General features: G+C 50.6%; 42 protein-coding genes, 1 tRNA gene and 1 pseudogene (1 of these 44 running past the window's edge). 28 read left to right on the forward strand and 16 right to left on the reverse strand.

Features of this window, described 5'->3' with window-relative positions; translation table 11 throughout:
- On the forward strand, positions 1-446 hold a 446-nt coding region (locus tag AACZ40_RS00290), incomplete at its 5' end, for a DUF1501 domain-containing protein (protein ID WP_339672646.1).
- A 13-nt stretch (positions 447-459) separates the two neighbouring features.
- Here AACZ40_RS00290 and AACZ40_RS00295 read toward each other — a convergent pair.
- The 4 genes from AACZ40_RS00295 to map form a co-directional block, all read right to left on the reverse strand.
- Entirely contained in the window at positions 460-2073 is a 1614-nt protein-coding gene (locus tag AACZ40_RS00295; RefSeq protein WP_291171906.1) for a N,N-dimethylformamidase beta subunit family domain-containing protein, read from the reverse strand.
- Positions 2074-2146: 73 nt separating this feature from the next.
- Positions 2147-3037: an acetamidase/formamidase family protein gene (locus AACZ40_RS00300; RefSeq protein ID WP_291171909.1), complete on the reverse strand. Its 891-nt coding sequence runs from the start codon at positions 3035-3037 to the stop codon at positions 2147-2149.
- A gap of 50 nt (positions 3038-3087) precedes the next feature.
- On the reverse strand, positions 3088-5265 hold the full coding sequence (locus tag AACZ40_RS00305) for a GDSL-type esterase/lipase family protein (protein WP_291171912.1): 2178 nt from the start codon (positions 5263-5265) through the stop codon (positions 3088-3090).
- A 214-nt stretch (positions 5266-5479) separates the two neighbouring features.
- Positions 5480-6271, reverse strand: coding sequence for a type I methionyl aminopeptidase (map, locus tag AACZ40_RS00310; protein ID WP_291171915.1), 792 nt, complete (start codon positions 6269-6271; stop codon positions 5480-5482).
- 210 nt (positions 6272-6481) lie between these two features.
- Between map and rlmB the strand changes: the two genes are divergently transcribed.
- A complete protein-coding gene (gene rlmB, locus AACZ40_RS00315) occupies positions 6482-7267 on the forward strand; it encodes a 23S rRNA (guanosine(2251)-2'-O)-methyltransferase RlmB (RefSeq protein ID WP_339672653.1) in 786 nt (261 codons plus the stop codon).
- Between the two features lie 15 nt (positions 7268-7282).
- Here rlmB and AACZ40_RS00320 read toward each other — a convergent pair whose 3' ends face one another.
- Both AACZ40_RS00320 and AACZ40_RS00325 read right to left on the reverse strand, forming a co-directional pair.
- A complete protein-coding gene (locus AACZ40_RS00320; protein ID WP_291171920.1) occupies positions 7283-10438 on the reverse strand; it encodes a multidrug efflux RND transporter permease subunit in 3156 nt (1051 codons plus the stop codon).
- Positions 10439-10513: 75 nt separating this feature from the next.
- Positions 10514-11824: an efflux RND transporter periplasmic adaptor subunit gene (locus AACZ40_RS00325; protein ID WP_291171926.1), complete on the reverse strand. Its 1311-nt coding sequence runs from the start codon at positions 11822-11824 to the stop codon at positions 10514-10516.
- Between the two features lie 168 nt (positions 11825-11992).
- Between AACZ40_RS00325 and AACZ40_RS00330 the strand changes: the two genes are divergently transcribed.
- Positions 11993-12730: a CorA family divalent cation transporter gene (locus tag AACZ40_RS00330; RefSeq protein WP_291171929.1), complete on the forward strand. Its 738-nt coding sequence runs from the start codon at positions 11993-11995 to the stop codon at positions 12728-12730.
- A gap of 19 nt (positions 12731-12749) precedes the next feature.
- Here the strand turns inward: AACZ40_RS00330 and AACZ40_RS00335 are convergent, their stop codons facing one another.
- Entirely contained in the window at positions 12750-13967 is a 1218-nt protein-coding gene (locus tag AACZ40_RS00335; protein ID WP_291171934.1) for an NAD(P)/FAD-dependent oxidoreductase, read from the reverse strand.
- A gap of 144 nt (positions 13968-14111) precedes the next feature.
- Here AACZ40_RS00335 and AACZ40_RS00340 point away from each other — a divergent pair.
- Both AACZ40_RS00340 and AACZ40_RS00345 read left to right on the forward strand, forming a co-directional pair.
- Positions 14112-14884: pseudogene (locus tag AACZ40_RS00340) on the forward strand (M81 family metallopeptidase); the annotation flags it as partial.
- 147 nt (positions 14885-15031) lie between these two features.
- The gene (locus tag AACZ40_RS00345; protein ID WP_339672706.1) at positions 15032-15565 is read left to right on the forward strand and encodes an MlrC C-terminal domain-containing protein; all 534 of its coding nucleotides are present in this window, start codon (positions 15032-15034) and stop codon (positions 15563-15565) included.
- A 45-nt stretch (positions 15566-15610) separates the two neighbouring features.
- On the opposite strand, the gene AACZ40_RS00350 is transcribed toward AACZ40_RS00345, so the two are convergent.
- From AACZ40_RS00350 to AACZ40_RS00360, 3 genes are all read right to left on the reverse strand, one after another.
- Entirely contained in the window at positions 15611-15952 is a 342-nt protein-coding gene (locus AACZ40_RS00350) for a translation initiation factor (protein WP_291171940.1), read from the reverse strand.
- Positions 15953-15977: 25 nt separating this feature from the next.
- Positions 15978-17768: an ATP-binding cassette domain-containing protein gene (locus tag AACZ40_RS00355; RefSeq protein ID WP_291171943.1), complete on the reverse strand. Its 1791-nt coding sequence runs from the start codon at positions 17766-17768 to the stop codon at positions 15978-15980.
- A 147-nt stretch (positions 17769-17915) separates the two neighbouring features.
- Complete coding sequence (locus AACZ40_RS00360; RefSeq protein WP_291171946.1) at positions 17916-18194, reverse strand: hypothetical protein; 279 nt, start codon at positions 18192-18194, stop codon at positions 17916-17918.
- A 286-nt stretch (positions 18195-18480) separates the two neighbouring features.
- On the opposite strand from AACZ40_RS00360, the gene AACZ40_RS00365 reads away from it, so the two are divergent.
- The 3 genes from AACZ40_RS00365 to AACZ40_RS00375 are packed head-to-tail and all read left to right on the forward strand — an operon-like array spanning position 18481 to position 23218.
- Positions 18481-19668: a sialidase family protein gene (locus AACZ40_RS00365; RefSeq protein ID WP_291171949.1), complete on the forward strand. Its 1188-nt coding sequence runs from the start codon at positions 18481-18483 to the stop codon at positions 19666-19668.
- Positions 19669-19709: 41 nt separating this feature from the next.
- On the forward strand, positions 19710-21719 hold the full coding sequence (locus AACZ40_RS00370) for a sulfatase-like hydrolase/transferase (RefSeq protein ID WP_291171952.1): 2010 nt from the start codon (positions 19710-19712) through the stop codon (positions 21717-21719).
- Between the two features lie 20 nt (positions 21720-21739).
- Positions 21740-23218, forward strand: coding sequence for a Gfo/Idh/MocA family oxidoreductase (locus AACZ40_RS00375; RefSeq protein WP_291171955.1), 1479 nt, complete (start codon positions 21740-21742; stop codon positions 23216-23218).
- A gap of 12 nt (positions 23219-23230) precedes the next feature.
- Here the strand turns inward: AACZ40_RS00375 and AACZ40_RS00380 are convergent, their stop codons facing one another.
- Entirely contained in the window at positions 23231-25009 is a 1779-nt protein-coding gene (locus AACZ40_RS00380; RefSeq protein ID WP_291171956.1) for an ABC-F family ATP-binding cassette domain-containing protein, read from the reverse strand.
- Positions 25010-25343: 334 nt separating this feature from the next.
- On the opposite strand from AACZ40_RS00380, the gene AACZ40_RS00385 reads away from it, so the two are divergent.
- The 14 genes from AACZ40_RS00385 to AACZ40_RS00450 all read left to right on the forward strand — a co-directional run bounded on the left by AACZ40_RS00385 (position 25344) and on the right by AACZ40_RS00450 (position 41529).
- Positions 25344-26822 carry an O-antigen ligase family protein gene (locus tag AACZ40_RS00385; protein WP_291171958.1) on the forward strand — a complete coding sequence of 493 codons (1479 nt, stop codon included), beginning with the start codon at positions 25344-25346 and terminating at the stop codon, positions 26820-26822.
- A gap of 36 nt (positions 26823-26858) precedes the next feature.
- A complete protein-coding gene (locus AACZ40_RS00390) occupies positions 26859-28367 on the forward strand; it encodes an oligosaccharide flippase family protein (protein ID WP_291171960.1) in 1509 nt (502 codons plus the stop codon).
- A 99-nt stretch (positions 28368-28466) separates the two neighbouring features.
- Positions 28467-29573 (forward strand): GNAT family N-acetyltransferase, encoded by a 1107-nt coding sequence (locus AACZ40_RS00395; protein WP_339672661.1) that lies wholly within the window; start codon positions 28467-28469, stop codon positions 29571-29573.
- 23 nt (positions 29574-29596) lie between these two features.
- Entirely contained in the window at positions 29597-30745 is a 1149-nt protein-coding gene (locus AACZ40_RS00400) for a glycosyltransferase (RefSeq protein ID WP_291171966.1), read from the forward strand.
- Positions 30746-30750: 5 nt separating this feature from the next.
- Entirely contained in the window at positions 30751-32010 is a 1260-nt protein-coding gene (locus tag AACZ40_RS00405; protein ID WP_291171968.1) for a GNAT family N-acetyltransferase, read from the forward strand.
- Between the two features lie 43 nt (positions 32011-32053).
- Positions 32054-33304 (forward strand): glycosyltransferase, encoded by a 1251-nt coding sequence (locus tag AACZ40_RS00410; protein ID WP_291171970.1) that lies wholly within the window; start codon positions 32054-32056, stop codon positions 33302-33304.
- 11 nt (positions 33305-33315) lie between these two features.
- Positions 33316-34053 carry a polysaccharide deacetylase family protein gene (locus tag AACZ40_RS00415; protein ID WP_291171972.1) on the forward strand — a complete coding sequence of 246 codons (738 nt, stop codon included), beginning with the start codon at positions 33316-33318 and terminating at the stop codon, positions 34051-34053.
- Positions 34054-34081: 28 nt separating this feature from the next.
- Positions 34082-35488, forward strand: coding sequence for a hypothetical protein (locus AACZ40_RS00420; protein ID WP_291171975.1), 1407 nt, complete (start codon positions 34082-34084; stop codon positions 35486-35488).
- A gap of 49 nt (positions 35489-35537) precedes the next feature.
- Positions 35538-36122 carry a serine acetyltransferase gene (locus tag AACZ40_RS00425; protein ID WP_291171978.1) on the forward strand — a complete coding sequence of 195 codons (585 nt, stop codon included), beginning with the start codon at positions 35538-35540 and terminating at the stop codon, positions 36120-36122.
- On the forward strand, positions 36119-37393 hold the full coding sequence (locus tag AACZ40_RS00430) for a glycosyltransferase family 2 protein (RefSeq protein ID WP_291171981.1): 1275 nt from the start codon (positions 36119-36121) through the stop codon (positions 37391-37393). The genes AACZ40_RS00425 and AACZ40_RS00430 overlap by 4 nt, the downstream gene beginning before the upstream one ends.
- A gap of 6 nt (positions 37394-37399) precedes the next feature.
- Positions 37400-38626, forward strand: a complete 1227-nt coding sequence (locus AACZ40_RS00435; protein ID WP_291171983.1) for a hypothetical protein — start codon at positions 37400-37402, stop codon at positions 38624-38626.
- A gap of 235 nt (positions 38627-38861) precedes the next feature.
- Entirely contained in the window at positions 38862-39866 is a 1005-nt protein-coding gene (locus AACZ40_RS00440) for a glycosyltransferase (RefSeq protein WP_291171985.1), read from the forward strand.
- A 673-nt stretch (positions 39867-40539) separates the two neighbouring features.
- Positions 40540-41325, forward strand: coding sequence for an ATP-binding protein (locus AACZ40_RS00445; protein ID WP_291171986.1), 786 nt, complete (start codon positions 40540-40542; stop codon positions 41323-41325).
- A gap of 119 nt (positions 41326-41444) precedes the next feature.
- Positions 41445-41529 (forward strand) — tRNA-Leu (locus AACZ40_RS00450).
- A gap of 104 nt (positions 41530-41633) precedes the next feature.
- On the opposite strand, the gene AACZ40_RS00455 is transcribed toward AACZ40_RS00450, so the two are convergent.
- Complete coding sequence (locus AACZ40_RS00455; RefSeq protein ID WP_291171989.1) at positions 41634-42905, reverse strand: lactonase family protein; 1272 nt, start codon at positions 42903-42905, stop codon at positions 41634-41636.
- Positions 42906-43230: 325 nt separating this feature from the next.
- Between AACZ40_RS00455 and AACZ40_RS00460 the strand changes: the two genes are divergently transcribed.
- The 3 genes from AACZ40_RS00460 (at position 43231) to AACZ40_RS00470 (ending at position 47320) form a co-directional block, all read left to right on the forward strand.
- The gene (locus AACZ40_RS00460; RefSeq protein WP_291171991.1) at positions 43231-44700 is read left to right on the forward strand and encodes a DUF1559 domain-containing protein; all 1470 of its coding nucleotides are present in this window, start codon (positions 43231-43233) and stop codon (positions 44698-44700) included.
- A gap of 65 nt (positions 44701-44765) precedes the next feature.
- The gene (locus AACZ40_RS00465; protein ID WP_291171994.1) at positions 44766-45785 is read left to right on the forward strand and encodes a DUF1559 domain-containing protein; all 1020 of its coding nucleotides are present in this window, start codon (positions 44766-44768) and stop codon (positions 45783-45785) included.
- Positions 45786-46057: 272 nt separating this feature from the next.
- Positions 46058-47320, forward strand: coding sequence for a Calx-beta domain-containing protein (locus tag AACZ40_RS00470; RefSeq protein WP_291171996.1), 1263 nt, complete (start codon positions 46058-46060; stop codon positions 47318-47320).
- 36 nt (positions 47321-47356) lie between these two features.
- Here AACZ40_RS00470 and AACZ40_RS00475 read toward each other — a convergent pair whose 3' ends face one another.
- The 3 genes from AACZ40_RS00475 to AACZ40_RS00485 all read right to left on the reverse strand — a co-directional run bounded on the left by AACZ40_RS00475 (position 47357) and on the right by AACZ40_RS00485 (position 53060).
- On the reverse strand, positions 47357-47773 hold the full coding sequence (locus tag AACZ40_RS00475; protein ID WP_291171998.1) for a hypothetical protein: 417 nt from the start codon (positions 47771-47773) through the stop codon (positions 47357-47359).
- 98 nt (positions 47774-47871) lie between these two features.
- The gene (locus tag AACZ40_RS00480) at positions 47872-52299 is read right to left on the reverse strand and encodes a serine/threonine-protein kinase (RefSeq protein WP_291172001.1); all 4428 of its coding nucleotides are present in this window, start codon (positions 52297-52299) and stop codon (positions 47872-47874) included.
- A gap of 188 nt (positions 52300-52487) precedes the next feature.
- A complete protein-coding gene (locus AACZ40_RS00485) occupies positions 52488-53060 on the reverse strand; it encodes a sigma-70 family RNA polymerase sigma factor (protein ID WP_291172004.1) in 573 nt (190 codons plus the stop codon).
- Between the two features lie 203 nt (positions 53061-53263).
- Between AACZ40_RS00485 and AACZ40_RS00490 the strand changes: the two genes are divergently transcribed.
- Together AACZ40_RS00490 and AACZ40_RS00495 are read left to right on the forward strand one after the other, a co-directional pair.
- Positions 53264-54010, forward strand: a complete 747-nt coding sequence (locus tag AACZ40_RS00490; protein WP_291172007.1) for a hypothetical protein — start codon at positions 53264-53266, stop codon at positions 54008-54010.
- A gap of 74 nt (positions 54011-54084) precedes the next feature.
- Positions 54085-54876 carry a polysaccharide deacetylase family protein gene (locus AACZ40_RS00495; protein ID WP_291172010.1) on the forward strand — a complete coding sequence of 264 codons (792 nt, stop codon included), beginning with the start codon at positions 54085-54087 and terminating at the stop codon, positions 54874-54876.
- Positions 54877-54881: 5 nt separating this feature from the next.
- Here the strand turns inward: AACZ40_RS00495 and AACZ40_RS00500 are convergent, their stop codons facing one another.
- Entirely contained in the window at positions 54882-56477 is a 1596-nt protein-coding gene (locus AACZ40_RS00500) for an arylsulfatase (protein WP_291172014.1), read from the reverse strand.
- A gap of 239 nt (positions 56478-56716) precedes the next feature.
- Here AACZ40_RS00500 and AACZ40_RS00505 point away from each other — a divergent pair, with 239 nt between their 5' ends.
- Positions 56717-57671: the 5' portion of a twin-arginine translocation signal domain-containing protein gene (locus AACZ40_RS00505; RefSeq protein ID WP_291172016.1), read on the forward strand. 149 nt of this gene lie beyond the right edge of the window; 955 of the gene's 1104 nt are visible here — the first part of the coding sequence; it begins with the start codon at positions 56717-56719; its stop codon lies off the right edge, out of view.

Below are 57671 nucleotides of genomic sequence, written 5' to 3' on the forward strand. Positions count from 1 at the left end.
TAAGCGGATACGGCGAATGGGATTCGCATCAGAACCTCAAGGAAAACCACACGCGTTCCTGTAAACGTGTAGACAAACCGATCGCCGGACTCTTGAAAGATCTCAAACGTCGAGGCATGTGGGAAGACACCGTGGTCGTTTTCTGCACCGAATTCGGACGCACACCGGCTGTCGAATCACGGGGTAATACCAAAATGCCCAGTGGTCGCGACCATCATCCGCATGGCTTTACGGTCTGGTTCGCCGGGGCCGGCATCAAACAGGGTTACGTGCATGGTGCCACTGACGAACTCGGCTTTCACGCTGTGGAGTCCCCGCACTATGTCACCGACATTCATGCGACGTTGTATCATCTGCTCGGGCTCGATCCGCATCGGCTGGATATCCCTGGTCGCAAGCGACTGGAAATCGATCACGGCCATCCGATCCTGGATATTATCACCTGAGCTGAACGACCACTCAGCCGGTAAATCGTTCAATCACGTTGCGGGTGATTTTGGAAACATTCTCATCCACCAGCATGGAAGTGATCCAGCAGATCGAGCCAACTGAAAAGACCTCTCCCCCGGAAGAGGTTTTATAATGTACCATGTCAGCGCCTCCCTGATCAGGATTTGTGCCTTGCGCCAGCAACTGCACATTCGCCGGAGAACTGGGCGAAAGCTTGTCGGTTTCATGCCCTGAAGCCCCGCCGGGAATCCGCATGTGCTGGCTCTCCGTCCCGAACAGATCATCATTTTTTAAATTGGTTCCCTCAAAACACCAGTGCTGCGCATCAATCACGCGATAAGGTGCCCCCGTCATGATACCGGCGAAGGAAAACACGACGCCCAGCAGATTCGCTTCGGACTCCTGCCGTGCATGATAGCGACTTTCATACTTTGAATCTTTTTCCGGAATCGGTGGATCCATGGCGACACCACACCAGCTTGTGCAGTCGGTATTGTGATAGACAATGCGTTCGTCATCCAAAAACTCCACTTCACAGTTCAACCCGTTCCCTCCCAGATAAATCAATCGTCCGCCCGATTCAAATACCCAGGTTTTTAATCGCTCGTACATCTGCTTTGACCAGTATTCCGGGTGTGAGCTGAGGATCAAAACCTGGTATTCATTCAAGGGAAGCCGATCAGCGTGAAACTGGGTCTCGCTGTAATAGTCGTATTCCAGCCCCTGCTCTTCCATCCACCCCAGCAGCCGCCATTCGGAATGCAGCATGCCACACCCCATCCGACTGTAAATGGGATCGCGGAGCTGTTCTTCCAGATCAATGTGTAGATAGGGCTGAGGCCGTTCCAGCGATAACGGCGGATATTCCTCAACATAATAAGCGCCGAATGAAGGTTTCAGATATCTTCGTAATTCCTGTCGACTGTTCACAACGGGCGTGGGAGGGAGCCCTTCCGGATTCAGATAGTTACTGCGTCCGCCAAAATTATTATAAGCGTTCCAGGTCAAATCGCTGGCAAGGATTGCGATTTTTGATCGGGGCGTCTGGGGAGATACGACCCAGGGAAACGTAAACTGCTGACCGGATTGATTGCTGAGGTGAAACATATACAACCCGGATCGATCTGGCGCAGTAACGGCCTGCCTCTGTGTGACGGTGCGATAACCAACATGATTCCAGTCCACGCCATTCTGAGTGTAATCGCCATCGGGTGTGATCTGTAAATTCGCCAGGGGTGCGTGATCATCAAAGGTGCCGATCCGCCGGATGTACTCTTTCTCCTTGCCATACCGCCAGAGTTCCAGCTGATACTCTGAAGTAGAATGCACCCGGAATTCAGAGGCATTGCCACTCTGAACGCATCGAGGCCAGGCAAATCCGAGCAGTTTGGTGGAGAGCAATCGAAAGTGATGGATCTGCCCCTCTTCTACTTTGAGCTGTACGCGTTTAGCGCAATATTCCCGGTGCTGCAGAATGACTTCGTAATCTCCTGGAGCCAGGTCCGCGATGACAGCGCCCGAGGCAGTCGAGCGGGTAGTCATGAATTGACCTTCCGACTGAAATTCCACAGCCACATCATATAACGCGCGATAATCTTCGTCGCTGACATATCCAATTAACATCAGGTCATCCTGTGATGGTTGAAATTGTATTGCAGGAGTGTCTTACTTCTAAAAGTCTGATTCTGAGGCGATCTCAGGAAGGATGTGCCACGTATTCTCTGGCAACTTTGACTGCTAACCCGCCCCCTTCATAATAACCCATTGAAATCTCCGCGACATGCGTCAACAGGTCATAAGCCCGCCAGCGGTTCCAGCCATAGTCCGCTTCCATCCACAGAATCAATTGGGCAAATGCTTCTGCCGTCGCCCGTTCCATTGGCGTTCCACTGGAGACGGTAATGAGTTCCTGTGGTGATTCAATCCGGGGGCCGGCAATGGTTTTCTGCTTGATCAATTCAATGGTCAGCGTGGTTTGCGCTGCCATCTCCAGTCCGGTGGCGGAGAGTTCTCCCTGCCCCATTGCGGCATGCGCATCGCCCAGATACAACAGAGCACCGGGAACAAACACAGGTAGATACAGCGTGTTGCCGGCTGTCACTTCCCTGATATCCATATTGCCGCCATGCGGTCCCGCAGGCATGGTACTGGGCATGCCATAAGCGGGAGTCGTACCGATGCAGCCCAGCATCGGCTGATAAGGAATTTTGATCTCATCACTCCAGTAGACGAATCCTTCTCGAATCGGACAGACATGGGCACCATCCGGAACATCGGTTCCCAGCCACTGGCAGAGCTGTTTCGGGTTACCGGTATAAGTTGCACACTGGTCATCCCGGGACTCAATTGCTTCGATTTTGATCGCCAGGGTATCCCCCGGTTCTGCCTGATTGATGAAGATCGGCCCTGTCAGTGGATTACTCAAAGGAACCCGAGATTTATCACGACGATCGCCTGCTTTACGAATCTGCCCGGAGAGGGCATCCTCTGATTCCACCCGGATGGTTTCGCCGGATGAGATTACAATCCGAGGCTCCTGCCTGCGATCGAATTCATAGTTCAAAGGACCCAGGGAGATTTGCTGCATGTCAGATTTCCAGTATCGGATTATTTAAAACTGTGCGACTCTGCGGCAATTCAATCGAGCTGCGACTTTAACCATTCTGTTACGATCGCTTCCGGAGAGGCGGTCTGCCCGTCTGTTCTTTCAACGAGAGTCAGATCCTGCCCGCGCACGAGTTTCCTTGTCATCCGATCCGTTTCCGAATCGGAATGCCGGGCCTCGAAAACATCAGGATGAAACACCACGCAATCCCAGCCGCCCACTCCAAAGTTCAAGGAATAATTCATGGTCCACATCAGGCTGTGAATCAACTCTTCCTGGTTTTCCGCTTTTGCATTTGGCGGAATGGCCAGCAGTACCAGGTCCGGTTTACTCGGACGCACCAGTGCTTTGGCATCGGTTTCAATCTCGCGACGTGATTTTCCTGCCGTCTGCCAGTTGGTTATTTCCAGCTTCACTTCCGGTGCAACTTTTTGAAAGGCAGTTTGAATCAGTTGATCCAGCGGTGGCATGGCGATCACTTTAACTGTTTTTTTTGCTTCGACGAGTGATTTCAAGTGGGGCAAAACCTGCGCAGGCGGATCGACATCGCTCAGTGAAACCGTCTTTCCGGTAATGGCCTCTGCCATCAGTTCCGCTATTTTTTTGTGGCCCGCCATATTCGGATGAATTTCATCGCTCATCATCAATCGCCAGCTTAATGCATCCTCGTCTCGCACCGCATTCAGGAGTTGATATTGATCACACAAGGGGACCTGCATTTCCTTACAAACTTCGCGCACGACATCGCAGTATTGCTCCAGTTTTTCAACCGGTCGCCCCGAAGTGGAGATGACAGAGTTAGGCGTACACAATAACACTTCCGCTCCGGCATCCCGGCATTGTTTCACGATCGACTTGAGATTCTCCCGGTATTGTTCCAGGGGAACGCGTGTCATGTCATTCAACCCAAACATGACAGTGACCAGGTCTGGCTGATGTTTTAACACATCCTGTTCAATCCGCGCTAACGCATTGACGGTCGTGTGACCACTGATTCCTGCATTAATCATTTCCAGCTTCGCATCTGGGTAAGTTTTTTCTAAAGCGATCCCCAGCATGTCGGTATAAGCGCGTCGGCTGCCTGTGTGGTAATACACACCGGTGACACTGTCTCCAAAACAGACGATTTTCGCAGGCTCTGCCGCTTTGAGTTTTTTAACTGTTTGGGGAAAAGCAGAGTTCTGAGAAACTGCCTGGTTTGATTTGTCGAACCAGCCGGGAGGCACATCAAGCGTCCAGACTTCACTGTTGAGTGGCTGTGCATGGCCTCCCGCCAGCCAGATTTTGTCCTGAAACACAAACGCCGAATGTTCGTGGCGTGCTTTCCAGACATGATCCGATTTTAACTGCTTCCAATGTTTCCCATCCTGCGAATACCAGGCATCGTTTTTGTTGGCTGCCGGATTGTTTGACCAGCCTCCTATCACCCAGAGTCGATCACGGTAGACGACCGTAGAAAACCAGAGCCGTTCATGCCAGGGTGCCTCCGCCGTTTCCTGTTTCCAGTGCACACCATCCTCCGAACTCCAGACGTCATTCGTTGCATGATACTCCGGCGTGTAATTTCCGCCACCAAATACATAGATTTTGCCATTCAAGACAGCCGCCTGATGATAGGCCCGGGGAGACCAGCCGGCATTTGCTGTTTCCTGCTTCCACGTCTTCCCGTCTGCCGAACTCCACACATCGTTTTTCAGACTCGTCTTGTCGCCAAAATAATAATTTTCTGTTCCTCCCAGTAACCACAGCCGGTCTTTAAACACCACCAGTCCCGCAGCCAGGCGAGGCGTCCATTCCGCATGCGGTGTCACCAGATCCCACTGCTTGCCATCAACCGAAGACCAGACCTGGTTGCCTGCGGAATGTCCTTCCAGGCGACCATTGTACCAGCCCCCCATCAGCCACATTCTGTCCTTGAAGACAACTGTCATCGGCAGATCGCTGTGAAACCACGGAGCCTGTTCCGTGACCAGCTTCCAGTTCTTTCCATCCGCTGATTTCCAGACATCGCGAGGCGGTGCCTCGTAGGAATTGAACCAGCCACCAAAAATCCAGAGATGATCTTTGAAAACCAGTTCTCCCTGCGAATCACGGGGTTGCCAGCCTGCTTTTTCTGTGACCTGAACCCAATCCAGTTTCTGTTCGTCAGCCAGACTGAAATTTGTAAACAGAAATAATAAAAACAGGAACAGGCAAATCGGACGAATCATAATGGCTCCAGGTTCTGGCTTTTCAGGAGGGAGTGAGCGGTCAGAGAAATCATAAGTGCCTCAGAAAGAATCTGTTACATCTACGATACCCATCCGCTTTACCTAGTTGCAAGCGAGCGCAGCCAGCCATTATCAGATCGGGAATTAATTTCTTAATCACAATATGCCGCGCAGGTTGAGTCAGGAATCCACCTGAAGTCGAAGCAGAGGCTGCTTAAAACTGATGCCCTGATTGAGGACCGTTTTCTGTCAGCGTTAATATTTCCGGGCCATCCTCGGTCATCAGAATCGTATGTTCGAACTGGGCAGAAAGTTTGCCGTCTTTTGTACGTACCGTCCAGCCATCACTGCGATCTTCGACTGTTTTCCACGTGCCGGCATTCAGCATCGGTTCAATGGTAAAACACATCCCGGGCAATAACAGGTCACGTTCGGATCCTGTGACCGGATAATGAGGAATTCCCGGATCGGTATGGAACTCACGTCCAATCCCATGCCCCTGGTACTGGCGGACCACTCCATACCCCAGTTCGGTGGCATAATTGTAGATGGCTTCACCGATTTCAATCACGCTGGATTCGGGTCGAATCGTTCGAATGGCCAGAAAGAGAGAATCAAAGGTAACCTGCACGAGTTTACGGGCTTCTTCAGAAACCTCGCCGACCAGAAAGGTTTCGGACTGATCACCGTACCAGCCATCAACGATGCTGGTGATGTCGACATTGACGATGTCCCCTTCTTTCAGAACGGTCTCATCGGGAATCCCATGGCAGACGACTTCATTAATGCTGATGCAGCAACTCTTCGGGAAGCCCATATATCCCAGTGTTGCCGGAGTGTGACCATGTGATATCGTGTATTCATGCACGATCGTATTAATCTCGTCCGTGGTGATGCCCGGTTTGACATAAGGACGCAGATGATCCATCAGGCTGGCATTAAAGTGGGATGCGATTCTTAATCGTTCCCATTCGTATGATTTATAGATGATAGGATTTCCGGACAAAATAACCGCCTCTATGTCAGATATCAGTAATAAATGATCGGGAATGTCAGCTGTCTATAGCGAGAGTTTTCAAACTTTCATTGGAATTGGATAGGCCATCGTCATTTTAAAATATTCCATTCAATACTAAATTGACTCTATCGGCAACTCACGCCAGGACAATCAGGTTCACGGTGATTCATAGAATAAACAAATTGAAAAAGAATTCCTATGGCAGGAAAGCCTTCTAAGTTAAAGAAAAACAAGCCACTGCTGGGAAATCATCAGAAGTGCTGGATCTGGGGGAGAAACGCTGTCAGAGAAACCCTCTCAGCCGGCTTCTGGCCTGTGTATGAACTGCACCTGTCTGATCAATTATCGACACAGGAAATCGCAGAGCTTGAACAACAGGCTGCCTGTTTCACTGTTCCGGTTTTCATCACGAATGAAAAAGAACTCACTCAAAAATGCCGTGCCAGTGATCACCAGGGGATGATCGCGAAAATGGCACCGTTTCCTTATACTTCGATTGATTTTTTCAATCAACAGAAAACTGCTTCTCCCTTCTATCTGATCCTGGACCGGATTCAGGATCCGTTCAATTTCGGAGCAATCATTCGTTCGGCTGAGATCATGGGCGCTGATGCCATCGTCGCAGGGAGCCATGAGCAATGTGAAGTCACCAGCCTGGTCTGCCGCACCTCAGCGGGTGCCGTGAACCATATTCCCCTCATCCAGGTCCCCGACCTGATTTCTCTCTGTCGTGACTGGAAGAAAAACGGGATCAATATCGTAGGAACCGCCATGCAGGCTTCCGAGATGCTGACCGAATATAATTTTCAGCAACCGACGGCAGTGATCGTAGGCAACGAAGGAACCGGCATCAGCCCGGAGTTGCAGGCGGAATGCACTAACCTGGTGCGCATTCCGCAACAGGGACGGACCGAATCCCTGAATGTTGCTGTCTCTGCCAGCATTTTGCTGTACGAGGCAGGTCGCCAGCGGAGTTTCAGTTAACCGGCATCAGTCTACTCAACCTGCAGGGGTGATATCTGCGGTCCCCTCTTCAGCAGCAGCAGGTTTCGTTCCCATGAACCATTCACTCATTCTCTGAATGATCACATACATGACAGGCACCATGAACACACCAAACAGCGTAGCCGCCGTCAAACCGGCGACGACAGCAGTCCCCAGTGCCTGGCGACTGGCGGCACCGGCTCCCGAGGCAATCGCCAGTGGAATCGCGCCTAAAATCGCACTGAACGCGGTCATCAGAATCGGCCGAAAACGCAGGTGACAGGCTTCAATTGCTGCATCGGGAATGGATTTTCCCGCCTCGCGCTGCAGTTTGGCAAACTCCACAATCAGAATCGCATTTTTACTTGCCAGCGCAATCAATAACACAAAGCCCACCTGGGTATAGATATTATTATCCAGCCCCCGCAACATCGTGGCAAAGATCGCTCCAAAAATACCCAGTGGGACGGACAGAATCACCGAGAGCGGTATCGTCCAGCTTTCATACTGGGCACACAAAAACAGATACACGAATATCAAAGCCATCGCGAAAATGAACGGTGCCATGTTACCGGCTTCAATCTGCTGGTAGGCAATCCCCGTCCAGTCATAGTCGAACCCCTCAGGCAATACTTCATCCGAGAGTTGCTCCATCCGGGTAATTGCCTGCCCTGAACTGTGACCGGCTGTCGGGTTACCGGTGATGGAAGCGGTAGGATAGAGATTATAATGGTCCACCTCCTGCGGACCTGCCGAATTATTGACTTCCACCAGAGTATTCAAAGGTACCATTGTGCCTCTGATATCCCTCACTTTTAAGCGGGTAATGTCTTCAACTTTACTGCGATACTGCTGGTCAGCCTGCACCATGACCTGAAACACACGATTGAAAAGGTTAAAATCATTCACATACGTCGAGCCCAGTTCCGCCTGCAGCGTATCAAAGATCGAATCGAGGGGGATGCCCATCTTGATGGCTTTTTCACGATCGATATCCAGGTAAATCTGAGGGACAGTAGCGCTGAAATTAGTATTCAATCCAGTGACGACCGGATCCGCGTTACCACGGTCCATCAAATCGGTCACCGCCATCTGCAGAACATCCATCCCGGCAGAACTCCGATCCAAAATCTGAATCTGGAAGCCGCCAGCATTCCCCAGTCCCTGAATGGCAGGAGGAATAAACGGAAAGGAAATGGATTCCTGAATCTGCGCCAGTTCGACATGCAGTTTTTTGACCAGAGCAAATACATGCAAGTCGGGAGCCTGTCGTTTATCCCAGTTTTCCAAAGCAATAATCGTCGTAGAATAATTGGACGCATTCGAGTTGTTCAGAATCGAAAAGCCCCCCATCGTAATCACATGGGACGCGGAAGGCAGCTCGGCGGAAATCTTATTGATCCGGTTTTGCACTTCGCGGGTTCGACTCAAAGAGGCACCGTCAGGCAATTGCGTATTGATAAAAATATATCCCTGGTCCTCATCAGGCAGGAAGCCCCCTGGAACGGATACAAAACCGACCCCAGTCGCAGCAAATATGGCGACCAGTGGAATGATCATGATCAATGCGTGACGGACGAACGACTTGACCAGCTTCATATAGAGATTCTGGGAACGATCAAAGCACCAGTTAAATCCGCGGAAGAAGAATCCTCGACGTTCCTTCGTTTCACGCAACATGAAACCACACATCGCAGGGCTCAACGTCAATGCGCAAATGGAAGAGAACAGTGTCGCGATCGAAATCGTGAGAGCGAACTGACGATACAGGCGACCGGTAATCCCGGGCAGCACCATTGTAGGAACGAATACCGCCAGCAGCACCAGCGTCGTGGCGACCACCGGCCCGGTAATTTCCATCATCGCAATTTCAGTGGCTTTTTTAGGTGAACACTTTTCGGTATCCAGGATACGTGTCACGTTTTCTACCACGACGATAGCATCGTCTACTACGATGCCGATGACCAGCACAATTCCAAACAGCGAGAGCGTATTAATCGTATATCCCATCGCCAGCATCACTGCCATTGTGCCCAGCAGTGAGACTGGAATCGTGACCGCGGGGATCAATGTGGCTCTGAAATCCTGCAGAAAGACGAAGATCACAATAAACACCAGCACTAAGGCAATTACGAGTGTTTTGACGACTTCATCAATCGACGCCGTTACAAATTCGGTCGAGTCATAAGGAACGGAATAGGTCAGGTCTTTGGGAAAGTCCTTCGAGAGCCTCTCCAGTACTTTTCTCGATTGTTCAGCCACATTCAGTGCATTGGCTCCAGGCAGCTGATAGATGGCAATCAACGCCGCTGGTTTTCCATCCAGCTGTGAATACCCGGAATAACTCTGTGCTCCCAGTTCCACCCGACCAATATCTTTGATGCGCGTGATCTGGCCTTCCTGTCCAGTTTTAACAATGATGTCTGCGAATTCTTCCGGGCTGGCCAGTCGCCCCAAAGTAGTCACGGTTAACTGAAAATCCTGATCTTTTGGACTCGGCTCCTGTCCAATCTGACCAGCGGCAACCTGGACATTCTGTTGACGCAATGCATCCACTACATCAGAAGTGGTAATGTTACGCGTATCCAACTGGTTCGGGTCCAGCCAGATCCGCATACCAAAATCCAGCGCGTTCACAATTGTTACATCACTGACACCGCTGATTCGTGATAATTCGTCATTGATATTAATCGTAGCGTAATTGCTCAGGTAGAGTCCGTCAAAAGTCTCATTCGGCGAGTTGAGCGCCACCACCAGCGTCATGTTTGTCGATTTTTTCTGTGTCGTCACCCCTTCCCGCTTCACTTCTTCAGGCAGAGAAGGGTTCGCAATCGCGACCCGGTTCTGTACCAGTACGTTGGCCATATCCAGATCGGTTCCCACATCGAACGTCACTGTTAAAGTCATATTCCCCGCGCTGGTACTGCTGGAAGACATATACAGCATGTTTTCCACACCGTTGACCTGCTCTTCGATAGGAGTGGCAACAGTATCAGCCACGACCTGTGCATCTGCTCCGGGATAGGAGGCAGTGACCGCAACGGTAGGAGGTGTAATGTCAGGAAATAATTCCACCGGCAGCAGAGGCAATGCAATAGCCCCGACGATGGCAATGACAATCGAAACTACGCTGGCAAAAATCGGATGGTAGATAAAAAACCGGGAAAACATCGTCGTCCGTTTCGTTATTTTTTAGAGATCAGAAACACAACCCAGATAAAAGAAGCTTCGTCTACTGTAAATTCTTTATTTGGAGCTGGATTTCGGGTCAGGCTGAGGATCGCCGACTTTTGCGTCTGTATTAACTTGCGTCTGTTTCGCTGATCCAGAAGCATCAGGTTTATTGGTTATCGTAACGGGACGACCGGGACGTGCACGTTGCAGTCCTTCATAGATATACTTCTCACCCGGCTTGATTCCCTTCAGAATCACCCGCATGTTATCCTCCATCTGTCCAATTTCAACGGGCCGTTTCTCCACCATATTTTTCTCACCGACGACTAACAGATATTTACCTGCCAGGTCTGTGCCGATCGCCACGTCATGCACCAGCACTGCTCCCGGGATGGGATTACCGGGCACACGAACTCGCACATAGACACCGGGATACAGCAGCCTGCGAAGATTCTTGTCCTTTTCATTTTTACTGTCTGGTGCTGCTGTTTTATTCTGTTGCCCGGCGGGTTTCGATTGATCTGAATCCTGTACTACAGGCCCCGAAACTTCAGGGTTAGGTATGACGGCCCGCAACTGAATCGTTCCTGTTCCGGGATCCACCTTGTTATCCCAGAAATCCACCGTCCCTTCATGCGGGTAACCATCTTCGTTGGTCAATCCGACAAATACCTTGATGGGATTAGGCCCGCCAGGGTCTCTACCGTTTTTTAACGCATTCAGTAGAATTCGTTCGCTCACATCAAAATATACATAAATCGGATCCATGGCCACGATTGTTGTCAGCAGAGTATTCTCTCCAGAGCCGACCAGGTTGCCGGCATCAACCAGGTTACGACTGACAGAGCCGGCAATCGGTGCACTGATGCGTGTATAGCCCAGATTGATTTTTGCCTGATCGATATCTGCTTTGGCACCATCAACTGCCGCCTGGGCCCGCTCCTGATCTGCTCGCGCATCATCCACATCCTGGGGCGTGACGGCCTGTTTTTTCAAGAGAATCAGGTTACGTTCCAGAGTTGCATTTGCATCGATTAATTGAGCATTTGCTGCTTCCAGCGCCGCCTGGGCCTTATCCAGTGTAGCCTGATATTGATTGCGCTGGATCTCAAACAGTAACTGCCCCTGCTTGACTTCCTCGGAAGGTTTGAACAGGACTTTTTCCAGAATGCCATCGGCCCGCGCCCGAATGTCAACCGATGCGATTGATGCCAGGGATCCCGTGAAGTCCTGGTTAAAGATCACGGTCTTCTGGATGGGTTCCGCAACCGTCACAGCCGGAGGTTTCATCTGGGGAGGCGGAGGCGTGGAATTACAGCCGAATATGAGAATCAAGGGACACAGCAAACCGGGAATTTTCAGATCAGACAAGCATGTGGGCAATACGTTCACAGTTCTCCCTTTAAATCTCGAACAAGACCTGCATGTCTTGAAGAATCGACGAAACTTACCAGCTACCAATTCACACGGCCCGGAATTACAGGCATACTACTAATAAAAACACCTGAATTGCAATTCTCATTTCCCTGAAAAAGAGACTGGACCGTAAAGATGCCTGAATCTTCACTTTTGCCTGCGACCTGGAATGTGCCCACCGAATTCAGAGATCGCCTGGGCAAGCAGGTCGGACGCCAGCGCACCATGATCGCGGAAGGTCACGCACTCATCATTTTGCATGCACCTCCGAACCCGGATGAAATGAACCGCAAAGGTCGCTTTTTCTGGCGCGAACCAGATGGCACCTGGCATGCTTCCGAATTCAAGGGAAGCCCGGATGCACTCAACCAGCATCTGGATGAATTTCAACAGTTGCTGGAAGAGTTTGACGATAAAGTAGACGAGGCAGCGAGTTCTCTGGACTACCTGGAAGTGCTCAATCATCTGGGCCCTGTTTATCGCGCGCTCTGCCACATGACCCAGGCCCTGCAGAATGCGCGGGAAGCCATACCGAAGGATAAACTGATCATTGATTTTCGTGACAGCGCTTATCGACTGGAGCGAGCTGCAGAGCTGTTGATTGAAGATGCCAAAAATGCCTTGGATTATGTGGTCGCCAGACAGGCTGAAGAACAGGCCCGAGTTTCTGCCCGTATCGAAATGTCATCGCATCGCCTGAATCTGCTGATTGCCTATTTCTTCCCCATCGCCACGTTGAGTGCCATCTTCGGTTCGAACTTCCAGCATGGATACGAACAGTATCAAACTCCCTGGCCTTTCTGGATCATGGTCTCCATGGGCCTGGCCTTAGGATTTGTCATCCATATTTTTCTCAAACGCGGGCCACGCTAATCAACCACTCCTGTCTGATTCAAGGAGCATCAATCCTGCTGCTGATCCAGCCCGATTTGAAGCCGCATAATGTTTTTAACATCTGTTCTCTGAGCACGGGTGTCTGACACATCAGGGGCAGAAACAAATCACGGCCCCAGCCTTTCAGCCAGCCATCCGATTGAAAAAAAGGTGTCAGCCAGCGCGTGACGCGCTGATAGTATTGAATTTTACTTTGTCGCTTCGCTGCAAACCGACGGCAAGCTGGTCCAAATTCCAAACTCGTTTTCAGGCACTCCGCAAACTCCCAGACATCCTCGAGAGCCAGATTGGCCCCCTGCCCCAGATGCGGGCTGGTAGGGTGAGCCGCATCACCAAGAAAAATAATCCGATCCGCCCAGCAGGATTTCATGGAAACATCGCGATAGGTGGTAAACGTCAGCTCTTCAAAGCGATTAATCTGTGTGAGCATTTCTTCCGCCTGGGGACAGAGCTGCCTGACATCCTCTTTCCATGTTTCAATCCCCTGTTCCTGATATCGTGCAAACTGATCCGCCGTCAAACCCCAGAAGAAACTGCACTGCTGATTCCCGATAGGAAGAAGCCCCGCCAGTTTCTTTGTTCCTTCCACTGTTTGTAACAACCGATCAGTCACTGCAGTACAGGAACCCGTTTTCCAGAGTGCACCATATTCATAATCAACAGCGTGATGACGAATCCCAGAGGCTTTGCGCAACGGTGAGCGGGCACCATCTGTTGCCAGAATGCAGTCAAAGAGTTCACTTTGCTCTTGGGTATCTAATTCGAGGACCACGCCACCAGCGATGTGTCTGTAACCGGTGATTCGTGAATTCTCCCGGATTTCGACACCCACTTTTCTACTTAATTCCAGCAGTGTGCTGAACAGCAGTCCGCGATGAACTCCCAGGCCGAACAGCTGACGATGCAGCCGTTGATACTCCAGAAAAACCAGTCGACTGCCTGTATGCTTGATGGCTTCAATATAATTCAGGTGGGCAGACTGCTGTTCAATCTGATCATAAACTCCCAGTTCTTTTAACACTCTCTGACCAATGGGCTGAATCAGAATCCCTGCTCCGACCGGCCTGCATTTTTCTGCCTGCTCAAAGATTGTGACCGCATGCCCCTGCTGTGCGAGCAGAAATCCCGCAGCCGTTCCCGCGATGCCGCAGCCGGATATTGCTATTTTCATCATGTATTCTCGAGAGGGAATCTGTGATTCAGGGTAAATTGACATTACTGCCCCCTCTTATTAGCGGATCGCAGACTTTCTGAGAAGCCGAATTTTAGTGGGCAGGTGACGCTTTCTATTCCACTCATGTTTTTTTATCTTAACGGGTGCTGTGCTCATCCATGATCTGACTTTCCAGGAGTAGCAACCATGAGAATTGCCACCGGTGGCGTATTGCATGAAACCAGTACGTATTCCTCCCTGCCGACGACTCTAAACGATTTCATCAATGACCGGGGATTATTTCGCGGCCAGGAAATCATGGAAACATTCCCCGGCGCAAACGTCTGTATTGGCGGATTTATTGATGGTGCAAAAAAGCAAGGCTTCGAAATCATTCCCCTGCTCTGGACCTTTGCATTTCCCAGTGGTCTGATTGAGCGGAAAACATACGACGATCTACTGGCTGAATTTCTGGATCGGCTGAAAGCAGAGGAAGAGCAAAACGGTCCTGTCGATGGCGTGCTGCTCGATCTGCATGGTGCGATGGTCATCGATGGCATTGAAGATGGCGACGGGCATTTCATCTCCCAGGTCCGGGAATACATCGGCCCGGACCGACCGATTCTGGTCACTCCTGATATGCACGGCAATCACTCTGAACTCCGTGTGGAACAGGCAACAGCAATTTTAGGCTACGACACCTATCCACATATCGATATGAATGAACGAGGACAGGAAGCCGCTGAACTTATCGTGAAGATCATCAAGGGGGAAGTGAAACCGGTAATGACACTCCGCCAGATCCCCCTGTTCTGGAGCACTGCCTGCCAGGTGACCGCCCACATGCCCATGAAAGAAGTCATGTCTCGACCGGTTTCCCCTGGGCGGACGTCCCCGATGTCGGCCCTTCCCTGATTATCGTTGCAGACAACGACCAGGAACTCGCAGACAAAACCGCCGATGAATTCAGCTCCTGGATCTGGGAACGTCGTCGTCGCTGGTACAAGCTGCCGTTTACTGTAAATGAAGCAATCCAACAGGGAGAAGAGATCGGCAAATACCCGATCATCCTTGCCGATCATGCCGACAATACCGGTGGCGGAACAGCCGGTGACTCGACGGAGATCCTGCAGACCTTCCTTGATCAGAAACTGGACAAGGCCCTGATATTGTATATCGTCGATCCTGATGTCGTGGCTTTGGCTCACAAAGCCGGGGTGGGAGGAGAAATTGAAACCGAGGTCGGAGGAAAGTCAGATCCGATCCAGGGGCCTCCGGTAAAAATGAAAGCAGAAGTCAAAGCGCTGTCTGAAGGAAAATTCAAGTACGATGGCCCCATGTATGCAGGCCTGACGGGAAATATGGGACCATCCGCCTGGATCCAGCAGGATGGGGTTTCCGTGGTCGTGGTAACAGCCCGCGAGCAACCCTTCGGCCCCGCATTCTCCAAGACACTGGGAATCGACTGTGAATCGATGAAGTATATCTCCGTGAAATCGTCGGCTCATTTTCGGGCGAGTTTTGAACCGTTTGCCGGTTCAATCTTCAATGTGGAAGCCAAAGCCATCCACACACACGATTTCGCAAAGCTCAACCATCAGCGGAGAAATCGGGACTTTTATCCGGTCGAAATCCCTTACGAGACTGCCCCGGAAATCTAGGCTGTATCCAGTTTTTACTGCCGTGTTGCCAGACCTGCAAGCGGTTTAGCCTTTTACTTTAAACCCCAGTTGCAGCAACGTCTCACGCACCCGGTCCAGCTGTTCGCCCTGTATTTCAAGTTCATCTTCTTTCAGAGCACCGCCGGCACCGCAACGGTCTTTCAGCCGTTTCAGTAAGTCAGGCAGATCATTTCCCTCTACGGGCAAACCGCGGACGACCGTGACCCGCTTGCCCTTTTTTCGTTTTTCTATCGACAGTTTCGCCGTCTGCTGTTCCGGAGGAATACGAAACGCGGGCTCGGGGGGACAGACACACTCTGCCTCCAGCTGCTCACATTTTTCGCAGCGGGGCGGACGGTCGAAAGGAGTCCCTTCAAATAAGCGCATGAGTTACCTTTCCAGCGAGATCCGGTTATGAAACTCGCGCTTCCAGCTCTTCCCAGCGTTCCAGTAAGTATTCCAGTTCCTGTTGAATCACAGTCACGCGGGTTGTCGCTTCCGCGATCACGTCGGCCGACTGCTTGAAAAACTCAGGGGAAGCCATTTTTTCCTGAAGCTCACTCTGCTCCTGTTCCAGTCGCTCAATGCGTTGTGGAATCTCTTGCAGTTCGCGTTCTTCTTTGAAGCTCAGCTTGACTGCCTTCGGTTTCTCAACCTGTGTCTCCGACCTGACCTGCGATTCGTTCTGCTGATTCGCCGTCTGCTCGTTTTTCTGAGACTGCAGCAGGTAGTCGTCATAACCGCCCGCATATTCCTTGACCTCCCCGCCTTCTTCAAACACCAGCGTCGCGGTGACCACATTGTTTAAAAAGGCACGGTCATGGCTGACCAGCAGCAATGTTCCGGGATGATTGCAGATCAGCTCTTCCAGAAGTTCGAGGGTCTCGGCATCCAGATCGTTGGTCGGTTCGTCCAGCACCATCAGATTCGTCGGGCGTTTGAACAGTTTTGCCAGTAACAGACGATTTCGTTCCCCTCCCGACAGATAGCGGGCCGGTCGACGCGCCCGTTCGGGTGTAAACAGAAAGTCCTGCAGATAACCATAAATATTTCGGGGCTGGCCGTTAATCGTAAGTGTCTGCTGGCCTTCACCGACATTTTCAATCACTGTTTTTTCTTCTTCGATCTGTTCACGTAACTGATCGAAGTAAAGAATTTCCAGATTGGTTCCCTGTCGAATGGTTCCCGAATCAGGTTTTAAATCTCCCAGCAACAGTTTGAGAAGTGTGGTTTTGCCGGCTCCATTGCGGCCGATTATCCCGATCTTGTCTCCGCGTGAGATCAAAGTCGTCAGATTTTGAATCACCGGTTCCGAGTTATAGGAAAATGTCACATTTTTCGCTTCGATCACCAGTTGACCGGAGCGATCGGCGGTCGCCACCTGCATATTGACATTGCCAATGCGACTTTGTCGCTGACTGCGTTCGTCTCGCATTTTTTTCAATGCCCGTACACGTCCTTCATTTCGGGTACGACGCGCCTTGATTCCCTGTCGAATCCAGACTTCCTCTTCTGCCAGCTTTTTATCGAAGAGCGCATTTTGTTTTTCTTCAGCTTCCAGAAACGCTTCTTTGCGTTTGAGGAAGGTGTCGTAATCGCAGGTCCAGTCGTAGATTTTTCCGCGATCGATTTCGATGATCCGCGTCGCCAGCGCCTGGAGAAATACCCGGTCGTGGGTCACGAACACAAGTGTGCCTTCATAAGACTGCAGAAACTGCTCCAGCCACTTGATAGCTGGAATATCGAGATGGTTGGTCGGTTCATCCAGCAGCAGAATATCAGGTGACTGCACAATGGAGCGTGCCAGCAGTACGCGGCGTTTCATTCCGGAAGAAAGCGCATCGAATTTGTCATCACCATTCAGTTCCATCCGGGAAAGTATTCGCTCGACTGCCTGCTCTGCTTCCCAGTCATGTTCGAAAAACGCCGTTGCAGCCTCAGCGACAAAATCATGAATCCGGTCTGAGCAACCTGTGGGTACTTCCTGAATCAGCCGGGCAATCCGCAGGTCTTTATTGCGTTTGATCAGACCATCATCGGGATCCAGTTCCCCGGCGATCATTTTCATGAAAGTCGATTTTCCTGCTCCATTCCGCCCGAGCAGACCAATTCGTTCACCTTCGTTAATTTCCAGGCTGATTTCATCCAGCAGTGGAGGTCCACTCCACGTAAAGGAGACTTGATTAATACTCAACAGAGACATACAGCGACACTTCCGATCAGACTGCTATAAAAAAACCCGACTCAAAAAGTCGGGTATCGCGGCGACACCGGCATAGTATGTTAAACTCAACTGATTTCTGCAACAGCTGCGCGGTGATGACAGGCGTTCCCATTCAGATCTCCGTAATTATAAACGGCGGCGACCAGACAGCAGTCCCAGAACCGCACAAAACAGGGCGGCACCAATGATCGACCAGACGATGGGATAATTTCTGCCTCCCAGATTCAATGCAAATATCTCGGGAAGTCCCAGCAGCATGGCTAACTTACTGCCGAGCAGAGCACCGATAAAACCGAGTGCAATCGAAACCAGACAACCGCCACGCGTACTCCCGGCCAGCCCCCTGGCGATGCTGCCACACAGACCGGCGACGATCAGTAAAATGATGAATTCGGTCAGGTCCATTCAGTTCCTCAACGGTTTCTGTTTGCTCAGGGATGTTAATTTCAAAATCACACGGAAAGTAAATACTGCTGACAGGTATACTCTAAGTCAGAATGGACTGCCTGTCCAGACGCAGATCTCCTGTCTGAATCTCCTTCTGATTGAACTACAGCAAATCATTTCGTATTTCAGTTTGTTGATCTGAAATACTCGCTCCCGGTATGGCATTTTGTTAGCATAATACCAGACAATAGAGACCAATTAACATGACCAACCTGATTTTGTCCTGCAACAGAGAGGCCTCACCGTGCGTTCATTGCTCCGAAGCGTTTCATTTCTGATCCCCCTGCTGTTCCTGACGCCCTTCATCCAGGCGGAGGAAAAACCGTCCCCTTCTGATCCGGCGCTTGTCGCTCCTCCGGTGAATACGAACCCTGGAAAAGAATACGCGGATGACACCCGGATGTTTCAGGGAATCCCCGGTCTGTCACGCGCAGCGAACGGACGTCTATGGGCACTCTGGTACGCGGGAGGCACAGGTGAAGGTGAATTGAATTATGTCGTTCTCGTCACCAGTGGTGACGATGGCAAAACCTGGTCCGGTCCCCGACTGGTCATAGATCCCCCCGGTCCGGTCCGCGCGTATGACCCGGCCATCTGGCATGATCCCAGCGGACGCATGTGGGTCTTCTGGGCTCAATCGTATCGCTGGTGGGATGGACGCAGTGGCGTCTGGGCAATTACGACAGATGATTCCGATCAGGAAAATCCAAAATGGACAGAACCCCGTCGTCTCTGTAATGGCATCATGATGAATAAACCGACGGTTCTCTCGAATGGTGACTGGTTACTGCCGGTCGCGATCTGGAAACAGCCCGCCAAAGAATCCATCGAATACCGTTTTGATCTACCCGAAGAACGTGGCGGAAATATTTTCATTTCAAAAGATCAGGGCAAAACATTTCAGTTGCTGGGTCAAACGGACGTTCCCGAACGAACGTTTGACGAACACATGATTGTGGAGCGAAAAGACAACACGCTCTGGACACTGGTCAGAACCCGCTACGGAATCGGAGAATCCATCTCCACGGATGGGGGAAAGACTTGGTCAGACGGAGCAGCTTCTGACATCCCGCATGTGAATGCCCGGTTTTTCATCCGTCGCCTCAATTCGGGGAACCTGTTAATGATCCGGCATAACCCTGCCGACAAAAAATCCCGCCGTGATTTGACGGCGTTCCTCTCTAAAGATGATGGAAAAACCTGGCAAGGTGGTTTGCTCCTGGATGAACGGTCCGGCGTCTCCTATCCAGATGGAGTTCAAAGCGAAGACGGTACGATTTACGTCATCTATGATTTTGCACGAACCCGTGATAAGAAAATCCTGATGGCGACCTTTACGGAAGCAGATGTGCTGGCAGGCAAGCCCGTCTCAGAGGAAGCCCGTCTGCGTGTACTCGTCAATCAGGCAACGGGAACCAAAAAAGAAGAATAACTGGCTCTAAAACCAGTTGATTCAATCAGGGGAACCAAAGGATGCGGCGTTTTCTGTCCGATCTTGTCATTGTTTTCAGCCTGTTTCTGACAGCAGCCCCCGTGTATGCGGGAGAACAGAAAAATGTTCTGATTCTGTTTTCTGATAATCAGAACTGGAACGATTGTGGCTGCTATGGAAATCCCGTCGTCAAAACTCCCCACATCGACCGGTTGGCTCGTGAAGGCACCCGCTATCAGAATGCATTCGCGACGACCGCGTCTTGTGGGCCCTCGCGTGGAGTCTTCTACACGGGACTGCACGTGCATGCCAATGGTCAGTATGGGCATCCTCACGGCGATCATAATTTCCGCCTGAAGCCAAAAGTCGAAACAGTTTTTGCGCTGCTGGATCAAAACCGGTATCGCACGGGGATGATCGGGAAATATCACCTTTACCCGGAAGATACCACCATTGATTTTCAGCCCAGAGTCAGCAGCTACCAGGTCAAAGCGATGGCTGATCTGGCGACGGAGTTTCTCAATCAGAAGAGCGAAAAACCTTTTTTTCTGGTCATGGGATATCATGATCCTCACCCCACTTCACGCACCCGACCGGAATGGGGTGTGAAAGTCAAAGAATCCGGAATCTCACTCACTACCTATGATCCACGAGAGATACCCGTCCCATCTTATCTTCCAGACCGCCCCGATGTTCGCGAAGGATTAGCCGGCTATTACCAGCAGATCAGCTACCTGGATGCAGGCATCGGCCGCGTCCTGGATGCCCTGAAAGCGTCAGGCCAGGCAGAAAATACGTTGGTCATATTTACCAGCGATCATGGCTCATCTGAACCGGGCGCAATGGCCAATCATTATGATCCCGGCGTGCGGATTCCCTTCATTGTCCGTGATCCGAAACGAGCAGAGTCAGAACAGGGAGTCGTCTCTGATGCGATGGTCTCCCTGTTGGATATTACCCCAACGATCCTCGACTGGACAAACACCAAAGGCCCGAAATATAAGCTGCACGGTCGCAGCATCCTGCCTACGGTGGGAAAAAAGCAGCTACCCGGCTGGGACGAAGTTTGTCTGAGTCATGTATTTCATGAAGTCACCATGTATTATCCCATGCGGACACTGCGGACCCGTGATTATAAACTGATCTGGAACCTGGAATGGCGTTCAAAGTATCCGCTTCCCATCGATACGCTTTCACGGTCGACCTGGAAGGAAACCTTGCGGCTTCAGGAGCCCACACTTGGCCAGCGCACTGTCCAGAAATTTCTGTTTCGGGACGAAGTTGAATTATATGATCTCAAGCAGGATCCGGATGAGGTCATCAATCTTGCCTGCCAGCCGGAATACCAGGAACTGCGGAAGGAACTCTCTGACAAACTCCTGAAACACTTAAAAGAGACCGATGACTTGTGGCTCAAACAGTATACCCTGCCGATCTCCTGTGAGACCGAGTCGGACGCCACGCAGTCTGAGTACAAGCCCCTGTTCAACGGTTCCGACTTAACGGGCTGGACGCTCAAACGTGCGAATCGTAAAGGCTATCATGTCGCAGAGGGAAAACTGGTCTGTCCAGCCGATGGGGGAGGTTTCCTGTTTACCAAGAAAGAATACAGTGATTTCAGTCTGAAATTCGATTTCAAACTGACAAAGGCCGCCAATAACGGAATTGCAATCCGCTGTCCCCTGGTCGATCAGAAACCAGCCTACGCAGGGATGGAAATCCAGGTACTCGACAATAAAGGGTATCCCAAAAAACTGAAGCCGAGCCAATATCACGGTTCAGTCTACGATGTCATCCCGGCCAAACGTGACGCACTGAAACCGACAGGCGAATGGAACCAGGAAGAAATCATCTGTCGCGGATCAAAGATCACGGTGATCGTCAATGATATACCTGTCCTGCAAACTGATCTGGCTGACATCAAAGACGAACAGATACTCGCCCGCCATCCGGGACTCAGAAACCAGCGTGGTCATATTGGCCTGTTGGGGCATGGCAGCCATGTAGAGTATAAAAACATTCGCATCAGGGAATTTGCAGACTCGCATTAATATTCTCTCCGGGGGAAACTATGAGTGAGAAAACAGAAAGCCGACGTTCCTTTCTCAAACAGTCCGCAGCAGCCACGATAGCCGCCAGCCAGTTCGCCTCAGTGGCTCCCGCGAAAGCCTATCAGTCAAATGATCGTCTTCGCATTGGAATCATCGGCCCAGGGCGAAGGGGGTTCGGATCCCATGTAAAAACGCTGGTGAAACTTCGTAACCAGAAAGGGGCGAATCTCGATATTACCGGGATCAATGATGTGTATACAGTCCACCGTGATCAGGCTGTGAACTACATCAAACAGGAAACGGGACAGACACCGAAAACCTACCAGGATTATCGGGATTTACTCAACGATAAAGAGATCGACGCAGTCTGTATCGCCACTCCCGATCACTGGCACGCAAAGCAGGTGCTGGATGCATTGGAGGCCGGTAAACATGTCTATTGTGAAAAACCGATGACGCATCACATCTCAGAAGCTTTCGACGTGGTTGATGCGTGGAAAAAATCCGGGCTGGTCGTGCAGGTTGGTGTGCAGTCCACCAGTATTCCGATCTGGAATGAGGTGCGCGCCCTGGTCGACGAAGGCAAGCTCGGAAAGATTGTCCAGTTCCAGGCAGAATCGTTTCGCAATTCGCTGGGAGGCATGTCCCGGCATAATGTCATCACCAAAGAAATGACGCCTCAGTCAGTCGACTGGAAACGCTGGCTGGGTGTGGAAGAAGGCCTGGCCCCTGATTTACCTTTCGACCGGGCTACCTTTGGACAATGGCGCTGCTACTGGCCGTTCGGCTACGGGATGTATTCCGACCTGTTCGTGCATCGAGTTTCCGCTATGCTGAAAGCCACCGGATTGAAGTACCCTGGACGTGTTGTTGGTGGCGGCGGGATCTTTCTGGAATACGATGACAGGGAAGTGACAGACGTGGCTTCGATCATTGCCGACTTTCATGAAGGAGTACAGGGACTGATTTCCAGCACGATGGTTTCCAGCGCAGTTCCCATTCGGCATCTGATTCGTGGACATCACGGCACAGTGGTCTTTGATAAAAATGTGTTCGGACAGCGACAGGCTTATGAATTTATCCCCGAACGTCCACAAGTCACACTCGACAGCAAGTTAAAACAGGAAGAAGTGGTCTCAGAACGGGTCCCCGACCAGACACTGTTACACTTTGAAAACTTCCTGGCTGCTGTGAAAGCTGGAGACCCGACTCTGGTCAATAACACACCCGAACTGGGAGCGGCGGCAGTAATGGTTGTCAACCTGGCCGTCCAGAGCTACCGGGAAGGGAAAGTTTTTCAGGTCGAACGCGATACGCTTCAAATCAACAAGGGAGACTCGAGTTGGGCTGACAACTGGGAGAAGATGTCAAAATCGCACAGCAAGCCCCGGCATGTTGCAGGCTGGCACGCCGGCGACCGGGGCAGCCTGCTTGTTCCCCCTCAATATCAGAAACTGGCTGGTCCCTGGATTGATGGCAAGCCGCCCGAAAATACCTGACAGGATGTGCTGCTACTGTTCCAGGAACTCATACAGTTCCATCCAGCGGATTTCCAGTTCTCCGATCTCTTCGACCAGAGGCTGCATCTCGTCATGAAGTTCCTGTGCCTGTTCCGGGCTCGTGGCTTTCAGAAACCGGCCGTTAATCTCGTTTCGCTTCTCATCGAGCTGGGCAATTTTGCGTTCAATGGCGGAAAGCTCTTTCCGCGCATTTTTGATTTTGCCGCCTAACCCTTTTTCGCGGGGGGCTGCATTATTTTCTTCCTGTTTGGCAATGGAAGCCTGATTCTGTTCGCGATGCCCTTCTGCCACTTCTTTTTTCACCCGGTAAAGATAGGCATCATAATCGCCTTCATACGTTTTCACCGTGCTGTTGACCACTTCGATGACATCGGTAGCGACTTTACTCATAAAGTGGCGATCGTGGCTGGTGAAAATCACTGTCCCCTGAAACTTCACCAGTGCATTTCCTAAGGCTTCCACTGTCTCGACATCGAGATGGTTACCAGGTTCGTCCAGAATCAGTATGGAATAATTGCCCAGTAGAATTCCCGCCAGGCACAAACGTGCCCGTTCCCCCCCACTGAGGACTTTGATAGGTTTATCCAGCGCCTGTTCCTTGAACAGGAAACTGCCTGCGACCGCCAGAATCTGCTGATTGGTCGTCCCGGGAGCCGACTCCAGTTCCAGGTAGTCGCGAATGGTCTGCTCTGGTGGCAATGACGTATAGACGTGTTGGGCATAACAGGCGACGTTACAGTGATATCCCCATTTTAAATTTCCATCCAGAGGTTTAAGGGATCCGGTGATGGTACGCAGGAAGGTCGTTTTCCCCTGTCCGTTATCACCGACGATCGCTGCCCGGGCACCGTGCTCAATTTCCAGGGTAATATTGTCTGCCACGCGGTTTTTAGGATAACCGATCGCCAGGTCATCACAGCTTAAAGCAATTCCCTGCCGCTTCTCCGTTTGAGGGATGATAATGTTGACTGTCGATTCAGCCCCTTCAATCTCTGTCAAAGTCAGCCGCGCCAGCTGTTTTTCCTTACTTCGCGCCTGAGAGGCTGTATTGGCGCCTGCTTTATTCTTGGCAATGAAGGTTTCCAGCTGCCGCCGTTTTGCCAGTACCGTTGCATTGGTGCGCTCATCACGCTCTTTCAGAATTTCCTGATTTTCGAGGTACTGATCCACATTCCCATTAAACAGGGTCAGTTTCCCGCGTTTAAGTTCCAGCGTCTGGTTACAGATTGCATTGAGGAACGTACGATCGTGTGAAACAACCAGAACCGCACCACGGTAATCTTTCAAAAAATCTTCCAGCAGCAGCTGGGTTCGCAGGTCCAGGAAGTTGGTCGGTTCGTCCAGCATCAGAAAATTCGGGTCATGCAGTAATAATGCCGCCAGTTTCACACGGGTCTGCCAGCCACCGGAGAGTTCTTTCACCGGACCATTCAGAAATCGGCCCTTTAATTCAAACTGACCAGCAACCGCACCACACTGCCAGTCGGGCTGTCCACTGTCGCGCATCAGAAAATCCAGGGCGCTTTCACCCGCCTGAAAGGGATCATGCTGCCTGAGGTAGCCCACCCGCAGATTGGGGTGACGGACAATTTGTCCACTGTCGACCGATTCCTCTTCCAGCAGGATCCGCAGTAATGTGGATTTCCCGGCACCGTTTCGGCCGATGAAACCGATTTTTTGTTCATCCGCGAGTGCAATCGATGCTTCTTTCAGAAGCTCCTGAGCACCGTAACTTTTTGTCACATTTGATATTTCAATCAGGGTCGCCATCACTCTTCTCAATAATTGAACCGAAAACCTCAAGGCTAAGCGTATACACGAGGACAGAGAAGATAACGGGAAGGCGCAAGCAATTCAATTGATCATCCGTGCCGGCGTCAGGGCTGCGGTTTCCTCACCTTCGCTCCGATGATTGAATCGTGCCGATTATCCCAGTTTTTCCAGCCGGGAATGAAAACGAAACAGCTATTTCCCGACACCTGACATCCGTTTCTGAACTATCGTTTTAAAAATGCATCAATATGAAATCTGGGATTTTTCAAGGGTTCTGTCCGGAAATGACCCGAATTTTGGACTTCGAACGTATCTGCATTATTGATTATCTATGGCGAATGAAGCGTATTCTGATCCTGCTCCCGTCCCACAAGCCGTTACAGCACCTGTAACAGCCCGGGAGCAAACTGCGCGCAAAAAAAATGCAGCCCCCAGGCGACGACAACCCGTACCGCTATCGATTATGGGTGGTTCGACGGCCCCGCAAAATGCTTATATCCTGTTTCTGCTGGTGAATATCACCCTGTTTCTGAGACCAGCTGAACTGATTCCGGCTTTGGCGAATCTACCTATCTACGAAGTTTTGATCCTGTCATCATTTTTCTTATCCCTCGATCAAATCAAGCGAACAGTCAAACTTCCGATGTTAAAACGGCAGCCGATCACGTTGTGTGTCATCGGAGTGCTGGTCGCCGTTGCCCTGTCACATGCATCGCATATGTATTTCTATGGCATCCGCACATCGACTGTCATGTTCCTGAAAACGCTGATGTATTTTCTGTTGCTGGTCAGCATCATCGACTCGCCGCAGCGTTTAAAAGGTCTTTTAAAAACGATCGCCATTTCCTCCTCGGTCATGATCCTGCTGTGTGTAATTGACTACGCGGGTATTATCGATTTCGAATTTATCAAACACGTCAGTGACCGCGATGGCGTTTCCGATGCGGGAGAAGTGATCCGTGTGTTCCGCATGCGAGGAACGGGAATTTTCCAGGATCCCAATGACCTGTCCGTATTGATTGTGACAACGGGGGTACTCTGCTGGTACTTTTTCAATGATCCGGCGGCCAGCCCACTCCGTTTTCTATGGATCATCAGTATGATCATCCTGGGAATCGGCCTGATCTATACCCGTTCCCGCGGTGGACTGTTGACCCTGGGAATCGCTGGCATGGTTTTTGTTTTACCCAGGTATGGTAAAAAAGCAGCGATTGCCTGTGCTGTCGTTGGGATGGCCGGAGTGACTGTGCTGGCTGGTCGCCAGGGAAACATCGACCTGAATTCCGGAACCGGACACGACCGCATTCTGCTGTGGAGAGAAGGCCTGACGGCTCTCAAGTCTCCCGACCTGCTGTTTGGAATTGGCGAAGGCCAGTATTCCGATCTGGCAGGATTAGCGGCGCACAATTCTTTCGTGCATGCTTTTACCGAACTGGGGCTGTTTGGTGGTACTTTTTTTATCGGCTGCTTTTTCTTTGCCGCCCTGGGGTTATATCGCCTGGCGCAATTTCAGAGCAGGAATCAGGGCAGACCCATTTTCCGCAGCCGCGAACTGGAACGCCTTTTACCCTACGTCGCAGCGATCCTGGCCGCCTGGTGTGGCGGGATGATGTCGTTATCCCGCTGCTATGTGGTTCCCACTTACATGGTGGTTGGAGTTTGCGCGTCCTATCTGAATCTGGCAGGAGCCAGTCTGGCCAGACCGACTCCCCTGGTCTACTGGAATAAACAGCATGTGATTTATCTGATCGGAGTGAGCATGGGAATGTTCATTGCGTTCCTGATTTTTGTACGAATTTTTGCCCATTAATATGAAATGCAGTGGTCACACACTGAAAATAACACGATGAATCAACGTCGATCAATCAAAATGAATTTGTGTGCGACATGGCTCAATCATGGAGTGAGCCTCGTGATCGGCGTATTCCTGATGCCATACGTCCTGCATATCCTCGGCGATGCGCAGTATGGCAGTTGGATCTTCATTAATGCCATCGCCGGATATTCCGGGTTGCTCTACCTGGGATTTGGCCAGACCATCAGTCGTTACGTGGCTCATTATCACGCGAAACAGGACTGGGATCGGCTCAACCATGTTTCCAATGTGATATTTGTAATTTACCTGGGAATGGGAAGTCTGGCATTAGTGACGGCAGGCATCATCGCCTGGCTGGCTCCCCACATCAGCGACTGGGGCGCGATCTCCTTATTTGAAATCAGGCTGGTCATTCTGATTCTCGGACTGAATGTATTTTTCGGCATGGCAGGCAGCGTGTTTGGCGGCATACTGATGGGCATTCAGCGGTTTGATATAGAGCGCGGCATCAACCTGACCGGTGCTCTGCTGCGACTGGTGCTGACGCTAATGTTCCTGAAAGCGGAATGGGGGCTGCTGACGATTGCCCTGATTTTCTTTACCATCACACTCGTTGAAAATATCGGTCAATGTTATTTTGCGTTTCGCCAGGTGAAAACGTTTCGGATCGGACGCAAATACCTGGATTGGCGCATCCTCAAAGAATGTGGTTCATTCAGTGGTTTCGCATTTATAGATGCCATTGCCTGGACTTTGATCGAAGCCACCGATTCGATCCTGATCGGGATCTTTTTCAGCCCGGCCATGATCGTTCCCTACTATATCGCATTGCGACTCACACAATTTATTAATATGCCGATTGCACAAATCGGAAAAGTCTTTATGCCCCGGGCTGGTGAACTGCACGCCAACGACGAACACCGGGCATTGCAGAAGCTGGTATTGAATGGGGTCTCGCTCTCTTTTCTGCTTGTTACCGGATTCTTTATCGGTGTCTGCTTCTTTGGTACCACCCTGATCAATACCTGGATCGGACCGGGTTACCCGGAAAGTCATATTATTCTGATGATTCTGCTGGGTGCCCGCATCATCGCATTACCGGTCTCAACCTTCCGCTCCGTGCTGTACGGGATGGGGCATGTCAAAGTGCCTTCGTTGATTTATATCTGTGAAGCCATCACCAACCTGATCCTCTCACTGATCCTGATTCAGTCACTGGGCCTGATCGGTGTAGCACTGGGAACGGCAATTCCCATTTTCATCGCCGAGCTGGGAATCATCCTGCCTTACGCGATGAAAAAACTGAATATCTCGGCTGGTCAACTGCTGCGAACGGCCATTGCGCCAACTTTAGCACCACTCCTGGTATTGCTGGGTTATTCCTACTACTTACCACAGTTTTTTGAAATTCGAAACTCATGGGCCATCCTGGCAGGAGTTGCCGCCGGAGGGGGTGTCTTTCTGCTGGGAACCTGGCTGATTATTGAAAAAGGAGCATTACTGCTGCATCGGTCTGTTCCTGAATCGATCAATTCTTAGTTCTTTAAAATATTCATGATGAGCATTACTATGACTACGATTAACTGTCTCGATCAACAGCGTACACAGAATTCGGAAAACCAATCTGGATCTGATGTTTTGGAACCACTCTCACTGCATGTGCGTGAGAAAGACCAGACGCAGGACTGCCTGCAGATCTGGCGAACGCTGGAAGCACAACTGGACGCTGTTCCGCTGATGTGTTCCGCGGTCTGGACTTCAACCTGGATCGAACATTTTGGCGACTTATTACCCTATTCGTTTGTCGTTGCCTCTCGGAACAATGCGCCTTGTGGTATCTGCCTGCTGACACAGGGGGTAGAACAGTTTGATGGTCCGCTGCCTGTTAACACCCTGCACCTGGGAACTGCCGGTGAACCAGCGACAGACAGCGTCTGTGTGGAATACAACTCGCTGTTGATTCCCCCCGCCGATCAGCCCGCATTCATGCAGGCACTGCTCGAACTGCTTGCTGATAACCCGACATGGGATTCCCTGTATTTTGATGGTTTTGCCAGCGCCGAGCTCGAAGAATGGAATCTCTCTCTGCCAGATACATCGGTTCGAAAAATTGAGAGTCGCTATTTCGATCTGAAGCTGATTCGCGAAGAAGAGCGCGAAGTGATTTCCGGTTTCGGCTATTCCACCCGGAAAAATCTACGTAAGAACATGAAAACCTATGGAAATCTGACAACCGAATGGGCGGAATCCATTGAACAGGCAGAATCCATCTTTGCAGATCTGGTCAGTTTACATCAGACCCGCTGGGAGAAAGAAGGAGAACCCGGATCCTATGCCAGCCAGCGATTTACAAATTTTCATAAAGCGTTGATCCGTAAACTGATTCCCACCGGCCAGATGGGACTGTTTCGCGTCAAGATCGAAAACGAAGTGATTGGTTGTGTCCAGGTCCTGATCGACCGGAATCGTGTGCTCTGCTACCAGGGTGGTTCTGCCGAATATTGCGGCAAACTCAGTCCGGGCGTGATCACGGATTACCTGTGTATCGAAGAATGCTTCCAGCGTGGATTTGACGCTTACGACTTTCTCGCCGGCAACAGTCATCATAAACAGAAAATGAGTACGCATCACAGCTACCTGACCTGGGCTCAAATACAGCGTCCACGCTGGAAGTTTACCGCTCTGAATGCATTACGAAAAATCAAACAGACCATGAACCTGATCCGCAAAGCAGATCAGGAATAATTCGACCCACTGGAAATCTCACAATGAGCACAATCGAAGTTACGAAAACCATAGAGGCTGCGAACCAGAATCCACCTGCCGGGAAACGGCTGCGCGTCTGTCACTTGAGCCTGACGCTCTGCACAGGAGGTCTGGAACGCCTGTTGGTCGATTTCGCCCGCTTTCATGACCGTCAACGATTCGAACTGGAGTTTATCGTACTGGGAGAGACTGGCGCTCCGGCGGAAGAAATTCAACAGATGGGATGTCCGGTGATCCAGTTTCCACTGACCGCGCGGGGAAAACTCGCAAAGATCAGACAGTTGTCTGATTTCCTGAACCAGAGGGACTACGATCTGCTGCATACGCACAATGCCTATCCTCATTTTTATGGCAGCCTGGCCGCTTACCGGTCGCGTATCCCCGTGACTGTTCAATCGCGTCATGGCAGACGATTTGGAGAGACACTCAGTGAACGCATGCAGTTCTCTATCGCCAGCCGCTTTTCTGACCGCGTGGTTCCCGTTTCGGATGATACCGGTCTGCGCTGTAAAAAAATCGGCTGGCTGGATGACAGCAAAGTAACTCGCATCTGGAATGGGATCGATGTCGACCGGTTTGTCTTTACCGGCCCTGCTGACAAACTGACGGCAATCACCGTTTCTCGACTTTCACCTGAAAAAGATCTGGGCACCATGCTTCATGCTGTAAAACAGGTCTTACAGCAGATTCCACAGTTTCGTCTGCTCATCGTCGGAGACGGACCGGAACGAGAAAGGCTCGAACAGATTGCCGCCGAACTGCACCTGACAACCCATGTCGAATTTCTGGGGGAACGCAATGACATTCCCCAATTACTCAGCCAGGCCGGCTTTTATGTTTCCTCATCACTGACAGAAGGCATTTCACTCACACTACTGGAAGCCATGTCAGTCGGTCTGCCTGTCGTTGCAACACAGGTTGGCGGAAACCCGGAAATTGTACAACAGCCGGAAACCGGGGCGCTGGTTCCCTCTGCAAACCCTGCCCTCCTGGCATCGGCCCTGGTCCAGATGTGCCAGAATCAAAGTCAGTGGACAGAGATCGGCAGGCGGGCACGCCAGCGCGTTGAACAATATTTTAACATCCGCACCATGATCAAAGATTACGAAAAACTGTATCTCGATATTTTAAACACTTCTGTAAAAGGTTAATCGCCATGCAACCTGATTTGATTGACAAACAACAGAAAGCCAGCAAGGCAAGTGAAGCAGATCTGAATCCCACGGGCTTTGAATCGCTGCAGATTCGCATTTATCCTCTGACTCCCGACCAGTTCACAGCAGTCTCTGAACACTACCAGAACTGGAAGGAACTGTTTCAGAACGATCCCCATTCCGATCTTGAACAGCACCCCGATCACGTCCTGCGCATTGCTCCCCTGCTGCAGAGGAGTCAGCCCTCGATAAATGGCCACCTGATCTTGTGCCGACAGGGAAACAAACCTGTTGCCGCAGGAATTCTTCTCCCGAAATCCATCAGTACTAAAGTACTGCGGGGCTTCGGTCCGGCCAGACAAATACACGGATACTTTCTGTATGGTAAACGATTTCTGATTGCAGAAGACTATCAGCACGATCATGCCTTTCAGAAATTTCTCCTGGAAGCGACTCTCTCATTCTGTGGTCAAACCGCAGGCAGGTATCTGCTGTTAGAAGATATTCTGATTGATGAACCACTCAATCAATCACTGTTTCAACTGTCCCCTCATTGCTTGAGTTATTCCCATACCGGTTTTCAATCACGGTGCCTGATTCAGTTTCCGGAAAACCCGGAAGATTACTGGAACCAGTTTCGTTCCAAATCGCGGCGAAAGCATCGCAAATTAATACGAGACAACTCAAATCTGAAACTGGTCCGCATCACGCGCCCCGACCAGGTCGCTGATTTCCTTGATGCGGCACACCGGATCTCCAGGAACACCTGGCAGACCCAGCGTCTGGGACTGCGAGTAAAAAACAGTGACAAAGAACTCGAAGAACTGATGTTTTTTGCGTTAAATGACTCCTTACGTTCCTACCTGCTGATGGATCAGGACCAGCCGGTTGCGTTCAAAATTGGCAGTCAGCACCGAGGAATATATCATGATCTGGAATTTGGATTTGATCTGGATTATGCCAGAGTTTCCCCCGGAGAAACTTTACTGCTGCTGATTCTGGAAGATCTGATCTCTTTCGACACTCCCCGTACATTTGATTTTGGAACCGGGGATGCGGAATACAAGCAACGATACTGTTCCGAAACAACCCGGAGTCGATCCGTATTGCTGATCCCTGCGTCCTTGCGGAATAAAAGTCTGCTCAATTATCTGAAGCTTTCCTGCTGGATTGACCGGGTTTCAAGAAATGCCCTGAAAACTTCCGGTATTTATACTGCAGTACGTCAACTGGTGCGTTATCGAAAACTGGGCAGTCGTTAGTAAATGAGCAACTACGAATTTATCTACTGAAGTCAGGCCTGCCATGAAAATTTTATTTCTTTCCAACGTGTTTCCAAACCCGTTACAGCACGGGAAAGGTACGTTCAACAGATCCATGATTGAATCGCTTTCCCAGGTGCATCGGGTGCATGTCATCACACCGGTCCCCTGGATTGAAGAATTCTCGCATCTCCTCAAACACAGAGCAGCAATCAATCGCGCGTGGACCTCCGTTGAAAACAGAGAACAGCTCACGGTGGAGTACCCGCGGTTCTACTACCCGCCGAAAATCCTGCATCAGCATTATGGACAGTTTTTGTCATGGTCACTGCACCGGAGCCTGCAGCGCACCATCTCCCGTTTTCAACCGGATATTATCCTGTCTTACTGGTTACATCCGGATGGTGAAGTGGCCGTCAAAGCAGCCCGTGAACATGGGATTCCTGTCGTCGTCATGACCGGAGGCAGTGATGTGCTGCTGCTCACACAAAACCGGAGCAGGAAACGTGCCATTCAAAATGTGCTACAGCAGGCCGATGGCGTGATTACTGTCAGCAATGACATCAGAAATGCTGTGAAACAGCTGCAGGTGCACCCTGAGAAAATTCATACTGTCTACCGTGGCGTCGATCGGGAACTGTTCAGTCCCGGCGATCAGCGTGCCGCCCGGGAACGTCTGGGGCTTCCGGTAGACCGAAAAATCATTGTCAGTGTGGGGCGTCTGGAACCTGTTAAAGGGCACACTGTACTCCTGCAGGCCTGTGAGAAAATAAGTAAAGTGGGCACGCATTTTACGTGCTATGTTTTAGGTAACGGTTCTCTGGAATCATCATTGTTACAAATGATCGAACAAAAAGGACTGGGAGAATTCTTCCAGTTAAAAGGATCACAACAGCAACACCGACTGGTGGACTGGTATCGTGCAGCGGATGTCATCGCAGTACCCAGCCTTTCAGAAGGGATACCCAATGTTCTGCTGGAAGCAATTTCCTGCGGCAAACCGTTTGTGGCCAGTCATGTGGGTGGAATTCCCGAAATTGCAGACTTGAACTGTGATCGACTGGTAACGGCTGACAATTCAAACGAACTGGCTGTGGCACTCACGGAAATATTAGAAGCAAATACTCCTTGTGAACAACGGAGTTTTGAACCAATGTCATGGAATGAGTCGTCACTGCAGATCAGTCAGATTCTATCAGACTGCAGTACCCATTACACAGCGGGCTTGACCGGACAACAGAAAACACGATCGTCTTACCAGAGTAAAGACAACAAAACAAAACAGCAGATTTGAAAACAGCCGCCATGAATATCATTCGTCAATTCGTCAAGAACACGATACCCGCAGTGATTCCACGGAGACTGTATGTAGTTCATGGCGCTGGCGATCACGGGGATTTATCTACCGCAAGTAAATGCTGTCATTCTGAGCATCGACAACTCATCAACATTGCCTTGACTTTCGATGATGGCCCCCACCCCGAACACACGCCCCAACTGCTTGACGCCCTGCAGCGATATCAGCAACAGGCCACGTTTTTTGTCATCGGTGAAAAGGCACGGCTATATCCTCAACTGGTTGAACGTATTGTTCGGGAAGGCCATGAACTCGGTAACCATACGTTGACACATTCCGAACCGGCCCGGACAAGCACACATGACTTTCTTACTGAAATCCAGCAGACCGATCAAATCCTGGAGCAGATTACCGGCAGGAAAACAAACCTGGTTCGCCCGCCGAAAGGCAAACTGAATTTCGGTAAACTGCTGGGACTCTGGCGACAACGACGCACTGTCGTCCTCTGGGATACCGATCCCCGCGATTATCTGATGCACGACAATTCGGAAATGACGGACTGGTGTCAGAACTATCAGCCCGCCAGGGGAAATTTCTGCCTGCTGCATGACAATCACCCCTATGCAATCGAAGCGGTCCGCCTGCTCTCAGAAGCACAGCACACCCGCATCCAGTCTCATCCAGTCAGCTACTGGATTGATAATAAAACACAGCACTCCACGCGAACACCACAGGCCTGCGCCTGAGATTGAATATTGAAGGAACACCGACACCATGTCCACCATTATCACACGGCCGACCGGTACTTCTGATCCCCGGGAAAATCTATTACCGGAAGGAGCACGGAAACGTCTGCTGCTGGTCAGCTATCACTTCCCGCCTGTAGGTGGCGCTGGCGTACAGCGTCCTGTAAAATTCGTCAAATATCTGCGCAAATTCGGCTGGGATGTCAGTGTGCTGATGGCCGCCAATCCCTCGGTCCCTGTTTTTGACAACAGCCTGCTGATCGATATTCCGGAAGAGACGAATCTGGTCAAAGCCCGTACCTGGGAACCGGATTACTCTCTCAAAAAGAATATGGCCAGCAAAAACCAGAATCATCAATCCGCCAGCCTGCTGTCGCCTCTCAAATCAGCCTGCCGTAAAATCGCCAGGTCGGGTGCCGGGCTGTTACTCCAGCCTGATGCACAAATCCTCTGGTATCCCAATGCACTGAAAGCAGGCAGAAAACTGCTGAAAGAAATGCAGCACGATGCCATTCTGGCGACCGCGCCCCCCTACTCCAATCTGATTCTTGCCAGCAAACTGAAACGGATCTCGGGGCTGCCGCTCATTGTGGATTTCAGAGACGAATGGGACCTGAGCAGCAAGTATCTGGAAAATCATCAGCAGGACAGGGTTTCGCATCTGATCCAGTCCCGATTGCAGAAATCGGTCATGAAACACGCTGATGCCATCGTTGCGACCACCAAGGCCAGCACACAACGACTTCTCGACCGCGCACATCAGTCCGGTACAGATGCCATCGGCAAATGCATCTACAACGGCTTCGATATGGATGATTTTGATCATCTGGATGAACCTCTAAAAAAACATCCCTGTACAGCGCAGAAACGTTTTCGCATTGTCTACACCGGCACACTCTGGAATCTGACTACCGTCGAGCCACTGATTCACGCGCTGGAAGCCGTTCATCGTTCACAGCCTGAGATTCTGAAAAATCTGGAACTGCAGTTCATTGGCAGAAAAACCCCGGAACAACTGGCGCTACTGGAACGGATCAAACAGACGGCCTGCACCCTGGTCTCGGAAGAATACTGTGCCCATCACGAAGCATTGAAAAAGATGTCACATGCCGACGCCCTCTGCCTGCTGCTCAGTGATGTCGAAGGAGCCGACCGGGTCGCGCCGGCTAAACTGTTTGAATATCTGGCCATCAAACGGGAAATCCTGTCAATCACTCCTGCAGGTGAGACGGCTGATATCCTCGGCAGTTTCTGGCCTGCTTCCAATTTTCGGGCAGACAATGTTTCCGGAATTGCTGACTGGCTCACAGAGCGACTGACAGAGACGCATGACGCCTCTATTTCTCAGCCGGAACAGATTAATCAGTTCAAGCGGGAATACCAGGCAGGGCAACTGGCAGACCTGTTGAACCAGCTGGTGAACAGCAGCGTCTGATCAAAACGATGAATCCCCTCTATATCAGTGAAAACGAAGTGAGCAGACTATGAAGTTCTGGGAAGACCTGAAAGCAAAATCAGAATGGTGTTACGGAAACATCACCTATCGCAGCCTGCTTAAAACCTGCCTGACGGATGGTACGATGGCGATGCTGTGGTACCGGCTGATGCAGTGGTCTGATTCATGGAAGCTGTTCCCGCTTTCCATGATTTTCAATAAATGCAATGCCATTTTCTGCCAGTGCATTATTGGTCGAGGTGCCAGTTTTGGAAGACGATTTGTGATCATCCACAGCCAGGGAATCGTGATTAATGGTTCTGTGAAAGCGGGGGATGATATCAAACTCGAACACCAGGTCACCATCGGCGCTGAACGCAACATCTCCCCCGAACTCGGCTCTGACATCTTTATCGGTGCAGGAGCCAGAATCATTGGTGGAATCCAGCTGGGATCGCATTCCAAAGTCGGCGCGAATGCTGTTGTCGTTAAAAACGTCGATTCATACACAACCGTCGGCGGTATCCCGGCGCGGGTAATTAAAATTCATCATGAAAATCAGCCGGTCCAACAGATTGAAGTGAACCAGGCTGAACTCCCTTATAAGCAATTTCAGAAAGGATCACCCCTATGAGCCCTCTTCTGATCGAGAGCCTGTTCTGGACCACCCTGTTTCTGATCGGTTTTTCCTACATCGGTTACCCACTGGTAATCTGGATGCTGGCACGAAATAAATCCAGACAACTGAACTCGAAAGAACAGGAACCCGTTGACGCCGGTTCTCTGCCCCGGGTTTCAATCATCATCGCCGCGTATCGTGAAGAAGCAGTGATACTCGAACGCCTTAACAATCTTGCCAGACTCGATTATCCCTCTTCCAAACTGGAAATCCTGATCGGCTGTGATGGCAATGAAGATCTGACAGGAGAGCTTGTCAGCGCTTATGGCAATGATCAGATTCGGCTGATTCAGTTCGAACAACGTCGCGGTAAAGCATCTGTGCTGAATGATTGTGTTCCCCAGGCTTCAGGAGAGATTCTTGTTTTTTCTGACGCAAACACCAACATGGATCCCCAGTGCCTCAAACAGATGGTGCGGCATTTTCAGGAAGAATCAACTGGCTGCGTCTGCGGGCAGCTCGTTCTGGAAGATTCAGAGACCGGAAAAAATGTGGACGGCCTGTACTGGAAATACGAAAATTTCCTCAAGCATTGCGAGACCCGTCTCGGAGCAGTCCTCGGCGTGAATGGTGCTCTCTATGCATTAAAAAAATCACTCTACCAGCCAATTCCAGCCGATACCATCATTGACGATTTCCTGATCGGCATGCGGGTTCATCTCGCAGGACAACGTCTCATCCACGATGAAACCGCGTTCGCCGTGGAAGAATCTGCCACTTCTGTTCAAGCCGAATTTAAACGCCGTATCCGTATTGGCACCGGTGCCTTCCAGAGCCTGAAACATCTGAAGGGACTCTTGCATCCCCGTTACGGTACGATTTCTTTTGCGTTCTGGTCTCACAAACTGTTGCGCTGGTTTTGTCCGGTCTTTATGGCCCTGGCATTTTTGTGTAACCTGTTTTTATTAAATCAACCGCTGTACCAGGCAACACTGTCGCTGCAGATCCTGTTTTATGCTTCTGCTTTCATTGGTATGAAGCTGGATGGCAGCAGTCGCCTGTTAAAACTCTGCCGCGTCCCAGGGATGTTCGTGCAGATGAATCTGGCATTAGGGATTGGCCTGTTTCGCTTTCTTTTTACCAGGCAAAGTGGCATCTGGGAACGTACCGAACGCAGCCAACCTGCTGCAGTTCCAGTAAACGATCAGGAAATCCCGGAAGCAGAGCCCATTGTCAGCGATGCTGAAACAATGCCCGCTGATACTATTCCCTTTATCAAAAGCTGAACCATCATGTCCCCGTTATCAGTAATCTATGTTTCGATTTGTATTTCCCTGCTGCTCGTCCTGGCGGCTGCGGTCTGGTGTGCCATCCGGGCCCGGAACATGCAGTACTGGCTTCCAGCGTATCTGTCTGCCAAACGACGAGACCCGAAAGTCTCGTTCAGCCCGGAACAACCCCGGCATATTTTCATAGCGGTCTGTGACCACTTTGAACCGGAATGGGGAAACCCGACCAAAGCGGAGGCCATCGCCCGCGTTGATCGCTGGTGTGAAGAATATCCGTCTCGTTTTTCCCAGTTCAGTGATTCACGGGGACAGGTGCCACAACATACCTTCTTCTATCCACAGGACCAGTATGCGCCGGAGTATCTGAACCGGCTGGCTTCGCTGTGTAAACAGGGATACGGAGATGTGGAGATCCACCTGCATCATGATCACGATTCTGCAGAGGGGCTGAGGCAGAAAATGAACGAGTTTCGCGAGACGCTCTTTGACAGGCATGGCCTGCTGAGAAAAGATCCACAGACAGGCGAGATTCTCTACAGCTTTATTCACGGAAACTGGGCGCTTTGTAACTCCCGACCCGATGGTCGCTGGTGTGGCGTGGACAATGAGATTGATATCCTGCTGGAAACCGGCTGTTATGCCGACCTGACCATGCCGTCTGCCCCCAGCAATACTCAGACCGAGATTATCAACAGCATCTATTACGCAAAAAACTGCCCCGGTGAACGGAAATCACAGAACCAGGGAGTTCACGCACAGGTCGGTCAGACACCTGAGTCAGACAGCTTGCTCATGATCCAGGGGCCATTACGACTTGACTGGAGTCAACGAAAATGGGGAGTGATGCCCCGCATTGAAAATTCTGATCTGCACGCCGGACGTCCTGGAACAGTCAATCGGCTACAGCACTGGCTTGCGGCTGACGTACATGTAACAGGGCGTCCCGACTGGACGTTCATCAAACTTCACACCCATGGGGCCAAACCAGGAAATATTGACACCCTGCTGGGACCGGAAACAGTAGCGTTTCACACAGAGCTCCGCGCGGAAGCGGAACGGCATCCGGAATGGAAATATTACTATGTCACCGCCTGGGAAATGGCTGCCCTGATTCACCAGGCAGAACAGGGAGTGGCGATTCCTGATTTTGACGCGATCCACGAGCACTCACTGCATCCCGTTAAACCGCTGGAGAAGACTGACTTACCAGCGTTCAGCAGTAGTAAATAAAGAAGGTTTTCATTCTATTTTTTGCGTGATCTCTGCCGGATCCTGTTTCTGAACAAATTCGGATTGACCAGAATATTAAGTTTTGTCAAGATCTGCGCCGAAGGTGAGATGCTCAAAACTCCCCCTTCAGACTTCCTGTCTTCTCATTCGATATCAAAATACCGGCAAGCGCACTGCTGGTTAGATCACGATAGAATTCCCTACTGACTCCTCAACGTTTCAAGGAGGAAACAAAATGAGTGTCACATTAGTGCATACCGGTGTATCACATACTCGTATCGAGTACTGTATTTGGGAAGCACTGAATCAGGCATGGCCTCACTCATCAACGATTGCCCGATTTGGTACCGGGTTTTCTCCTGCGCGGGATATCAATTCAGTTGAATCCGATCTGATTATCAGCACCAGCCTCGAAGCCGCTGCTTCCATCCAAAGCAAAGCGCATCAGCTACATATGTGTTACCTGGAGCCCCGTTCCAGTAATCAGGCTCCCCTCAATCAGCAGCTCATCAACAGTCTGACTGAAGTGGAATTTGTCGTACCCACGAAGACACTCCAGAATCAGAATCGGGATCGATTTACCTCGTTCGTCAAACCTCCCGTCGATACCGATTTTTTCTGTTCCGGATTTGACCAGAGAAATGAATTTTACCTGCTGGTTGTCGATGGACAGTGGACTGCTGCCGATCAACTGGCCGTGAGCGCCTGTCAGGAACTGGGACAAAGTCTCTCCATCGCGGGAATCACCGCCGAGGAACTTCCCCAGGATCTGCAAGATCACCCACTCGTCGAATTACTCGGACCACTGGAAGACCAGCAACTGCGAGATCAATACCGTCTCTGCTCGGCAGTGATCTGTCCTCGCGATGTTGATTTCGATCTTTCCTCCATTGAAGCACAAAGCTGTGGCACGCCTGTCGTGATCTACGGCGGGTGCGAAGCAGCCCGGTCTGTTATCTGTTTTGAGCAGAACAGCCTCGGAAGTGGCATCTATTTTGAAGAACATACCGTTTCTGCTCTCGCCAGTGCCATCCGTGAACTGGAACTCAGACCACAGCGCTGCCAGCCTGTGATCGGCTGGTGTTGTGCCGCCCAGTTCTCTTTTCATCAGTTTCAGATTGCCTTTAACCAGGCAATCGCCAAAGAAATTGCCTACCGCATTCAGACAGCAGCGAGAAAAAGTCAACTCCCCGATCAGCAGGATGATCAGGGACCGGCAGAAGAACGTATCGCCGCATAATTTTTTAAACGCCTGTTGCAGTCGAAGCGTTTAGGCTTGAGAATCTACAGACACGCCAGCAAAACGCGGCATTCCTGATTGCTCGTTTTTTCACTCAATCTCTCCGCCAGGAATATTGCGTTCATTCGCCCGGACTGCCAACTATTCGTCTTCACCAATCCCCACAAGTGTGTCACATTGGGAATATTAAGCAACTTATTCCACTTGGTGCCAATTGTCTTTTGAGACAGGGATTGTCAGCGATTCCTCCCCATTGCGGGACGACAACGAGTCAGGGAATCAGCAGTCGCGGCAGAGAATCATTCCGACTGCGTTGATATGGAATTCAACTTGAACTCGCTGTCATTAAAAGACATACAGCCACTTAAGCAGAAACTAATCTGAGACAAAATCATTGCTAACTACCTGATCCGGAAACAATGCAGACCAGCAGACTATAGGGGAGCGATTTCCGGTACCAGGCCCCATCTCCCCCATTTGCTCGATGCTGTCTATTCCCAGTAACAGGAGCCTGCTGACTATTTCTCCAAGGGCATTCAACGCGACTTCCGGGACGATCTGGAGTCCTGAATCGCAGACGCCGATATCTTATATTAGTCAGTATTCCAGAATCAGCGAAGAGACGCTGTTTTCTATAAGTCACTCAATCGCCAGGCAAGGATGCAAGCGGTTCATGTCAAATCAAACGATCGAATCACTGGAGCAGCGGGTCAAAGAACTGGAAGCCCAAATCGAAGATTATCAGAAACAGTTAATCCATGCCCAGAAGATGAGTTCTGTCGGCGCACTGGCCTCTTCCATTACTCATGAATTCAATAACATCCTGACCACTGTCATTAACTACGCCAAACTGGGCTTGCGACATAAAGAAGAAGAACGTCGCGAGAAAGCGTTTAACAAAATCCTGTCCGCTGGTCAGCGTGCTGCTAAAATCACAACCGGCATGCTTTCTTACGCGCGAGGCAGTGAAAGCCGACAGGAACCGGTTGATCTGGTCGTACTGGTAAAAAGTGTCATCTCGCTGGTCGAAAAAGATCTCTCCATGAACCGTGTCAACCTGCACACTCATTTTGAGGCCCAACCGGAAGTCGTACTCAATCCGAACCAGATTCAACAGGTGCTTGTCAATCTGATCGTCAATGCACGCCAGGCCATGCCTACCGGAGGCCGACTTGATCTGGCGGTTCGACTGAATGCAGAAGCCAATATGGCAGAAGTCATCGTACGTGACAGCGGGGCCGGTATCCCGTCAGAACGGCTGCATCACATCTTTGATCAGTTCTTCACGACCAAAGAAGCCGATGAAAACGGTCAGGGCGGAACCGGTTTAGGACTTTCCCTGGCCAAAGAAGTCATGGAAGCACATCACGGCCGCATCCGTGTGGAGAGTGCCGTTGGTAAAGGAACGGCATTCACACTCAAGTTCCCTCTCTCTACTGCAGCCATTGAAGCTGCCTGATGTAGAAAGCGGGCTGCTGTCAATCAGCAGTCAATTGCACGAGCCGGCAGGGAATGCGAGATTTTCGGGCATTTCCATTGAATTCCTTAAAGCGTTAGACTATATAATCTTAATCTCAGGCCGGAGTGGCGGAATCGGCAGACGCGCTGGATTCAAAATCCAGTGAGGGTAAACCTCGTGGGGGTTCAAGTCCCCCCTCCGGTACTACATAAAAACCCGACAAGAAATGGCGTAAATGCCCTTTCCGTCGGGTTTTTCGTTTTTTTAGTTCACCTCAAATCTCAAGAACCTGTCTCACCGCCGTTCAACTACTGCTTTTCCGCCAGATCCAGAAAGACGATATGCGAAGGGTTGCCGACGGCAGCGTAGTGATTGGTGAATTTCAACTTCCCAGTGCTCGTGTTCACCTGAAAGATGGCGATATTGTCGGCCCGTTGATTCCCACAGTACAGGAAATTACCAGTCGGATCGAAACTGAAACTGCGCGGGTAATTTCCCCGAGTCCATTCATCAGCCACCCAGGTCAGTTCGCCTTCGGGACCAACCGCAAATATGCCGATACTGTCATGCAGACGGTTACCGGCGTAGACAAATTTTCCATCAGGCGAAACCAGGATTTCTGAACAGAAATTGCTGCCCTTAAATTCAGGTGGTAATGTCGAAATGGTCTGCCGTGAAGACAGCGTTCCTCTTTTCGAATCATAATCAAACAGGACAATTGTCGAACCTTCTTCCTGAATGGAATAGAACCAGCGCCCATTGGGATGAAAATGGAAATGACGGGGCCCGTCGCCGGGAGGGAGTGAGATGGCAGGCGGATCATTGGCGGTCAGTTTTCCGGTGTTTTCATCGAACCTCCAGATATAGATTTTATCGAGGCCCAAATCAACGTGCAGTACAAAACGTCCCGAGGGATCGGACTGAATCATGTGGGCGTGTGTTCGATCATGTCCACTGAATGCAAAGCTGCCTTCCGGTGCGTTGACAGCTGTGGTGGGACCAATTTTTCCCGCATCGTTTTTGACATCGGTCGCCTCCCCCAGGCTCCCATCTTCCAGAATGGGAAGCACGGACACGGAGCCGCCAAAATAATTCGCGATCAGCAGAAATCGTCCGGAAGGATGGATGCTCACATACGTAGGTCCTGCACCACCTGAGTTCACAGTGTTCAGAGGCTGCAGCGATCCATCTTCCCGGTTAATCGTGAATGCGGAGACAGAGCCGTGCTTCTCTTTTCCTACGCGATCTGTTTCATTTGTAGAATACAGATGTGTGCCTGCTGCATTGACCGCCAGACAACTTGGGCTGGTCCCCATGGGATGAATCCCTGCCGGCGTCATTGCTCCGGTCTTACGATTGATTTCGAAAAGATGAATACCGCGACCGTTTCCTGGTGGCAGATCGACCTGGGTATCTAATACGTCCTGCAGCGGAGAACTGAAGGTACCCACATAAGCTATCAGCGGCTTGTCGGACGACTTTGATTCTGCCTGTGCCAGTTCAGCGAACAGTGGAATCGAAGTCGACAGGACCAGCGATGATTTCAGAAAGGAACGACGTGAGTGATCAACCAGATTCATATGAGAGTTTTCTTTAATCAGTGGTGAATTTTTCCAGGAAGTCAGACCACTATAATATAATGATTGCCCACGCATTGCATTTGTTAACAGCAATAATTCTACATGCAATTTCACGTCTGAGATCAAACAGCAGATTAGTTCTATCGCCCCTTCTTTATCTGCATTTAACTTGCCTCAAGTAGCACACATGGATAGACTTAGTTCACTTGTTTTGATTCAGAGAGGCTTACTGAATCGAAATGGAGGCAGGCACAAAGCTTCTATTATCAGAGATCCATTACGTTCAGGATCTGGTCCGTAAACGTGTAATCCCGGAGTTCCTTTCATGCCTGCCTTTCGATCAACCGTATTTGCTCTGGGAGCAATACTGGTCATTTCAATCACATCTGGGTGTCAGAAAAGTCAGACTACAGATCCCCAGACAGACCAGGTGTCTGCAACCGCAGAGGAAAAGTCTCCCGCAGCATCTGAAGAAAAATCCATCGATCCCAAGATGGTGATCAAACCAGGCGAGCCGATGACGGCGGAGCGTTACCAGGCGGTCAAAGCACGTCTCAAGGAGATCGGCCTGGCATTGCATAACTTTCATGAAAAAAAACGGTTCTTCTTACCGACACCAGAAGAACATCCTGAGTATTATGATGAAAACGGTCGCCTGAAAGTCAGTTGGCGTGTTCACATCCTGCCTTTTCTTGATCAGATGGAACTGTACGAGCAATTCAAATTGGATGAAGCCTGGGACAGTCCTCACAATGCACCGCTCGCGAAAAAGATGCCTGACGCCTTCCGTTCCCCTGATTCTCCGGCTGGCTCTGATAAAACCCGCTTCCGGGTTTTTGAAGGTCAATGGAAAGACAAAAGCCCCACGACCATATTTCCCGCAGGGAATCCTGTAAGCATGCGCAATATCACTGATGGAACATCCAATACGGTGATGGTGGTCGAAGTGGGACCTGATAAAGCCGTCGAATGGACCAAACCAGGGGGATTAAATCTTGATCAACCTAAAGAAGAATTCGGAACAGCAGCCAGAGGAATTCCTGTTCTGATGGGGGACGGATCTACCAGATGCTTCAAACGAGATATCGACAACGCAACCTGGACAGCATTGATTGGTCCAGATGATCGCACAGTGATTAACTGGAGAGACATCGAAATCAATCATTCGACACTGTCACCAAAACAGTCCCAGATTTTGAATCACCTGAAGCAGATCGCTGTTGCATTATTTAACTACCATGACACATTTCAGAGATTTCCGCCCGCTGACAAACACTTAGTAGACGGAAAATCCAATTTAAGCTGGCGCGTGCATCTTCTGCCGTTTCTTGATCAGAAAAAACTGTACGATCAATTCCATCTGGATGAGCCCTGGGACAGCATACACAATAAAACCCTGCTCGATCAAATGCCGGATCTTTATCAGTTTAATCCACAAGGTAAGCCAGGCGTTACACAGGTGATGACTTTTTCCGGCAAGAATACCCCCTTTCCTGGAGGCCTCGGCCCCAGACTCAGAGATATTACTGACGGCACTTCGAACACCATTTTCTTTGTGATTGCGGCCCCAGATAAAGCGGTCCCCTGGTCAAAACCTGAAGACCTGGCTTTTGATTCTGCAAACCCAGTCAAAGCACTGGGCAATCTTTCCACTCCTGCTTTTGTTGTAGTGATGATGGATGGTTCGATTCGATCTGCTCCTGTGAATCTTCCCGCCAAAACATTATCTAACCTGATACAACCTGACGATGGCAACATCATCAATGTAGACCTGCCCACTTACAAACCTCGTTAAAGCAAGAACCAGCGAGTATACGGGCGAAAGGCATTGGTGTTACAAAATAAATATTGAAAGCAAACATGACCATTTCCTTCCAATGTAAAAAGTGCGGCAAGAACTACAAAGTCAGTGATGACAAAGCCGGTAAAAAAGTCAAATGCCGTCAGTGTGATGCACCTGTTCGCATTCCGGAACTCGACACCGATGAATTATCAGAAGACTGGGAAGAGCCAGAACCGGAGTTTGAAGCCCCTGCTCGCCGTCGCAAAAGCAGTCCCTCCCGAAATAAAGTGAAACCCAAAGGCCGAAAAAAATCGGCAACGGGTTCGAACCAGAACAAGTTCATCGCGGGAGGCGCAGTAGCACTGGTCCTGTTTGGTGGCGGACTCTTATTTCTGTTCACATCTGAAAAACCTGGCGGCGGTCTCTTCAAATCGATCACGGACAAAGTCGATGTGGTCGTCAACTCGCAGTTAGACAAGTCTGCTGGTAAATCGGGAAGTGGGTCCGCTGGCTCCGACATTGATAAGATGAAAAAAATTGGCCTGGCATTCCATCACTATCATGATTCCTTTATCCGTTTTCCTCCCGCTGATGCGCATCTGGTTGATGGAAAACCTCTACTCAGCTGGCGCGTACATATGCTCCCCTTTCTCGGCCAGAAGGAGCTTTATCAACGTTTCAATCTGCAGGAACCCTGGGACAGCCCCCATAATTCGGCCCTGCTGAATGAAATGCCGGACATCTACAAAAGCGAAGAAGTCAATCAACCAGGCTACACTCCGATCATGACTTTCAGCGGCGAGGGAACCCCTTTCACTGGAGGGAGAGGTCCTCAGATGCGCAATTTTACCGATGGTACTTCCAACGTCATCCTGTGTGTCCACGCCGGTGCGGACAAAGCAGTTCCCTGGACACAGCCGGTCGACTTGCCCTTCAATCAGGCAAATCCTGTCAGCGCTCTGGGACAGACATCACGGGGCGCATTCCTCTGCATCATGGCTGACGGGTCCATTAGAAAAATCCCGCCCAGCATTTCACCTCAGACACTTAAGTACGCAATTCAACACAACGACGGAAATGCTGTACCCATGTTTTGATAAGATAATCGAACCCCAAAATACCATACTATATTATGAAAAACTCTTAATTATTTAAGTTAGAGAAGATATATATTCTGGCAGATGGCCCTCTCCTTTTGTATGCTTATGAACATACTATCCGTACAGTCAATGTGAGCATCCTCCACAGACTTAAATAAATCTACCATTTTGAATCATCCTGCCTGATTAAACCACAAAGCCTGCTCGTTGCCAGATCGCATTCATAAAGATATCTGGCCTGAAAAAAAACCGGAAAGAACCAGACGCCCATGCTCTTGCCCCACTGGTTAAGATCAATCTCTTCCCGTCTCCGACCAATGTGCCGCCCCCATTGTAGACGTCGCACTCGTTTTCATTATCGTCCCCATGCGATTCAGAATCAGAACCGGCGCCCTGTCACCATCGAAGAACTCGAAGACCGCACGCTGCTGACATCGTTAATCAGTATTGATGATCTCAGCGGGGGAGAAGAACAAGCAGGTACTACAAATATTTCATTCACCATTATGAGAAACGGAATTCATGCAGGTGATCTGAACAAAAATCTGACGATCCAGTTTCTAACCCGGAATGGCTCTGCCACCAGCACTGACAATGACTACGTGGTTCAAAACGGATCTCTTGATTTCTTAGCGTCAAACACGTCCACGGTCCAAGCAAAGTCCATTTCCATAGTCATACTGACCGATGATGTGAATTCGAAAACACTCACTTTCCCTCACCATTCCGGTCAACAAGATAGCTCGATTCAAATTTCGCTGGTTGAGTATTCATTGTTTGAATCAGATGAGTCTTTTCTGATGAATTCAGGCGGCGATACTTCTGTTATAACAAATACTGATTCAACCGCAGGAACTCTTGTCTACGTCACCCCTTTCGATCTCATCGATTATCGCGAGTTGAATACCCTCATCGGTAACGATCACAAAAGTAATCAGAACCAGTCTCCAGTCAACGTCCCCCCAACCAATACAGACACATCGAACCATACATTAGCTGTCAACACTTTGAGTAAATCAGTTTCAACTGCCAACTCAGTGTTCCAACTCGATGGTGAATCCACATTGAACATTGTCATCGAACTCTCCAGTCCTGCCCTCTATAACAGTCAACAGGAAACGCTGAAACCAATTGATACACAGGTTGTCAATCTCGACGGTGATTCACTGGGGCATGCTGCAGGCAGCACCATCTACATCGATGTCGACACCGCCGGGTACGACTGGTCTATCGATTCAACTCTCACCCACCACAGCGAATTTTTCTGGTCAAACGAATTGACCCCGATCGCTCTGCCACTCAACGACGCGGCTGGTCGTATTGACCTCAATCCCGTCATCCAGTTTGAACTGAACCCTTTACACGGCTATGGTCATACTGGCACCGGCGAGATACAGGGAACCTTTTCTACCGGCATCCGACTGATGCCGGACTGGGAGCTGAATTTCGAATTCGAACAGGGTCTGACTGTTGATGAAGCCGATGAGTTTTTCCTGAAGATTCAGGATGAAACCGAACTCACACCTTTTTAAGTGATTTTTGATTTCCCTGTCAGTGGAATGCCTCTTTCAATACAACGCAGTCATGGCCTCCATGAAATCTACGCCGTACTTCTGCGGAATGGTCACTACAATCGTCTGGGAACTGTCTTCTTCAAACTTGATCGAATTGAGAGGCATACCCGCGTCTCCCTCGTTACAGAGAATCACGTTTTTGTTTCGAATCTGAAAATAATGTTCTCGCAGCCCACCTTCATCCGCAATGGTTACGAACATCAAGACTCCATTTTCCACACTCACTGCCTGAACTTTTTTGAACAGTCTCGACCGGGAGACTGGTTTTTCGCTTTGTACCGGATTCCCGTTGAGCCCCGTGTTCTGATCCTGTCTGCTGTGATTCGCTTCCGGTTCTTCAGAGGGCAAAAAACTGCAAAAACAGCACGCAATAATAATCAGAGAAGAAATCGTTGTGATAAACTCTCTCATATCACTTTCTCCATTTGCATGATCAAATCGTGATTCTTCTGTCATTACGTTTTGAATGCCCCCTGCATCACATTCAGAAAGGGGCTTGGCATTATTAATCAAGACGCTTTCGGTTGTTGCGATTGAGATTTCTCTTTGAACTGCGGGTCAACCAGACGCCAGGTCTTTTTCGATTTACCCGGGATAATGAGTAACTTCCAGTCGGGAGACTGCTGATTTAAGAACAGGTCCTCAAGCGACTTCAGCTGACTTTCGGGCGATTTGATCGACTGATTTGCCACAGAGAGCAAACTGGTTTCCGAAACATCCGGCTTACCGATTGCAAATGCTTCCAGCAGGTTCTGAACCACTTGTGCCTGTTCCAGTGAGAATTCGAATTCCATCCCCACACCCTGGCTCGGGTCTGGCCACTGAAAGTGAAACTTTTGATCTGCTTTCCAGATGGGATGATTCTCTGCCAGTTTCTGGAAATTGTATTGCAGCGTTTTTTCAAGCGTTTCACCGGCTTTCACTTTCAATTTCGAGTCTACATAATGCGCAGCTTGTCCATTGAGGGCCCAGCCGACCAGTTGCGTAGTGACTTCGATATAGTAGTCTCCCGGCAACACATCGAATGTGCTTGCTCCCCGTTGAAATCGTTTCATCATCGGTCCGCTGGGTTCTAATTCATGTCGATAAACCAGATCGATCCGCATGCCCGGATCTTTACCAAAAAGCACAACGGTTGCGAACTTTCTCGCTGGACGTGGTTTTGACGCCTCCACGGGTTGCTGACTGAATGAGCTCTCCGTTTCTGTTTTCTGTCCAGAAAATGTCGCCCCCTGCTTCTGATTCTGACTCCGATTGTTTTCGAACGTTCCCCCGCCAAACGGCCCGAAGCCACTGCCTTCCCTCTGCTGGGTTGAATGGCCTGACTTCTGCTCGACCAGCCGCCAGGTCCCGGTCGATCCGCCGGGAACAATCAACGTCTTCCAGGCGGGATGCTGTCCATTGTTGAAAATCGCATCCAGCGACGTTTCTGTGCCCGTCTGATTGTTGCCCTGGGCGACTTTAAGAAGAGCAGATTCTGCGACATCCGGCTTCCCCGTTGCGTACGCTTGAAGCAGTTCCTGCACAATCAGCGCCTGGGGAAGGGAAAGTGTATATATCTTTAAGCTATTCTGGCCTGTTTTCGCCCAGTAAAATTTAAAAAGCCCTCCACGGGACCAGTCCGGGTGATTCTCGGCCAGCTTGCTGTAATCTGGCTTGATCCTCACTGAAACGATTTCTCCCGGCTTGACTGCCACCCTCTTCAGATCGTACTGAGGAGTACCATATGTCGGATGAGAACCTCGACTGCCCCCTGGTACTGCACGATCATTACCGGGGCTCTCATTTCTCCTGCTCCACCCCGCCAGAGTACTGGAAACCTTAATCAGGTACTTTCCGGCAGGTAGTTCATGCGTCATTGGTTCCAAAGTAAAAAACCGGTCTGCAAAACCATAAACTTTCGGGGCTCCGAAGCTTCCCTCCATTCCCATTCCCATTTCTTGACCAGACATCCACTTGCCGCCTCCATCTGGTGAATCTATGGGAAATATGCCGGCGCGAAGATACGGTGTCTGTCCACTGATGAGAATGGCTCCCGGCCCGTCTGGCTGAGTCTCAACAGGAGGTGGTTCGCGTAAACTGCCAGCCAGTGCCTGAATCTGGCTTGTCAGATCCACGTGCAACGGTTCTCCCGGCTGTTTGTTTATCTTTTTATAAAAGTTCACGAGATGGCCCAGGACGGTAAAATTAAACTTGAGATGATGCTCTCCCGGTTTCATTTTCAGTTCATAAGGCCAGGAAGAGATCACATGGGCTCGATCTGTTTCCACAATCACATTGCTGATCGGATCGCTGCCGTGATATTGCAGAATCACCTGGTCTTTGATCGGCTTGCCCAGCGTCGGCAGAACGAGCGCCAGCAGCATCAGACAGGCGACCAGTATCGTCACCCACTCCAGAACAATCCAGGGATTTCGAGAAGCAGCTTCTGCTCCTTTGCGACGAATAAAATAAGCGGCGATGAGCATCATAGAAACCACCAGCAGATTCAATCCCCAGCTCATCAGGTAACTCTGTTCGGTCGTGTTCAGATGCCGCCAGATCTGCACAAACAGAAGGGAACTCAGCAACAGGAACAAACCAACCGCCACGCCGATGATGACCCGTTTGTTGGAGCGACGATGCTCCTTTGCAAACGGGTCATCTCCGGATGTGGCAAGCTGTTGCTCGAGGTCACCTGCCGCACGTGCATCGCGGCGTTTCAGATAGCGGGCAATATATAGCAAAATTCCGATTGGCCCGGCAAACAGGCAGGCCAGCAGAAACAGACCATCCAGTACTTTTTCCGCGCGAGTATCCGGCTCGACCAGATTCTGTGCACCACAGATCATGACCAGCAGTCCGACAGGGACAAAAAACAGGGTCGAAACGAGCGCCATTTCCGACACACTGCCGGTAAAATGCAGTCCGGTAGAGACGCCAAAGAGCCAGATCAACAGCGGGAGGACCAGCAGGACAGCACCGACACCGACCACAATTCGGTCGAGCTGCGATCCGCGTTTCCCTTGCGGGGTCATGAGTGTTTCAGGGATTTCCAATTCGTCCTCTGCGGAAAGTCCCAGTCGTTTTTTCAGGTTCTGGTCCAGCCAGAAGCCGACACTGAGACAGAGTCCTCCCAACACAGCGAGCACAATCACTGGAATCATTTGCCAGTCCCGGGAGATTGATATCAGGGGTTGAATGATTCCTGTCGCCTCGGCCCAGTTCCAGAGCACAAGCAGCACCCAGATGCCGATACCCATCGTGGTAAACAGCCAGACATCGCGTTTCTGCATCGCATTGAACTGGCTGGGTTCCAGTGCCTGGAAAAAACGCCAGACTTGATAGATCGCGAATCCGCTGATTGTGACCAGCGCGATCAGCGAAGCCACCAGAATCTGGTACATGTCGGGTTCCACATTCAACAGGGGAACCCTGGTACGAATCATCACGGTGATCACGAATGACAGAAAGAGCGTCAAGTTCAGCGAGGAGAGACCGAGAAACCAGGTCGCCGCCGGCAGCCGCCGTTTTTCAGTTCCCCGCCCCACATATATGATTGTCGAGAATACCATGATCGCCAGCAGAGTACCGGTAACCTTGACCAATTTATGCAACAACTGGGCTTCCTCAAGCTGCGAACCGGTTTTCATCAACGAAAAGGCCAGGAAGATCCCAACGCCGATTGCCAGCAGGATTCCCCCCACCAGATGGCCCGGAGTCTGATTCCTGAGCTCAGGTTCCAGTTCAGCGATCGTTTCCGCTGGCTGTGCTGCCTGCGGGACTTTGTTTTTCTGCCGTGGTAAGGGACGTGCAGTACGGGGAGAACGTGCCTCGGGGGCATATCCCGGATGTTGCAGGCGCGCCAGGTGTGTTCCCAACAGTTCGGCGACTTCTTCTGCCGTCTGGATCCGGTTCTCAGGCTGTTTCTCCAACAGACAGTCAATGATTTCACTTAACCACTCCGGAATATCTTCATTGACTTCCTGAATCGGTCGAGGCGTGTCATCGCAGACCCGGCGAACGACGGCGGCCAGATTACTGGCACGAAATGGCGAACGTCCCGTACACATTGCATACAGAACAGCCCCCAGGCTGAATAAATCACTCCGCTGGTCAATCCGATCCCCTGTCGCCTGCTCGGGAGACATATACTGGGGAGTGCCTGAGACTTCTCCGGTCCTGGTAATCGTGACATCATCGACGGCCCGGGCCAGGCCGAAATCGGTAATCTTGACCCGTTCCACACCATTTTCCAGCAGAATATTGGCTGGTTTAATATCGCGATGAATCAGTCCCTGTTTGTGAGCAGCTGCCAGCCCTTCCGCAATCTGACTCCCGATGCGCAGAATCTCAGTCACTTTCAATGAGCCGACTTTGTCGAGCTTCTGCTGCAGCGACTGGCCGACCACATATTCCATTACCAGGTAAGGCAGCTTGTCTTCATCGACAGCATGGATTGTCACAATATGCGGGTGACTCACCGCCGCGGCTGCCTGCGCTTCCCGCAGAAAACGTTTCTTCGCATTCGGATTCACCGCCAGTAATGGCGACATCACTTTGATTGCCACAATGCGATTCAACTTGGGATCCAGAGCACGAAAGACAATCCCCATTCCCCCCTGCCCGATTATATTGTAGATCTGGTATTCTCCCAGAGAGCCCAGCAGATTCGGATCATCTGAGGGAGTCAGAAAATCCAGGTTCATAGATTGAGAATCTCCCGAACCGACGGGTGACTTTTCCAGAAAACTGCCCGCATCGTCATACGCCAGCAGCAACGCTTCGACACGACGACGCTGTTCCAGATTGTCGCCACACATCTCATCCAGAAAGGCAGTCCGTTCCGCAGGTGTTTTTTTCTCCAGAGCCATCAGGAATAAACCTTCGATCGACTGTGGATTAACATTTTCACGCGTCGGTTCATATTCGGGATTTTCAGATGCAGGATCGGACATGATTTCATTTTTCGTCAGGATGGGTGAATTCCATCAGGCTCGATATGTTTCTGGAACCAGCAATGTTCCGCCTCTATTTAAAGATGCGATTTTCAGTCACATTGCGCCTCATTAAATAATAGAAAAAAAGAGTTCTTCTTAGAAAAGAAATAGAGGCGGGCAGGCTGTTTTGACGTAAACACATACTATCAGATCGTTTGTTCAGTGTCAGGCTTTATTTGAGAAAACAGCCACGCACGCGAATAAGCCCAGTGTCGCGCTGCAGTCGCGCGTGAAATCCCCAGTACTTCGGCCGCTTCCTGCTCGCTTAAGCCAGCAAAGTAACGCAGCTTCACCAGTTCTGCTTTTTCCGGACTCTCTTTGGCAAACTGAGTCAACGCCTCATCCAGCGCCAGCAGGTCGTCAGGACGTTCCAGCGCCGGTGCTGCTATCTCGGGTAGATCCACCCGCGCATGCTCGCCGCCATGTTTCAACCGTTTTTTTCGACGGGCATTCTCAATCAAAATCCGACGCATCGATTCCGCCGCGGCTGAGAAAAAATGCCCCCGATGATCCCACTGCTGCTTGCCTGCATCCCCGACCAGTCGTAAATAGGCTTCATGCACCAGCGCCGTCGCCGTCAGCGTCTGTCCCGCTGCTTCGTGAGACAGCTTATGCCGCGCCAGTCGCTGCAACTCTGCATACACGATCGGCAGCAGTTGATCGGTAGCAGCGACATCGCCTGCTTCCAGCGACTTTAATATTTGGGTGACATCCTGCATTAGTTGGGTTCGCGCATGTTTAAAAACAATTTGTCTTGTGAAATGTTTCTATTGGCCAGTGTACCCTGTGGCACAGCCGATGCAAATCAGAATTGTGTTTCCCCCCAACGCTTCTATCAGGTAATATGAGAGCTGAATAAGTTGGATGACAGGCGTCGGTCATCCGATATATTTCGACCTTCCAGCAGAGAAAGTTCCGAATTTTGTACCGTCCTCAACAGAGTTTTGCCTGTTATCTGCTGATCTGTGGACTTTTCATTTTTGGTAGTCCGTCCCTGAAGGGAGCGGAATGGGGAAGTTTGTCGGGAAAATTCATCTACACCGGCAAGCCAGTCAAGCAGAAGAAAACCCCATTCCCTGAGGCCCCTTCACTGGTCATTGGATCGCAGGGGGGCATCAAAAATATCTTTGTTCATTTGAAAGATAAGAATTTCAAAGACGAACTGATTCACCCTGACTATCAAAAACTACCGGATCAGGTCGTGATTCAGCATTTGGGAAATCGCATCGAACCGCATGCGACAGTCCTCTGGCAGCCACACCAGAAACTGCTGGTTCTTAACAAAGATCCCAATCTGCACCTGCCCCACTTTTTTCCGATCATAAATCGTCTGTCGGAATCAATTCATACACAACCGGCTCGAAAGAAATTCATCAAGTTTGAACACTCGGAATTGCTTCCCATGCAGATCAAATGCGATATTCATCCCTGGGAAACCGGTTATCTGTTAGTCCAGAATCACCCTTACTTTTCCATCACGGATGAAACCGGCGCGTTCAAGATTAAATATCTGCCTGTCGGGGAATGGGAGTTTCGAGTCTGGCACGAACAAGTCGGTCATCTGTTAGCCCGGGAGGATTGGGATCGGGGTCGGATCAAAATACAGATTATACCGGGTAACAATGATCTGGGTGTAATCAAAGTTGCTCCCGAATTGTTTGATAAATAGATTGCTTATCAGTAGTTATACTGCTCTGTTAACGAAATCATTGTGACAAGTATCTTTCAACATAGGGAATAGAAATGCGACTGCTAATTTTACTTTTAATCTGCGCACTCACGACCACGATGACTCAAGCTGCAGAAAAAATAACGACAACCACAAACGGAAAGTCGTTCCAGTCCGGCATTGTTTTAACCTTCGACGACCGGTATATAGACCAGTGGGTCGAGCAGATCCCCCTCTTCAAAAAATATGATGCGCATGCAACGTTCTTTATCGATCACTTTTACACACTCAATCCCGCGCAGATCAACGGTTTGAATAAGCTGCAGAATGCCGGCCATGCCATTGGCAGTCACAGTGTGAATCATATCAAAGCCATCGACCATGTCCGTACGAAAGGCATGGATTCGTATCTGCAAAACGAAATCGAACCTTCAGTCAAACGGCTGACAGAAGCCGGCTTCAAACCGACGGCTTTCGCGTACCCCAGCAGTTCCCGTAATGAAGAAATCGATTTAGCGCTGCTCAAAACATTCCGACATCTGCGGGGAGGAACAGGCCTCTCACAGGGGCAACGGATGAGGGATCTGAAAACCATCTTCACACCCGTTGATCAAGTCGCCGGTCGAGGTTGTCTGATCGGAACCGGCATTGATTACGCCGGGACTGAGAAACGTCCCGACTATTTAACGGAGATCAAAGACGCGATGGACCACGCGAAACAACGTGGTGAAATCGTTGTCTTCTATGCGCACAACATCAGCGAGAATGGACCCGGCCATCATCTGCAGCCGCGGGCGCTCGAAGAAATCCTGGCGCATGCGCAACAGATCAGCCTGCCCACACTGACCTATGATGAGCTTCCTTAGGCGTCTTATTTCTGCTTCACTTTCGAACTCAGTTCCACTTTCTCCGCCCAGGCATACCAGTCTTTCGACATCTGTTTCACCCGGTCGGGTTGCTGTTTCGCCAGATTCTTTGTTTCACACCGGTCGGCACTGATATCATACAGCTCCCACTGCCCGACCCCCTTGTCCCACACCAGTTTCCACGGCCCCTGTCTTAACGCCCGATTCCCCGACCAGTACCAGGCCAGCGAATCGTGCAATGTCTTTTCTTCCCCCTGCAGGAGCGGCAGCATGCTGATTCCCTCCACGGGCAGGATCTCATGTCCCTTGTACTTTTTCGGATAATCCGCGCCTGCCAGTTCAAGGAACGTCGGCATCAAGTCAATAATATGAGCGGGACTGCGATTGATTGATCCTGCGTGTACTTTGCCCGGCCACCAGGCAATCAGGGGGGTGGAGATGCCGCCTTCATGCACCCATGATTTATAGCGACGGAACGGGGAATTCTGCGCCCAGCCCCAGGCGGGACCGACGGCAACGTAGTCATCTTTCGGTCCGGGAGTTCTCTCCTCGGGATTGCGGCCTCCCGGTTCTTCACTGCAGCCTCCATTATCGGACAGAAATAACACCAGCGTATTGTCGAGTTGGTTCGTCTCTTTGAGTGTCGTCATGATCCGACCGATATTCTGATCCATGCTGTCTATCATCGCTGCATACACGGCCATCCGCAGATCTTCGAATTCGTGATTCGCTGTCTCCCAGTCATAGGCCCGGCTGTCCCCTTCTGAAAGGGACCAGTTCTCACCAGCAATCCCCAGCTCCTGCAGGCGTTTCCAGCGGTCTTTTCGCATCTGATTCCAGCCCATATTGAATTTGCCCACATACTTTTTAATGTCGGCAGGTTTCGCATGCAGTGGATAATGGGGCGCTGTATAGCAGAGATGGATAAAAAAGGGCTGCTCGTCATCGCTGTACTCGCGGATCATTCCCAGCGTATGATCGGTAAACGCATCCGTCGTATAATAGCCTTCTTCAAACTCGGTAACCGCTTTGTCATCGTGACCGAAGCTGCGAATTCCCGCCCGCTTGTAGGGGGGATCGGAAATCGTCGGATCAAAGAAATTACAGCAGCCATCCAGGACCCCGTAATACGAGTCAAAGCCACGAAAGAAGGGATGCGTGCTCTTATCGTAACGGTTCAGCCAGCCACCCGGTTTCTCACTCTTGGCATACCCCTGCGTTTTCATCAGATGCCATTTACCACTCAATCCCGTATGATATCCGGCGCCTTTCATCACTTCACCCAGCGTCACCATGTTCTGCCGCATGTGCCCCCCTTTACCGAAGCGGGGATATAGCCCGGTCAGAATCGACGCCCGGGTCGTCGTACATTTTGCGTTATTATAAAACTGCGTAAACCGCATCCCCTCTTGCGCCAGTCGGTTCAGATTCGGCGTTTGCACTTCACCGCCATAACAGCCGATATCGGAAAACCCCATGTCGTCACACATGATGAGAATGATGTTCGGTTTCTCGGCAGCAGACACCGGATCGGCTGACTGAAACAGTAAGCATAAACACAGACAAACTGACACAGCGAATGGTAAGCGACTTTGCAGCATGATCAGCCTTTACGGTTCAGGAAGCGAAATTATCAACAGGGAATGATCCTTAATTGTAAGTCGCCGTGATACGACACACAACAACCGATTGGCAGCGCGAAGTCCGCTTCGCTGGAAATACAGGATCCTGTGAGTTCCGAATTGATCTCAGTTCTCACTCAGGTTACAGTTTACAGATACGGGCTCTGATTCTGTTTATCCATTTTCATTCATCAGCCAGCCTCTCCAGGAGAAAAGAGATGAATTTTTCCAGCCACACACAATCACGTCGGGATTTTCTGAAAACGACAGCTGTCGGCACAACAGCCGCTTTGTTCGGCGCTCCTGCGATCCACGCTGATTCCAAAACCGATTCGCGCGTGATCCTGGGAACCGGTGATCACAAATATGAGGTCACACACGACTGGGCCCAGTTGCCATCTGAATTCACGTGGCAGACCACCCACAATGTCGCCGTCGATCAAGACGGATTCGTATATGTGATTCATGAAGGCCGCGCTGATCAAAAGGATCACCCCTCGATTTTTGTCTTCGATCCCCAAGGCAAGTATGTCCGTTCGTTCGGGAAACAGTTTCAGGGAGGCGGACATGGTCTGGAAGTCCGGCAGGAAGGCGCTGAGCAGTTTCTGTACGTGACCGCTTATCAGCATCTGAAAACATTTGCCAAGCTGGATCTCAAAGGGGAGACCGTCTGGCAGAAGTATGCTCCCATGATTTCAAAATGTTATACCGAAGGGGAAGCGACGAATCCTGAGAAGGTCTGGGGCCGCGATCGTTTCCTGCCAACCAATTTTGCCTTTCATCCGGATGGAGGATTTTACCTGGCCGACGGATATGGCGCCTATCAGATTCATCGTTATGATAAAAACGGCCTCTGGCTGTCTGCCTTCGGAGGCGAAGGGAAAGAGGATGGCAAATTCAAGCTGCCGCACGGGCTGTGGATAGATGACCGTCCCGGTCGCGAACCATCTGTCGTCGTGGCAGACCGTGCCAACGCCCGCCTGCAGTGGTTCACTTTAGATGGCAAGCATCTGCAGACGATGACCGGCTTCATCCTCCCCGCCAACCTCGACACGTACCAGGATCTGCTACTCGTTCCCGACCTGGCATCTCGCATCACATTGCTTGATAAAGACAACAAGGTCATCGCGCATCTGGGTCAGGATCCGGAATGGGAGAAAGCCATGAAATCTG

The organism is uncultured Gimesia sp. (genome assembly GCF_963972345.1).
Classification (GTDB): domain Bacteria; phylum Planctomycetota; class Planctomycetia; order Planctomycetales; family Planctomycetaceae; genus Gimesia.

Bases quoted from the DNA above. Each gene is read 5' to 3' on its own strand.
- AACZ40_RS00295 (WP_291171906.1), bottom strand. From the start codon at position 2,073: ATGTTAATTGGATATGTCAGCGACGAAGATTATCGCGCGTTATATGAT.
- AACZ40_RS00300 (WP_291171909.1), bottom strand. From the start codon at position 3,037: ATGCAGCAAATCTCCCTGGGTCCTTTGAACTATGAATTCGATCGCAGG.
- AACZ40_RS00305 (WP_291171912.1), bottom strand. From the start codon at position 5,265: ATGATTCGTCCGATTTGCCTGTTCCTGTTTTTATTATTTCTGTTTACA.
- rlmB (WP_339672653.1), top strand. From the start codon at position 6,482: ATGGCAGGAAAGCCTTCTAAGTTAAAGAAAAACAAGCCACTGCTGGGA.
- AACZ40_RS00320 (WP_291171920.1), bottom strand. From the start codon at position 10,438: ATGTTTTCCCGGTTTTTTATCTACCATCCGATTTTTGCCAGCGTAGTT.
- AACZ40_RS00330 (WP_291171929.1), top strand. From the start codon at position 11,993: ATGCCTGAATCTTCACTTTTGCCTGCGACCTGGAATGTGCCCACCGAA.
- AACZ40_RS00335 (WP_291171934.1), bottom strand. From the start codon at position 13,967: ATGTCAATTTACCCTGAATCACAGATTCCCTCTCGAGAATACATGATG.
- AACZ40_RS00350 (WP_291171940.1), bottom strand. From the start codon at position 15,952: ATGCGCTTATTTGAAGGGACTCCTTTCGACCGTCCGCCCCGCTGCGAA.
- AACZ40_RS00355 (WP_291171943.1), bottom strand. From the start codon at position 17,768: ATGTCTCTGTTGAGTATTAATCAAGTCTCCTTTACGTGGAGTGGACCT.
- AACZ40_RS00360 (WP_291171946.1), bottom strand. From the start codon at position 18,194: ATGGACCTGACCGAATTCATCATTTTACTGATCGTCGCCGGTCTGTGT.
- AACZ40_RS00370 (WP_291171952.1), top strand. From the start codon at position 19,710: ATGCGGCGTTTTCTGTCCGATCTTGTCATTGTTTTCAGCCTGTTTCTG.
- AACZ40_RS00375 (WP_291171955.1), top strand. From the start codon at position 21,740: ATGAGTGAGAAAACAGAAAGCCGACGTTCCTTTCTCAAACAGTCCGCA.
- AACZ40_RS00380 (WP_291171956.1), bottom strand. From the start codon at position 25,009: ATGGCGACCCTGATTGAAATATCAAATGTGACAAAAAGTTACGGTGCT.
- AACZ40_RS00385 (WP_291171958.1), top strand. From the start codon at position 25,344: ATGGCGAATGAAGCGTATTCTGATCCTGCTCCCGTCCCACAAGCCGTT.
- AACZ40_RS00390 (WP_291171960.1), top strand. From the start codon at position 26,859: ATGAATCAACGTCGATCAATCAAAATGAATTTGTGTGCGACATGGCTC.
- AACZ40_RS00400 (WP_291171966.1), top strand. From the start codon at position 29,597: ATGAGCACAATCGAAGTTACGAAAACCATAGAGGCTGCGAACCAGAAT.
- AACZ40_RS00405 (WP_291171968.1), top strand. From the start codon at position 30,751: ATGCAACCTGATTTGATTGACAAACAACAGAAAGCCAGCAAGGCAAGT.
- AACZ40_RS00410 (WP_291171970.1), top strand. From the start codon at position 32,054: ATGAAAATTTTATTTCTTTCCAACGTGTTTCCAAACCCGTTACAGCAC.
- AACZ40_RS00415 (WP_291171972.1), top strand. From the start codon at position 33,316: ATGAATATCATTCGTCAATTCGTCAAGAACACGATACCCGCAGTGATT.
- AACZ40_RS00420 (WP_291171975.1), top strand. From the start codon at position 34,082: ATGTCCACCATTATCACACGGCCGACCGGTACTTCTGATCCCCGGGAA.
- AACZ40_RS00425 (WP_291171978.1), top strand. From the start codon at position 35,538: ATGAAGTTCTGGGAAGACCTGAAAGCAAAATCAGAATGGTGTTACGGA.
- AACZ40_RS00430 (WP_291171981.1), top strand. From the start codon at position 36,119: ATGAGCCCTCTTCTGATCGAGAGCCTGTTCTGGACCACCCTGTTTCTG.
- AACZ40_RS00435 (WP_291171983.1), top strand. From the start codon at position 37,400: ATGTCCCCGTTATCAGTAATCTATGTTTCGATTTGTATTTCCCTGCTG.
- AACZ40_RS00440 (WP_291171985.1), top strand. From the start codon at position 38,862: ATGAGTGTCACATTAGTGCATACCGGTGTATCACATACTCGTATCGAG.
- AACZ40_RS00445 (WP_291171986.1), top strand. From the start codon at position 40,540: ATGTCAAATCAAACGATCGAATCACTGGAGCAGCGGGTCAAAGAACTG.
- AACZ40_RS00455 (WP_291171989.1), bottom strand. From the start codon at position 42,905: ATGAATCTGGTTGATCACTCACGTCGTTCCTTTCTGAAATCATCGCTG.
- AACZ40_RS00460 (WP_291171991.1), top strand. From the start codon at position 43,231: ATGCCTGCCTTTCGATCAACCGTATTTGCTCTGGGAGCAATACTGGTC.
- AACZ40_RS00465 (WP_291171994.1), top strand. From the start codon at position 44,766: ATGACCATTTCCTTCCAATGTAAAAAGTGCGGCAAGAACTACAAAGTC.
- AACZ40_RS00470 (WP_291171996.1), top strand. From the start codon at position 46,058: ATGCTCTTGCCCCACTGGTTAAGATCAATCTCTTCCCGTCTCCGACCA.
- AACZ40_RS00475 (WP_291171998.1), bottom strand. From the start codon at position 47,773: ATGAGAGAGTTTATCACAACGATTTCTTCTCTGATTATTATTGCGTGC.
- AACZ40_RS00480 (WP_291172001.1), bottom strand. From the start codon at position 52,299: ATGTCCGATCCTGCATCTGAAAATCCCGAATATGAACCGACGCGTGAA.
- AACZ40_RS00485 (WP_291172004.1), bottom strand. From the start codon at position 53,060: ATGCAGGATGTCACCCAAATATTAAAGTCGCTGGAAGCAGGCGATGTC.
- AACZ40_RS00495 (WP_291172010.1), top strand. From the start codon at position 54,085: ATGCGACTGCTAATTTTACTTTTAATCTGCGCACTCACGACCACGATG.
- AACZ40_RS00500 (WP_291172014.1), bottom strand. From the start codon at position 56,477: ATGCTGCAAAGTCGCTTACCATTCGCTGTGTCAGTTTGTCTGTGTTTA.